The 55,917-nt window shown below is 70.4% G+C and carries 54 protein-coding genes and 1 pseudogene (2 of these 55 only partly in view); 16 read left to right on the forward strand and 39 right to left on the reverse strand.

The window, feature by feature from the left end; translation table 11 throughout:
* Positions 1-457, reverse strand: the 5' portion of a protein-coding gene (locus VHD82_RS02410; RefSeq protein WP_325696474.1) for a helix-turn-helix domain-containing protein. 170 nt of this gene lie to the left of the window's left edge; 457 of the gene's 627 nt are visible here — the first part of the coding sequence; it begins with the start codon at positions 455-457; its stop codon lies off the left edge, out of view.
* A 54-nt stretch (positions 458-511) separates the two neighbouring features.
* On the opposite strand from VHD82_RS02410, the gene VHD82_RS02415 reads away from it, so the two are divergent.
* Positions 512-2,635, forward strand: coding sequence for a CoA transferase (locus VHD82_RS02415; protein ID WP_325696476.1), 2,124 nt, complete (start codon positions 512-514; stop codon positions 2,633-2,635).
* On the opposite strand, the gene VHD82_RS02420 is transcribed toward VHD82_RS02415, so the two are convergent.
* The 11 genes from VHD82_RS02420 to VHD82_RS02470 all read right to left on the reverse strand — a co-directional run bounded on the left by VHD82_RS02420 (position 2,601) and on the right by VHD82_RS02470 (position 14,576).
* Positions 2,601-3,773: an acyl-CoA dehydrogenase family protein gene (locus tag VHD82_RS02420; RefSeq protein ID WP_325696478.1), complete on the reverse strand. Its 1,173-nt coding sequence runs from the start codon at positions 3,771-3,773 to the stop codon at positions 2,601-2,603. The genes VHD82_RS02415 and VHD82_RS02420 overlap by 35 nt on opposite strands.
* A 17-nt stretch (positions 3,774-3,790) precedes the next feature.
* Entirely contained in the window at positions 3,791-5,317 is a 1,527-nt protein-coding gene (locus VHD82_RS02425) for a class I adenylate-forming enzyme family protein (RefSeq protein WP_325696480.1), read from the reverse strand.
* Positions 5,317-6,945, reverse strand: coding sequence for a bifunctional 3-(3-hydroxy-phenyl)propionate/3-hydroxycinnamic acid hydroxylase (locus tag VHD82_RS02430; RefSeq protein ID WP_325696482.1), 1,629 nt, complete (start codon positions 6,943-6,945; stop codon positions 5,317-5,319). Before VHD82_RS02430 ends, VHD82_RS02425 begins: the two co-directional genes overlap by 1 nt.
* Entirely contained in the window at positions 6,942-7,820 is an 879-nt protein-coding gene (locus tag VHD82_RS02435) for a 3-carboxyethylcatechol 2,3-dioxygenase (protein WP_325696484.1), read from the reverse strand. Before VHD82_RS02435 ends, VHD82_RS02430 begins: the two co-directional genes overlap by 4 nt.
* A gap of 132 nt (positions 7,821-7,952) precedes the next feature.
* A complete protein-coding gene (locus VHD82_RS02440) occupies positions 7,953-8,885 on the reverse strand; it encodes a DUF2889 domain-containing protein (protein WP_325696486.1) in 933 nt (310 codons plus the stop codon).
* Positions 8,886-8,924: 39 nt separating this feature from the next.
* On the reverse strand, positions 8,925-10,148 hold the full coding sequence (locus VHD82_RS02445; protein WP_325696488.1) for a cytochrome P450: 1,224 nt from the start codon (positions 10,146-10,148) through the stop codon (positions 8,925-8,927).
* The gene (locus tag VHD82_RS02450; RefSeq protein ID WP_325696489.1) at positions 10,145-10,516 is read right to left on the reverse strand and encodes a carboxymuconolactone decarboxylase family protein; all 372 of its coding nucleotides are present in this window, start codon (positions 10,514-10,516) and stop codon (positions 10,145-10,147) included. Before VHD82_RS02450 ends, VHD82_RS02445 begins: the two co-directional genes overlap by 4 nt.
* The gene (locus tag VHD82_RS02455; protein WP_325696491.1) at positions 10,513-11,400 is read right to left on the reverse strand and encodes an NAD(P)-dependent oxidoreductase; all 888 of its coding nucleotides are present in this window, start codon (positions 11,398-11,400) and stop codon (positions 10,513-10,515) included. Before VHD82_RS02455 ends, VHD82_RS02450 begins: the two co-directional genes overlap by 4 nt.
* Positions 11,397-12,602: an NAD(P)/FAD-dependent oxidoreductase gene (locus tag VHD82_RS02460; RefSeq protein ID WP_325696493.1), complete on the reverse strand. Its 1,206-nt coding sequence runs from the start codon at positions 12,600-12,602 to the stop codon at positions 11,397-11,399. Before VHD82_RS02460 ends, VHD82_RS02455 begins: the two co-directional genes overlap by 4 nt.
* On the reverse strand, positions 12,599-12,793 hold the full coding sequence (locus VHD82_RS02465; RefSeq protein WP_325696495.1) for a ferredoxin: 195 nt from the start codon (positions 12,791-12,793) through the stop codon (positions 12,599-12,601). Before VHD82_RS02465 ends, VHD82_RS02460 begins: the two co-directional genes overlap by 4 nt.
* A 190-nt stretch (positions 12,794-12,983) precedes the next feature.
* The gene (locus VHD82_RS02470; protein ID WP_325696497.1) at positions 12,984-14,576 is read right to left on the reverse strand and encodes an FAD-binding protein; all 1,593 of its coding nucleotides are present in this window, start codon (positions 14,574-14,576) and stop codon (positions 12,984-12,986) included.
* Positions 14,577-14,730: 154 nt separating this feature from the next.
* Between VHD82_RS02470 and VHD82_RS02475 the strand changes: the two genes are divergently transcribed.
* The 7 genes from VHD82_RS02475 to VHD82_RS02505 all read left to right on the forward strand — a co-directional run bounded on the left by VHD82_RS02475 (position 14,731) and on the right by VHD82_RS02505 (position 20,155).
* Positions 14,731-15,354, forward strand: a complete 624-nt coding sequence (locus VHD82_RS02475; RefSeq protein WP_325696499.1) for a TetR/AcrR family transcriptional regulator — start codon at positions 14,731-14,733, stop codon at positions 15,352-15,354.
* A 105-nt stretch (positions 15,355-15,459) separates the two neighbouring features.
* Positions 15,460-16,803: an aromatic ring-hydroxylating dioxygenase subunit alpha gene (locus VHD82_RS02480; protein ID WP_325696501.1), complete on the forward strand. Its 1,344-nt coding sequence runs from the start codon at positions 15,460-15,462 to the stop codon at positions 16,801-16,803.
* Positions 16,803-17,150: a 2Fe-2S iron-sulfur cluster binding domain-containing protein gene (locus VHD82_RS02485; protein WP_325696503.1), complete on the forward strand. Its 348-nt coding sequence runs from the start codon at positions 16,803-16,805 to the stop codon at positions 17,148-17,150. Before VHD82_RS02480 ends, VHD82_RS02485 begins: the two co-directional genes overlap by 1 nt.
* Positions 17,131-18,117 (forward strand): thiamine pyrophosphate-dependent dehydrogenase E1 component subunit alpha, encoded by a 987-nt coding sequence (locus VHD82_RS02490; protein WP_325696505.1) that lies wholly within the window; start codon positions 17,131-17,133, stop codon positions 18,115-18,117. The genes VHD82_RS02485 and VHD82_RS02490 overlap by 20 nt, the downstream gene beginning before the upstream one ends.
* On the forward strand, positions 18,114-19,100 hold the full coding sequence (locus VHD82_RS02495; protein ID WP_325696507.1) for an alpha-ketoacid dehydrogenase subunit beta: 987 nt from the start codon (positions 18,114-18,116) through the stop codon (positions 19,098-19,100). Before VHD82_RS02490 ends, VHD82_RS02495 begins: the two co-directional genes overlap by 4 nt.
* A 15-nt stretch (positions 19,101-19,115) precedes the next feature.
* Positions 19,116-19,346, forward strand: coding sequence for a lipoyl domain-containing protein (locus VHD82_RS02500; RefSeq protein ID WP_325696509.1), 231 nt, complete (start codon positions 19,116-19,118; stop codon positions 19,344-19,346).
* Positions 19,347-19,357: 11 nt separating this feature from the next.
* Entirely contained in the window at positions 19,358-20,155 is a 798-nt protein-coding gene (locus tag VHD82_RS02505) for a helix-turn-helix domain-containing protein (RefSeq protein ID WP_325696510.1), read from the forward strand.
* A 9-nt stretch (positions 20,156-20,164) separates the two neighbouring features.
* Here the strand turns inward: VHD82_RS02505 and VHD82_RS02510 are convergent, their stop codons facing one another.
* The 3 genes from VHD82_RS02510 to VHD82_RS02520 form a co-directional block, all read right to left on the reverse strand.
* Complete coding sequence (locus VHD82_RS02510; RefSeq protein ID WP_325696512.1) at positions 20,165-21,784, reverse strand: FAD-dependent oxidoreductase; 1,620 nt, start codon at positions 21,782-21,784, stop codon at positions 20,165-20,167.
* Between the two features lie 71 nt (positions 21,785-21,855).
* Positions 21,856-23,034 carry a cytochrome P450 gene (locus tag VHD82_RS02515; protein ID WP_325696514.1) on the reverse strand — a complete coding sequence of 393 codons (1,179 nt, stop codon included), beginning with the start codon at positions 23,032-23,034 and terminating at the stop codon, positions 21,856-21,858.
* Between the two features lie 49 nt (positions 23,035-23,083).
* Positions 23,084-24,433 (reverse strand): winged helix-turn-helix domain-containing protein, encoded by a 1,350-nt coding sequence (locus tag VHD82_RS02520; RefSeq protein WP_325696516.1) that lies wholly within the window; start codon positions 24,431-24,433, stop codon positions 23,084-23,086.
* 158 nt (positions 24,434-24,591) lie between these two features.
* Between VHD82_RS02520 and VHD82_RS02525 the strand changes: the two genes are divergently transcribed.
* The 4 genes and pseudogenes from VHD82_RS02525 (at position 24,592) to VHD82_RS02540 (ending at position 28,424) form a co-directional block, all read left to right on the forward strand.
* Positions 24,592-25,728 (forward strand): LLM class flavin-dependent oxidoreductase, encoded by a 1,137-nt coding sequence (locus tag VHD82_RS02525; protein ID WP_325696518.1) that lies wholly within the window; start codon positions 24,592-24,594, stop codon positions 25,726-25,728.
* A complete protein-coding gene (locus VHD82_RS02530; protein WP_325696520.1) occupies positions 25,725-26,513 on the forward strand; it encodes an SDR family oxidoreductase in 789 nt (262 codons plus the stop codon). The genes VHD82_RS02525 and VHD82_RS02530 overlap by 4 nt, the downstream gene beginning before the upstream one ends.
* Positions 26,514-26,577: 64 nt before the next feature.
* Positions 26,578-27,450: pseudogene (locus VHD82_RS02535) on the forward strand (IclR family transcriptional regulator); the annotation flags it as partial.
* The gene (locus VHD82_RS02540) at positions 27,447-28,424 is read left to right on the forward strand and encodes a GDSL-type esterase/lipase family protein (protein ID WP_325696522.1); all 978 of its coding nucleotides are present in this window, start codon (positions 27,447-27,449) and stop codon (positions 28,422-28,424) included. The pseudogene VHD82_RS02535 and the gene VHD82_RS02540, both read left to right, overlap by 4 nt.
* Here the strand turns inward: VHD82_RS02540 and VHD82_RS02545 are convergent.
* From VHD82_RS02545 to VHD82_RS02570, 6 genes are all read right to left on the reverse strand, one after another.
* On the reverse strand, positions 28,400-29,167 hold the full coding sequence (locus tag VHD82_RS02545; protein WP_325696524.1) for an ABC transporter ATP-binding protein: 768 nt from the start codon (positions 29,165-29,167) through the stop codon (positions 28,400-28,402). The genes VHD82_RS02540 and VHD82_RS02545 overlap by 25 nt on opposite strands.
* Positions 29,164-29,913 (reverse strand): ABC transporter ATP-binding protein, encoded by a 750-nt coding sequence (locus tag VHD82_RS02550; RefSeq protein ID WP_325696526.1) that lies wholly within the window; start codon positions 29,911-29,913, stop codon positions 29,164-29,166. The genes VHD82_RS02545 and VHD82_RS02550 overlap by 4 nt, the downstream gene beginning before the upstream one ends.
* The gene (locus VHD82_RS02555; RefSeq protein WP_325696528.1) at positions 29,910-31,010 is read right to left on the reverse strand and encodes a branched-chain amino acid ABC transporter permease; all 1,101 of its coding nucleotides are present in this window, start codon (positions 31,008-31,010) and stop codon (positions 29,910-29,912) included. Before VHD82_RS02555 ends, VHD82_RS02550 begins: the two co-directional genes overlap by 4 nt.
* Positions 31,007-31,888 carry a branched-chain amino acid ABC transporter permease gene (locus VHD82_RS02560; RefSeq protein WP_325696530.1) on the reverse strand — a complete coding sequence of 294 codons (882 nt, stop codon included), beginning with the start codon at positions 31,886-31,888 and terminating at the stop codon, positions 31,007-31,009. Before VHD82_RS02560 ends, VHD82_RS02555 begins: the two co-directional genes overlap by 4 nt.
* A 13-nt stretch (positions 31,889-31,901) precedes the next feature.
* Positions 31,902-33,110 carry an ABC transporter substrate-binding protein gene (locus tag VHD82_RS02565; protein ID WP_325696532.1) on the reverse strand — a complete coding sequence of 403 codons (1,209 nt, stop codon included), beginning with the start codon at positions 33,108-33,110 and terminating at the stop codon, positions 31,902-31,904.
* Between the two features lie 141 nt (positions 33,111-33,251).
* The gene (locus VHD82_RS02570; RefSeq protein WP_325696534.1) at positions 33,252-34,103 is read right to left on the reverse strand and encodes an SDR family oxidoreductase; all 852 of its coding nucleotides are present in this window, start codon (positions 34,101-34,103) and stop codon (positions 33,252-33,254) included.
* Between the two features lie 157 nt (positions 34,104-34,260).
* On the opposite strand from VHD82_RS02570, the gene VHD82_RS02575 reads away from it, so the two are divergent.
* Entirely contained in the window at positions 34,261-34,692 is a 432-nt protein-coding gene (locus VHD82_RS02575; RefSeq protein ID WP_325696536.1) for a nuclear transport factor 2 family protein, read from the forward strand.
* 5 nt (positions 34,693-34,697) lie between these two features.
* Complete coding sequence (locus VHD82_RS02580; RefSeq protein WP_325696538.1) at positions 34,698-35,195, forward strand: flavin reductase family protein; 498 nt, start codon at positions 34,698-34,700, stop codon at positions 35,193-35,195.
* 12 nt (positions 35,196-35,207) lie between these two features.
* Here the strand turns inward: VHD82_RS02580 and VHD82_RS02585 are convergent, their stop codons facing one another.
* Genes VHD82_RS02585 through VHD82_RS02595 form a run of 3 tightly spaced genes read right to left on the reverse strand, consistent with a single transcriptional unit; the run spans position 35,208 to position 38,208 of the window.
* Complete coding sequence (locus VHD82_RS02585; protein WP_325696541.1) at positions 35,208-36,401, reverse strand: HNH endonuclease; 1,194 nt, start codon at positions 36,399-36,401, stop codon at positions 35,208-35,210.
* Positions 36,402-36,442: 41 nt separating this feature from the next.
* Positions 36,443-37,459, reverse strand: a complete 1,017-nt coding sequence (locus tag VHD82_RS02590; protein ID WP_325696543.1) for a 3,4-dihydroxy-2-butanone-4-phosphate synthase — start codon at positions 37,457-37,459, stop codon at positions 36,443-36,445.
* Positions 37,456-38,208: an SDR family NAD(P)-dependent oxidoreductase gene (locus tag VHD82_RS02595; protein WP_325696545.1), complete on the reverse strand. Its 753-nt coding sequence runs from the start codon at positions 38,206-38,208 to the stop codon at positions 37,456-37,458. Before VHD82_RS02595 ends, VHD82_RS02590 begins: the two co-directional genes overlap by 4 nt.
* Positions 38,209-38,411: 203 nt before the next feature.
* On the opposite strand from VHD82_RS02595, the gene VHD82_RS02600 reads away from it, so the two are divergent.
* Both VHD82_RS02600 and VHD82_RS02605 read left to right on the forward strand, forming a co-directional pair.
* Positions 38,412-39,581, forward strand: a complete 1,170-nt coding sequence (locus VHD82_RS02600) for a cytochrome P450 (RefSeq protein ID WP_325696547.1) — start codon at positions 38,412-38,414, stop codon at positions 39,579-39,581.
* The gene (locus VHD82_RS02605) at positions 39,581-40,657 is read left to right on the forward strand and encodes an NAD(P)-dependent alcohol dehydrogenase (RefSeq protein WP_325696549.1); all 1,077 of its coding nucleotides are present in this window, start codon (positions 39,581-39,583) and stop codon (positions 40,655-40,657) included. Before VHD82_RS02600 ends, VHD82_RS02605 begins: the two co-directional genes overlap by 1 nt.
* Here the strand turns inward: VHD82_RS02605 and VHD82_RS02610 are convergent.
* The 15 genes from VHD82_RS02610 to VHD82_RS02680 all read right to left on the reverse strand — a co-directional run.
* A complete protein-coding gene (locus VHD82_RS02610) occupies positions 40,654-41,172 on the reverse strand; it encodes an aromatic-ring-hydroxylating dioxygenase subunit beta (protein ID WP_325696551.1) in 519 nt (172 codons plus the stop codon). The genes VHD82_RS02605 and VHD82_RS02610 overlap by 4 nt on opposite strands.
* Complete coding sequence (locus tag VHD82_RS02615; RefSeq protein WP_325696552.1) at positions 41,169-42,434, reverse strand: aromatic ring-hydroxylating oxygenase subunit alpha; 1,266 nt, start codon at positions 42,432-42,434, stop codon at positions 41,169-41,171. The genes VHD82_RS02610 and VHD82_RS02615 overlap by 4 nt, the downstream gene beginning before the upstream one ends.
* Before the next feature lie 13 nt (positions 42,435-42,447).
* A complete protein-coding gene (locus VHD82_RS02620; RefSeq protein WP_325696554.1) occupies positions 42,448-43,503 on the reverse strand; it encodes a zinc-dependent alcohol dehydrogenase in 1,056 nt (351 codons plus the stop codon).
* Positions 43,500-43,712, reverse strand: a complete 213-nt coding sequence (locus VHD82_RS02625) for a hypothetical protein (RefSeq protein ID WP_325696555.1) — start codon at positions 43,710-43,712, stop codon at positions 43,500-43,502. The genes VHD82_RS02620 and VHD82_RS02625 overlap by 4 nt, the downstream gene beginning before the upstream one ends.
* Positions 43,709-44,638 (reverse strand): NAD(P)-dependent oxidoreductase, encoded by a 930-nt coding sequence (locus tag VHD82_RS02630; protein ID WP_325696557.1) that lies wholly within the window; start codon positions 44,636-44,638, stop codon positions 43,709-43,711. The genes VHD82_RS02625 and VHD82_RS02630 overlap by 4 nt, the downstream gene beginning before the upstream one ends.
* A gap of 12 nt (positions 44,639-44,650) precedes the next feature.
* Positions 44,651-46,105: an aldehyde dehydrogenase gene (locus tag VHD82_RS02635; protein WP_325696559.1), complete on the reverse strand. Its 1,455-nt coding sequence runs from the start codon at positions 46,103-46,105 to the stop codon at positions 44,651-44,653.
* A gap of 2 nt (positions 46,106-46,107) precedes the next feature.
* Complete coding sequence (locus VHD82_RS02640; RefSeq protein ID WP_325696561.1) at positions 46,108-47,151, reverse strand: TIGR03857 family LLM class F420-dependent oxidoreductase; 1,044 nt, start codon at positions 47,149-47,151, stop codon at positions 46,108-46,110.
* A gap of 2 nt (positions 47,152-47,153) precedes the next feature.
* Positions 47,154-48,647: an amidase gene (locus tag VHD82_RS02645; RefSeq protein ID WP_325696564.1), complete on the reverse strand. Its 1,494-nt coding sequence runs from the start codon at positions 48,645-48,647 to the stop codon at positions 47,154-47,156.
* Positions 48,647-49,351 carry an ABC transporter ATP-binding protein gene (locus VHD82_RS02650; protein ID WP_325696566.1) on the reverse strand — a complete coding sequence of 235 codons (705 nt, stop codon included), beginning with the start codon at positions 49,349-49,351 and terminating at the stop codon, positions 48,647-48,649. Before VHD82_RS02650 ends, VHD82_RS02645 begins: the two co-directional genes overlap by 1 nt.
* A complete protein-coding gene (locus tag VHD82_RS02655) occupies positions 49,351-50,118 on the reverse strand; it encodes an ABC transporter ATP-binding protein (RefSeq protein WP_325696568.1) in 768 nt (255 codons plus the stop codon). The genes VHD82_RS02650 and VHD82_RS02655 overlap by 1 nt, the downstream gene beginning before the upstream one ends.
* Complete coding sequence (locus VHD82_RS02660; protein ID WP_325696570.1) at positions 50,119-52,125, reverse strand: ABC transporter permease; 2,007 nt, start codon at positions 52,123-52,125, stop codon at positions 50,119-50,121.
* Positions 52,126-52,129: 4 nt separating this feature from the next.
* Entirely contained in the window at positions 52,130-53,374 is a 1,245-nt protein-coding gene (locus VHD82_RS02665) for an ABC transporter substrate-binding protein (protein WP_325696572.1), read from the reverse strand.
* 187 nt (positions 53,375-53,561) lie between these two features.
* Positions 53,562-54,230, reverse strand: coding sequence for a GntR family transcriptional regulator (locus tag VHD82_RS02670; RefSeq protein WP_325696573.1), 669 nt, complete (start codon positions 54,228-54,230; stop codon positions 53,562-53,564).
* A complete protein-coding gene (locus VHD82_RS02675) occupies positions 54,227-55,399 on the reverse strand; it encodes a cytochrome P450 (protein WP_325696574.1) in 1,173 nt (390 codons plus the stop codon). Before VHD82_RS02675 ends, VHD82_RS02670 begins: the two co-directional genes overlap by 4 nt.
* Positions 55,396-55,917: the 3' portion of an FAD-dependent oxidoreductase gene (locus tag VHD82_RS02680; RefSeq protein ID WP_325696575.1), read on the reverse strand. 1,080 nt of this gene lie beyond the right edge of the window; the window shows 522 of its 1,602 coding nt (coding positions 1,081-1,602); its start codon lies off the right edge, out of view — the gene reads right to left on this strand; the stop codon is at positions 55,396-55,398. The genes VHD82_RS02675 and VHD82_RS02680 overlap by 4 nt, the downstream gene beginning before the upstream one ends.

The following is a 55,917-nucleotide window of genomic DNA, read 5'->3' on the forward strand; positions in this document are numbered from 1 at the left end:
CGGCCACCGCCGAGCGCAGCAGGATCCGCAGCGGTGCGGTGATCTGCACGTCGGCGACCCGGCTTTCCGCCGTCGCCGCGAGCTGGGTGGTGACCGCGCGGCTCGCCCTGGTCAGGTTCGGCTCGGCGACCTGGGCCAGCACGCCCTCGACCCAGCGCGCGATCTTCCGCTCCGGTTCGTCCTCTTTGGACATCTGATGCGCCAGGTAGGAGCACACGATCGCGACACCGCGTTCCATCACGGCCAGGATGAGGTCGTCCTTTCCGGAGAAGTACCGGTAGAAGGCCTTCTTGGAGCTGCCGGCCTCGACGATGATGTCGTTGACCCTGGGTGCGGCCGGCGCGTCCCGTTCCATCACCGTGACGGCCGCGGCGAGGATGCGCTCCACCTCGTCGGTCGCCTCCCGCTGGCGCTCGTCCAGCGCCCGCTCCACCGCCGCGGTCACCCGAGAGGTCATTGTTCTCCTTGCAGAGGATTGCGGTCTCCCACCAGAGAATAATACTCTCGGAGCGTGGCACCGACTATCGGGACCGGACCGTTCACCGGCGTACGGATTCTGGAACTGACCACGGGCACCGCGGGCCGTACGGCCGGTATGCTCCTGGCCGATTTCGGGGCGGAGGTGGCCAGGGCCGAAGTCCCAGCGCAGTCCCCCAGCGATCCCCGCGCGGTGTGCTGGGACAGGGGCAAGACGTTGCTCGGCACGGAAACCGGCCCGGGTGACGCGGCCGTTGAGCTGCGGCGCCTGGCGGAAAACTGCGATGTCCTGCTCAGCGACGCCCGTCCCGGCGAGCTCGAACGCCGCGGGCTGGACGCCGCCACGCTGGGCAGCGCGAACCCGGGCATCGTGCACGCCTGGCTGCCGCCGTACGCGGCGCGCGGCCGGTGGAGCGCTCTGCCGGAGGATCCGTTGCTGCTGGCCGCGATCGGCGGGTTCGCCGCGCATTTCCCGGCGAGCGACGAGCGGCCGGTGGCGCCCGTGGTGCCCACCGTCAGCTACATCCACGGCGCGCTCGGCGCCACGGCCGTGGCGGCCGCGCTCGCCGGCGGTGGCGGCCGGGCCGTGACCGTCACCGGTCTGCACGCCGCCGCCGCGGCGCAGGGCACGATGATGATGGCCGGTCTCGATGTCGAGCGCATCTTCTCGGCGGGCAAGATCCTCGGCGGCGCCCCCAATTTCCGCGCCTACCGCGCCGGCGACGGACGGTGGCTGTTCCTCGCCGCGCTGACGCCCGGCTTCTTCTTCGAGGCACTGGACGCGGTCGGCCGGATGGACCTGCTGGTGCGCGAGGACGTCGGCGGCGAGTTCACGAACATCCTGAAGCCCGAAATCGGTCGGGCCGTGGCCGCGGAACTGGCGGACACCTTCGCGCAGCGGCCGGCCGAGCACTGGTTGAGCGTGCTCGCGGAGTCCGGGGTCCCGTCCGCTCCGGTGTCCAGCCGCGAAGAGTGGATGGACAGCGAGGTCGTCGCGCTCAACCGGGCGCGCGCCGACCTCACCCATCCCGCGCTCGGTGCGGTCACGATGCCGGGCGTGCCCGTGGCGCTGTCGGCGAGCCCCGGCGGAATCCGTGGCCTGGCAACGACTTCCGCCGCGCACGAACTGTGGCGGACGCCTCGTGAAGGCGCGAAGGAGCCACAGCAGGGCCCACCGCTCGCGGGCACCCGGGTGCTCGATCTGGCCACCTTCCTCGCCGCGCCGTTCGTCAGCTCGATCCTCGCCGATTTCGGCGCGCAGGTGGACAAGATCGAACCGCCCGAAGGCGATCCGTATCGCGTGTACTCGGCGTCTTTCGCCGCCGTGAACCAGGGCAAGTCGCTCGCGAACCTCGACCTGCGCTCGGAGCGGGGCCGGGAAACGTTCCTGCGGCTGGCCGCCGGCGCCGACGTGCTGGTGGACAACCTGCGCCCGGCGAGCCTCGACAGGCTGGGCCTCGGCGAGGAGGTGCTCACCGCCGGAAACCCGGCCCTGGTCCGCTGTTCGGTGTCGGCCTACGGCCGCACCGGCGCGTGGGCCGACCTGCCCGGGTTCGATCCGGTGGTGCAGGCGCTGAGCGGAATGATGCTCGCGCAGGGCGGTCCCGGTCAGCCGGTCGCCTCGACCGCGCCGGTGAACGACGTGGCGACGGGCGCGCTGGCCGCGTTCGGTGTGCTCGCCGCGCTGTTCGACCGCCACCGCCACGGCCGGGCGCAACACGTGACCGCGTCCCTCGCGGCCACCTCGACGTTCCTCCAGTCCGCCGAGCTGACGACCTTCGACGGCCGCCCGCCCGCCGCGGAGGGCGGAGCCGACTTCGCCGGACCGGACGCCGGCCACCGGCTGTACCAGGCAACGGACGGCTGGCTGGCGGTGGCCACCGACGACACCGCCGCGCTCGCCCGCGCCGCCGGAAGGTCCACAGTGGACAAGGACACGTTCGCCAGGCGGACCGTCGGCGAATGGCTCGACGTCCTCACCGCGCACGGCGTCCCGGCCTGCCGGGTGCTGGCCGCCCAGGACGAGCTGGCGGACCCGTTCCTGGTGGAGAACGAGTTCTCGCACGTGGTGCACGTCCCGGACCTGGGCCGGGTGCGGGTGGTGCGCGGGTATTCGGACTGGGTCAGCGGGGCAGCCCCAGCACCCGGTCCCCGATGATGTTGCGCTGCACCTCAGAAGTACCACCGCCGATCGTCGAGGCGAAGGACTGCAGGTAGCCGCCCGTCCACCCGCCGGGCAGCCAGCGCGACCGATAGCGCAGGGAGTCCGCGCCGAGCAGGTCCATCGACAGCCTGGCCGCCCGCTTCTCCAGCTCCGAGAAGTACAGCTTGACGATCGAGCCCTCCGGTCCCGGGGTCCCTTCCCTGGCGCTGCGGGAAATCGCCGAATACGTCAGGGCACGCAGCGCGGCCACCTCGGCGCGCATGGTCGCCAGCCGGCGGGCCAGCTCTTCGTCGTCCAGAGCCGAGCCGCGGCGCAGCGGGCCGGGACGTTCCGCGGCGAGTGCGATCAGTGCCTCCACAGTGGACGCCAGCCGGACCTGCCCGGCGGTGAACGCGGTCCCCCGCTCGAACGACAGCGTGGACATCGCCACGCTCCAGCCGTCGTTCAGCTCACCGACCACATTGGACAGCGGGATCCGGACTTCGTCGTAGAAGACCTCACAGAACTCGTGCGCGCCGTCCATCGTCTCGATCGGCCGGGCGTCGACGCCGGGGCTGCGCATGTCGCAGATGATCCAGGTGATGCCGCGGTGCTTCGGCACGCTGGTGTCGGTGCGCACCAGCAGCTCCTGCCAGTCGGCGAGATCGGCGTTGCTGGTCCAGATCTTCTGCCCGGACACCACCAGCTCGTCTCCGTCGACGACGCCGCGGGTGCGCAGCGACGCCAGGTCCGAACCCGCCTCCGGTTCGGAGAATCCCTGACACCAAACGACGTCGCCGCGCAGGATCGGCGGCAGGTGCGCCGAGCACTGTGCCTCGTTCGCGCGCTCGATCAGCGTCGGGCCGGCGTGGTTGAGGCCCACGAACGTACTGTCCAGGCTCGGCAGCCCGGCGCGGCCGTACTCCTCGTACCAGATCAGCTGTTCCAGCAGCGACAGCCCGCGCCCGCCGTACTCGGTCGGCCAGGCGATGCCCGCCCAGCCGCCTTCGTACTGGGTGCGCTGCCAGTCCAGGTCGTAGGCGCGGATCCCGGCCGCGTCGTGCGGTCGCGGTTCGCGCGGTTTGTGCTCGGCGAGCCAGGTCCGCACCTCGTCCCGGAAGTCCTGTTGCGCGGCCGAAAAGTCGAGATCCACTGCCGTCTCCCGGTTCGTCAGGATCGGAATCGGTCGCGAAGCTCCCGCTTCACGACCTTGTGCATGGCGTTGCGCGGCAGCTCGGTGACGATCTCCAGCCGTTCCGGCAGCTTCCGTTTGTTCAGCCCGCGCGCGAGCAGCTGTGCGCACAGCGCGGCCAGGTCCGGCGCAGGCCCGTCCGGCACCACCACGGCACAGACCCGCTCGCCGGTGTCGGCGTCGGGGACCCCGATGACCGCGGCGTCGGCGACCCCGGCGCAGCCGAGGAGATGGTCCTCGACCTCGCGGGCGGAGATGTTCTCCATGTTCCGGATGATCACGTCCTTGAGCCTGCCCGTGATCGTCAGATAGCCGTTCTCGTCGACGGTGGCCAGATCGCCGGTGCGGAAGAACCCGTCCTCGTCGAACGCCTCGGCGTCCAAAGTGGAGTCCACATACCCGAGGCAGAGCTGACGGGCCTTCACCCGCAGCTCCCCCGGCTCACCGGGCGCGGCGGGCGAGCCGTCCTCGAGCACGACGCGCAGCTCGGTACCGGGCCCGGCGCGGCCCTCGGTGGTGGCGTGCTCGTGCTCGCCGTCGGCGAAGCTTCCCCAAGCCACATAAGGACATTCGGTCAGGCCGTAGCCCGAGATGATGCCCGCGCCGCCGAGCGTGTCGCGCACCTCGAAGTGCAGCTCGGCGGTTCGCGGCGCGCCACCGACGAGAAAGGCCTTGAGCCGCGGGAACAACGGGCGATCGGGGTGGGCGCGCTGTCGCGCGAGCTGCTGCCTCGCGAACGGCACACCGTTGCCCCCCAGGGTCACGTCCAGTTCACTGAGCAGGTCCGTGGTCGTCACGGGATCGGGCAAGTCACTGATGATCAGCGCGCAGCCCGCCTGCACGGCGGAGAGCACGTGCAGCACCCCGCCGACGTGCGCGATCGGTGCCAGCCCGGCGATCCGGTCGTCCTCGTCCGGCGTGAGCGCGGCACAGTAGGTGGTGGCGGCCGCGATCAGCCCGGCGTCGGTGTGGCGGGCGCCTTTCGGGGCGGAGGTGGTGCCGGAGGTGTAGAACAGCCAGCGCACCTGCGGGTCCGCGGCGTCGGCCGCCGGCCCGGCCGGTCCGGCCTCCGGCAGCTCGTCGTCGGCGATCAGCACGTCCAGCCCCGGCAGGCCGGCGGCCACGGTCTTGGCCATCGCGCCGTGCGCGAACCCGCGGAACTCGGTGGGCACGATGAGCAGCTCGCTGCGCGCCTGCGTGCAGATGAACCGGACCTCCGGCTCGCGCAGCATCATGATGAGCGGGTTCTGCACCGCGCCGAGCCGGGACAGCGCGGTGAACAGCACGATGGTCGACAACCGGCTGGGCAGCTGCCACGACACGACCGTGCCCCGGCCGACACCTCTGCTCGCCAGCCCCGCCGCGACCCGTTCCGCCGCCTCTTTAAGGCCGCCGAAGGTCAGCCGGCGGCGCCGTTCGTCATAGGCGAGCACCGCGTCCGGGGTCAGTTCCGCGCGCCGCGCGATGAGCTCCCAGATGCCGGGAGCCTGCAGGTATTCCGGCATCAGGACTCCAGTTGTGCCAGGAAGGCGCTCAGCACCCGGTCGAGATCGGCCGCACGGCACGCCGCCGCGACATACCGGTCCGGGCGCACGACGTACACCTCGTCGGCCGGGCGCGCCAGGAGCAGATCCCGCAGGCCGCCGTCGACGTCGAAGACCTCGATCTGCTCGACGGGCCGGTCGGTGGCCGACGACCGCTCCCGCTGGTAGACCTTCGCCGGTTTCGACTGCACCACAACGCCTCCCTGGGCACGCAGGCGCTCCGCGGTGCGCGCGGAGACGGCCGCCGCGGCGTCGGGGACCAGGCCCACCACCGCGATCCGGGTACCCAGCACGTCGTCGAGCCGGACCGGCCCGCCCGCGGCGGTACGCACCGAGGGCTGCGGGAAAGCCCGTCCCACCAAGGACTTCCCGTCCACGTCGGAGGCACCGACGACCAGGCCCTCGGTGTAGCGCGGAACGGGCTTGTACTTCATCTGCAGGATGTAGTCGCGCGCGCCGGGCACCTTCTGCACCCCGCGGAACAACCGGTTGCGGACGCGTTCGGTCGTCGCGGTACGGGCCTTGTACATCCGGCCCATCTGGGTCGCGAACTTGACCATCACCGCCGCGTTGTGCCTGCGCTCGGCGTCGTAACTGTCCAGGATGCGTGCCGTGGCACGGCCGGCGACGACCGCGGCGAGCTTCCACGACAGGTTCGTCACGTCACGGAACCCGGAGTTCATGCCCTGCCCGAAGAACGGCGGTTGCAGGTGCGCTGCGTCACCCACCAGGAACACCCGCCCGACGCCGAAGGACGCCGCGGTGCGCGAGTGATGCCAGTACACGTCGTTGCGCACCACCGGCGGAACGGGCGAATCGGGGTAGAACCGTTTCAGCAGGCGCTGGACGTTCTCCGGCTCGTTGACGGCGTCCGGGTTCTCCTCTTCGCGGATCTGGAACTCGAACCGCCGGTAGCCGAAGGGCAGCGGGATGGTCATACAGGGCCGGACCGGGGACGTGTACACCGCCGAGTAGGGCGCGTTCCAGGTGTCCTTCTCGACGTCCACCACCAGCCATTTGACCGGCGCGGTGTCGCCCAGCATTTCGACGCTGAGCGCGCCGCGGACGAAACTGCGGCCACCGTCCGCGCCGACCACGTATTTCGCGCGCACGGAGAACTCCCCGGCGTCGGCCTGGACGCGCAGCGTCACGCCGTCGGCGTCCTGGGTCAGGCCGAGGACCTCGGCCCCGGTTCGCAGCCGCACACCGGGATAAGTGGCGAGGTGTTCGTGCAGGCGTTCTTCCAGAAAAGGCTGGTAGAACAGGTTCCGCCGGGGCCAGCCGTAGGGCCGGGCGCTCGGCGCGACGTGCGCCAGCACCCGTCCCGCCGAATCGTGGTAGCGGATCGGCATGTTCTGCAACGAGTTGTCCAGCACGACCTGGGCCAGGCCGAAGGACTGCAGCGTGCGGACCGCCTCGTCGTCGATGCCGACCGCACGGGGATGCCCGATGATCGTCTTGCGTGCCTCCAGCACCGCGACCGACACGCCCGCTTCACCCAGCAGGTTCGCCAGTACCGAGCCGGCCGGCCCGGCGCCCACCACCGCGACGTCGCAGTCGAGGTCCTCCGCCGAGGTCCCAGCGCTCATCCGGCACTCCCGGCGGCAACCGGCACCGAGGTCATCGCCCCCATGCCGGTGATCCACTCGAGGACCGGTTCGTACACCACCGTCTGCAGCCCCTGCCCGCCCGCGGTGGCCGCCGCGGCGAGCCAGGTGCGGACCTCGTTCGCCCCGACGCCCGCCACCGGCTCGCAGGTGTCGGTCATCTTGATCAGGGTGGGGGTGTCCCAGGCTTCCATCGCGGCGAGGAATCGCTTGTCCCAGCCCGGATTCATCCGCGCGCGCGCCGCTTCGGCGCTGCCCTGGTTGAGCGTGCGCCGCTCGTCGTCGGACATGTCGTACCGGTCGTTGTCGAGGCTCGCCGGGTGGTGCGCGAGCCCGCCCGTGCCGATCACCAGGACGCGTTTGCCGAGCGTGTCGAGGAACCGGCCGACGGCGGCGCCGTAGTCGAGCACCCTGGCCGCCGTGGGCAGCGGCGGACCGGCGCAGTTGACCGGCATCGGGATGACCGGCACCCGGTTCACCCCGCCGAGGTAGTGCCCCAGCGGCTGCCCGAAGGCGTGGTCCAGCTCGATCGAGCGGCACACCGCGATGTCGAACCCCGCCCCCAGCAGGAACTCGCTCAGCGCCCGCGCGGTTTCGCCCGGCACGTCGAGCACGGCGGACTGCTGCATACCCTCCGCCATCAGGCTCGCCGAGACGGCGACACCGAAGGCGGGCACAACGGTCTTGAACGCGCGGCGGTGGTCGCCGCCGAACAACAGGACCAGCTCGGGGTCGAACTCCGCGATGGTCGCGCGCGCCTTCGCCACCCCGGCGCGGAACGTCCGGCCGAGGGCCTCCTCGGTGTCCCGGTCCATCCCGGGGGCGTGGCTGGCACACAGGACCAACGTCGAGCTCATCAGACTGCCTTTCGGACCGCACCATGACTAGTACACACTCTGTCAGAAACAGTCTCTGCCAGATTTCCGGATCTGTCCAGGGCATGACATCGACCGGAAACACTGTGTGCAGCAGGACCGAACCGCGGGCTGTCAGAGCGTCGCGGCGAGCGCGGGAACGTAGCGCAGGAACCGCAGCGTGTCGTTCAAATGCGTGCAGCCGCGGGTTCCGGACAGCCGGGCCTTGACCTCCGTCGTGACCCCGGCCAGCGAGATTCCGGCCAGGTCACCGGCGTTCGGCGCCACCAGCGGGCATTCCGGGAACGGCAGCGCGTGCGGGACGACCTCGATGTGCTCGAGTGTCGCCCCGTCACCGGCCACGCGCGCGTGCACCTCGTACTCGTGCAGCGAACCCTCGCGTCCGTCCGGATCGAAGTAACTGTCGCGAAAGTACTCGAAGACGTCGTAACCGCCCGGCCGCGCGGCCACGTCCAGCACCCGCCGCCGGCGCATCGACCTCGGGCACATCGCCGGCTCCGGGTGGAAATCCCCTGGCCCGGCGAGCATCTGTGCGAGCGGCGGCGACGGCGGGGCGGACTCGAGCAACGGCACCCCGGCCCTCGTGCGGGTGTCGGCGCTCGCGCCCGGGGCCCAGCCCCCGCAGATTCCGATGAGCGGCGACCGGCCGCCGGCCCTGGCCAGCTCGGGCATCTCCATCATCAGCGCGTACCCCGAGACCAGCCGCACCGTCGGCAGGTCGTCCAGCAGCGCCGACTCCAGTGACGACGGCTCCGGTTCCGGCAGCCCGGCGAGGTGCGCGCGGAAACCGCTGACCGGCGAAGCCCCGATCAGGGCGTCCGGCCGCGATACCTCGCCCGTGACGTCCGTGATCCGCGAGCGCGCGTCGAGGGTGACGGCCAGTTCCCGGGTGGCCGAAACCCGGGAACGGCCCGCACCGACCACCAGATCCCGTGCCGTGCCGGCGATCCGCAGACCTTCGGCCCACTCCGGCGCGGGGATGGTGTGCAGGGACAGGGTGCGCCGCACGGAACCCGCCGCCGGCGCGGGCAGCGCGTTCAGCACCATGTCCCCACCTCGCTCCGAATCAGCTGGATACTCTCACTCTTACCACGTCACCAGCATCTTGCGGACGCCGTAGTTGGTGCCGTAGGTGTCCATCTCGACCTCTTCGAGCGGGGTCGCGAGGCGGAGCCCGGGGAACCGCTCGAACAGCCGCGGCAGAATGGTCTTCAGCTCGGCACGGGCGACGTTCTGCCCGAGGCACTGGTGCACGCCGTAGCCGAAGGCGAGATGCCGGGTCATCGCGCGCTCGAAGTCGGGCGCGTCCGGGTTGTCGAACGCGCGCGGGTCACGGTTGGCGGCGGGCATCGCCACGACCACGAGGTCGCCCTTCGCGATCTGCTGGCCGCCGATCTCCAGGTCCTCCTTGGCCGTGCGGCCGAGTCCGAATTGGACGATCGTCAGGTACCGCAGCAGCTCCTCGACCGCGGGGCCGACCTTGCCGGGGTTCTCCTGCAGGAACCGCCGCTGCTCGTCGTGCGTCAGCAGGGTCAGCGTGGACAGGCCGATCATCGCCATCGTGGTGTCGTGCCCGGCGAACAGCAGCAGCACCCCGATGCTGATCAGATCCTTGTCCGTCAGGATCGAACCGTCGGCCTCGCTGGTGCGGATGAGGTCGGCGAGCAGGCCCTGCGAATCCGGGTCGGCCTTCTTCGCCGCGACCAGGCCGGTGATGTAGTCCTGCAGCCACCGCGCGCCGACGCTGCGCTCCGCCCGCGGCTTGCTGACGTCCATCATCACCTCGGTGGCGTGGTGGAACTTGTCCCGGTCCTCGTACGGCACGCCGAGCAGCTCACAGATCACCAGGCACGGGATCGGCAGCGCGAGGTGCTCGATGATGTCGACCGGGCCGTCGGCGCCCGCTTTCTCAATGGCGTCAAGGTGTTCGGTGACGATCTGGTCGATGTAGGGCTGCAGCTTCGCCTGGATGGACTTCGGGGTGAACCGGCCTGCCAGCAGCCGCCGGTAGGCGCTGTGGTCGGGCTCGTCCATGAACACGAACGTCGGGTCGATCTCCTCCCCCGACTCGTCGGAGGTGTGGTCGTCACCCTCCTCCGGTGGCACGTCGTGGCGCGGCCGGCGGGCGCTCATCCGCGGATCGGAGAACACCTGGCTGCCCTCCTCGAACCGGGTCACCAGCCAGCCCACCCGGCCGCTCGGGAACCGCACCCGCAGGATCGGCTGGTCTTCGCGCAGCTGGTGGTATTCCAGCGGCGGGTCCAGCAACCGCTGCCGTTCCATCGGCATCGTGGGCAGTTCGACGGTCATTTCTTCTCCTTCGTCTCGTGTGCGCGCAGCGCGGCTTCGACTCCGTTGTTGACCTGTGTCCCGTTGCCCCAGCCGACGTAGTAGTGCAGGTGCAGCACGGCTTCCCGCAGTTCCTCCGCGGACAGCTCACGGTTGGCGAGCGCGCCTTCGACCTGGATCTGGATGAGGTCGGCGCGCCCCAGGGCGGCGGTCGCGCCGATGACGAGCAGCCGCCGGTCGCGCACGGACAGGCCGGGGCGGCTCCAGATCTCGCCGAAGAGGTGGTCGACGGTCTTCTCCAGCATCGGGGTCTGCTCGTCGGGCAGCGTGTCGCTGAACCCGGCGCCGTAGACCTCGTCCATCATCTTCCGGCCCAGTTCGGTGCTCATGCTTCCTCCTTCACCGGGACGGCCAGGGTTTCCGGGCCGTGCGCGCGGGTGACGTCGGCCAGCGGCAGGGACAGCCCGAGGTGCCCGGCCAGGTCCTGCGCGGCCGCGAGATCCTTGTCCAGCAACCGTTCCACCTGTGGCACGATCGCGCGGGTCTCCGCCTTGCCCGCCAGCCGCTGGCGCAGCCAGGAGAACAGCGTGGCGCCCTCGGGGTCGGCCTCCTCGACCACGGTGATCAGCTTTTCCGGGTCCACTCCGGCGGCCTCGGCGAGCGTGCTGGCTTCGTGCACCGCGCGCCAGGTGCCGTAGGTGATCACGTTGCGGGCGATCTTGGTCGCCATCCCGGCACCCAGCGGTCCACAGTGGACGACACGCTTGGCGAAGTCCGCCAGCACCGGCATCGCTTCGTCCACAGTGGACTCCTCGCCGCCGAGGATGGCGACCAGGCCGTTCTCCGCGGCCTTGTCCCCCGGCGTGACGCCGCAGTCCAGCAGGCCTACCCCGGCTTCGGCGCATACGGCGGCCAGCTCGTGCACCACCGGCACCGCGACCGTGCACAGCAGCACCACGACCAGGCCGGGATGCGCGCCGGAGAGCACACCGTCTTCCCCGGTCAGCACCGTCCTGGCCTGGTCGGCGTCGACTACGGCGACCAGGACGACGTCACTGGTGCGGGCGACTTCGGCCGGTGAACCCAGCGTCGCGGGCACACCGGCGAGCTTGTCCGCCGCGTCCGGGCGGATGTCGTACACGGCGGGAATCCGGCCCCGCCGGGCGAGGCTGACGGCCACCCCGCCGCCGATCATGCCGAGGCCGATGACCCCGGCCCTGGGCGCCGGGCGGCCCGCGAAGGCTTCGCTCTCCGTTAAGGTTTGCACGGTCATGCCGTGACTCCTTCCTTGCTGACGGCCGCGGTCCACGCGGTCGGGGACGCGACGAGCGCGCGGGCCAGCCGTGCGGGGCGGACCATGTTCACCCCGACGGCGGCGCGCACCACGTCGTTCTTGCCGTAGAGCGCCACGAGTTTCCGGTCCGCGAGACTGCCTTCGGTGACGGCGAAGGTGTCGGCGCCGCGGGGCAGGCCGTAGATCTGGATCTTGCGGTCGTACTGGTCGGACCAGATGTAGGGCACCGGCGCGAACGGCTTCGCGGCGCCCAGGATGTTGCGGGCGACCGCCATGCCCTGCTCGGCGGCGTTGGTGCGGTGCTCGATCCGGATCCGCTCACCGAGCCCGGGATGCACCCACGACGCCACGTCCCCCGCGGCCCAGACACCCGGGCCCGCCTGGCAGAACTCGTCGCAGAGCACACCGTTGCCGGTCTCGATCCCACTGCCGGCCAGCCAGTCCACATTGGGCACCGAACCGATCGAAACCAGCACCGCGTCGGCTTCGATCACCCGCCCGTCGGCGAGCCGCACCCCGTTGGCATGCCCGCCGGCCGAAAGCACTTCCTGCACCAGCGTGCCGGTGATGATCTCGACGCCGCGCTCCCGGTGCAGCCCGATCAGCAGCTCGCCGAGGTCCGGGCCGAGCACGTCGGACAGGGGCGCTTCGAGATCGGACACCAGCGTCACGCTCGCTCCGGCGGTGCGGGCGACCGAGGCCACCTCCGCGCCGAGGAAGCCCGCACCGACGATGACCAGCCGTGGCTTGGCCGCCAGCGCGTCGCGCAGTCCCCGTGCGTCGTCGAGCGTGCGCAGCACGTGCACCCCGGCCACGCCGTCGGTGCCGGGCAGCCGCCGGGGCCGCACACCGGTGGCGATCACCAGCTCGTCGTAGCCGATGGCCGAGCCATCGGCGAGCGTGACGGAGCGTGCCGCCGCGTCGGCGCCGACAGCCCGCGCACCCAGGCGCAGGTCCAGGCCGAGCCCGGCGATCGTCGCCTCGTCTCGCAGCCAGACCCGCTCGTCGGGCCAGGTGCCGGAAAGGATCTCCTTGGACAGCGGTGGCCGGTCGTACGGCGGCAGGCTCTCCTCGCCGAGCAAGGTGATCCGGCCGTCGAAACCCTCACGCCGCAACGTTTCGGCGACGGAAAGCCCCGCCGCCGAAGCGCCGGCCACGACCACGCGCGACGGCGCGCTCATTCCCGCACCGAGATGATCGCGGCCGGGCAGACGGCGGCGGCCTCGTTGACCGCGGCGCGCTGCTCCTCGGGCGGTTCCGCGTCGAGCAGGATGACGATGCCGTCTTCCTCACGCTGGTCGAACACCTCGGGTGCGGCGAGCACGCACTGGCCGGCCCCGCAGCATTTCTCCTCGTCAACCGTGATGTGCATGAAATTCTCCCACCTGTGAGACTCTAACCTAACTAAGTTCACTAACCGCTAGGCTAGACCCTCGGGACGGGAAGCGGTGGCAGGATCCGCCGTGATCCACCACACAGCGTCGCCGATCGGTTACCGATCCGGACAAACGCGCGCAAAAACGGTCAGCGGTCACGGCGGGAGGGCCGTGACCGCTGACGCATCAACCCGATACGACCGACAGCGCCGCGTGGCCACCCGCGCGGCGGCCGGAAAACACGCAGTCCGCGAGGGAAAGCCCGCTGACATAGCTGTTCGAGCAGATCCCGACGGCCGAGCGGCCCGCCGCGTACAGCCCTTCGATCGACGCGCCCGAACCGGTCAGCACCTGGCCGGTCTCCTCGTTCACCTGGAGGCCGCCCAGGGTGAGACCGGGGGCGGGATACGCCGGCGCGTTCTTGATCGAGATGTCGATCGCGTAGAACGGGGCCCGTTCGATCGGCGCGCACAGATCGGCCGCCTTGTGGCCCGGATCGCCGGCTCCGGTGCGGATGCCGTCGTTGTACGCGCGCACGGTTCCGGCCAGCCCGTCCGCCGGGACACCGATCTTGCGGGCGAGCGCGTCCAGCGTCGCCGCCTTCTTGTGTCCGGCGGTGAACAGGTAGATCTCCTGCAACAACTGGAAAGGCAGGCTCTGCGCACGGACCTGGCCGCGGGCGCGCGTCCAGATTTCCTGGTCCAGCACAAGAAATCCGCGCCCGCCGTGGTTGCGGATCATCGCTTCCGAATGCGTCGCGCCGTACAGGTCCTCGTTCGCGATCCGCACGCCGGCCGGCCCGACCGAGACCCCGCCGAGGAACGCGCTCGGCGGCGACATGAACCGCCACGCGGTCATCCGGTCCAGGTGCGCGGTGGCGCCGCCCGCGGTGACCCCGAGCATGATCACGCTGCCGTCGTCGCCGGCCGTCCCCAGCGGGCTGATGTCCCGGAACCCGCCCGCGTACCGGGCTTTCATCTCCGGGTTGAACACGAACCCGCCGCCGGCCAGGATCACCGCGGGCGCCCGCACCTCGGCCTCGGCCGCCGACTCCTGCCAGATCGCCTCCGCGCGTGCGTTGAGCTTCGCGCCCACCGGCGGTACCCAGATGGCCAGCTTCCCGCCGGCCTTCGTCAGCCGCCGGTGCCGCCGCCCGCCGGCCGACCCGGTCCGCATCGACCGGTACCGCACGCCCGCGACGGCGCCGTCCTCGACGAGGACTTCGGTGACCCGGCTCAACGGCACGAAGGTCACTCCCTTCGCCTCCGCGGAACGGCGCAGGTTCTCGAAGAACACCCGGCCCGAGCTCATGCCCTTGGCGACCTGGCGGTGCCCGCGCGGGGCCGGTTTCGCCGTCAGCCGGTAGGGCCAGGCCTTCTCATTCCCGGAGAAGTACAGGTAATGTTCGTCGGTGGGGTAGGAAGTCTTGTAGGGGCACAGGGTTCCGCGGTACTCCATGCCCTGGCGTTCCAGCCATTCGATCATCGCCGGGCTGGTCTCGCAGAACCGCCGCACGGTCTTGTCGCCGACCATGCCGTCCACCTCCTGGCGGAGGTAGTTGTACATCTCCTCCGGCGAGTCCTCGACCCCGGCGGCCCGCTGGTACGGCGTACCGCCGCCGGCGTAGACCACGCCACCGGACAAGGCGGTCGCTCCCCCGCCGTAACCCCGGTCGAGGACGAGCACGCGGGCACCCGCGTCGGCGGCTTCGATCGCCGCGGACGCACCGGCGGCCCCGTAACCGACGATCACGACGTCGTATGCGCGAGAAGATTCCATGAAAGACTCCTATGTCCGGGAAACTGCACCGAGGGCTGCGATGAGATCGCGAGAAGCGCGGCGATGCGGAGCGCACGCGCGAGCGCCGACGCTACCCCCGGCACCCGGCGTGCGAGAATCGACCGAAACGGAAACGAAAGGTTCGGTAGCGCGAATGTCAGGACCGTCGCCGATCGGCAGGCCGCTGGGCGCGGACGGCGAGCACACCCGCCGGCGCATCATGGAAGCGGCGATGGCCGACGTCGCCGACGCCGGCTACGCGCACGCGACGATGAAGTCCATCGCCGAGCGGGCGGGCCTGACCAGTGCCGCGATCTACCACTACTTCCGCTCGAAACAGGAGCTGGTGCTGGCGGTGCTGACCGCGTCGGTGGACGAGGTCGTCGCCCGACTGGACGAGGCGACCCACCCGGAAGGCACGCTGCGGCAACGGTTCACCGCCCTGCTGGACGAGGCGCTGGCCATCGTCAAGGACCATCCGGCGCTCACCCGGTTCGTGGCCACGGTCTACCTCGAATCCGGCAAACGACCCGAGTTCACCCCGGTCCTCAACGCCGGGCGCGAAGCCGAGGAGAAGATCTACCTGCGGCTGATCGACGAGGCCGTGCGGGCCGGCGAGCTGGCCGACGGCGTCGACCGCGACGGTCTCGTCGACACGTTCACCTCACTGACCTGGGGTTTGCGCTACCTCTCGGCCACGGCCGCCCCCGAGCGGCACCGCGCCGCCATCGACACGGTCGGTGCACTGGTGTCCGGCACCCTGTTCCGCGCGCCCTGACCTGACAGAAAATCCTTGGTATTGACCGCTTCTGACAGTCGCGTCTAAAGTAACTAATCGATCAGTTAGTTCTGCTGTCTTCGCATGCCACAAGGAGGTGGCGGCTTGACAACGCAAGCCGAACCACGACCGGTCCAGCCCGGAACCGACACGAGCGGGGTGCCGTTCCGGATCACCGACCCGGGCCGGGTGCCGTCGCAGCGGTACGTGTCCCCCGAATTTTCCCGGCTGGAGAAGGAAAAACTCTGGCCACACGTCTGGCAGATGGCCTGCCGGCTCGAAGAGATCCCCCGCCCCGGCGACTTCACCGAGTACAAGATCGGCGACCAGTCGATCCTGGTGGTGCGGGAGAGTGAAGACAGCGTCAAGGCGTACTTCAACGCCTGCCGGCACCGGGCCACCGCGCTCGGCGTGGGCAGCGGCACCTTCCACGGCGGGCAGATCGTGTGCCCGTACCACGGCTGGCGGTGGAACCTCGACGGCAGCAACTCCTACGTGTACGCCCAGCGCGGGTTCAAGCCGGGCTGCCTCGACGCGGACTTCCTGAAACTGCGGGAATGCCAGGTGGGCACCCTGTTCGGGATGGTGTTCATCAACATGGACCCCGCGGCGCCGCCGCTGCACGAGGCGATGGCGGGCATCGCGGAAGCCTTGGCCCCCATCGGTTTCGAGCGGATGCGGGTGCGCTGGTGGCGGCACGTCGTGCTGCCCGCGAACTGGAAGATCGCCCAGGAGGCCTTCATGGAGGCCTACCACGTCATGCAGGCGCACCCGTCGCTGGCGATGGGTATGTCCGATGAGGACTTCGACGTCGACTCCTTCGCCGGTGAGTTCGAGTGTTTCCCGGGCGGGCACGCGCATTCGCTGCCGCTGAGCGAAATGAAGGTCCCGGTACAGGGCATGTCCGCGGCGGAGTACTTCGTGCAGTACAACAACGCGCTGTACTTCGGCACCGACGCCTATGCCACCGAACGCGAGATGTTCATCCAGCAGGGGCTGCTCGAGCGCGACATCGAGCCCGAACAGTTCCCGGCCGCCTTCTTCCAGGCGCTCTACGACTACGCCGCGGGTGCGGGTATCGCGTTGCCGCCGCCCGCCCAGAACACCAGCGGCTACGGGCACATCTTCCCCAACATCACCGTGCTGCCCGCCTACGGGAACTCGATCATCTACCGGGTCCGGCCCAACGGCGACAACCCCGAATCCTGCATCTTCGAGGTGTGGGCGGTGCAGATCCCGGCCGAGGGCGACGAGCCGGGCCAGCCGGAGCTGGAGGGCCCCATCCCGGTGGACGACTGGCCGCAGATCCTCAAGGAGGACTTCTACAACATCCTTGCCCAGCAACAAGGCCTGCGCACCCAGGGCAGCGACGAGCTGGTGCTCTCGGAGAGCTACGAGGCGATGATCGTCAACAACCACCGGACCATCGACGAATACCTGGCGCGGTAGTGGCCGAGGTCCGCGTCGAGCCCGCCGGGTTCGAGCTCACCGTCCTGCCCGGGGAGACCGTGCTGTCCGCGGCTTTCCGGGCGGGCGTGAGCTGGCCGACGATCTGTTATGGACAGGCCCGCTGCACGGCGTGCGCGCTGCTGGTCCGCGAGGGCCACCAGCACGCCGGGCCGATCGGCGAAACCGAACGCGGCGTGCTGCGCCAGATCACCGGCAGGCGGCGGCAGTGGAGCTCCCGCGACACCCGTCTCGCCTGCCGGCTGACCGTCACCGGCGCGATGACGATCGAAAAAAAGGGCGCGAAACCCACCGAACCGAGGAGTTCCCATGACCCCGCCGACTCCTGAGCCCGATCGGGAGACCCTGCTGGAGATCTACCGGACGGCGACCAGGATCAAGCTGTTCGACGAGAAGTACCGTTCGCTGATGGCCAGCGGGCACATCGTCGGGATGTACTACTCCCCGCGGGGACAGGAGATCGTGCCTTCCGCCATCGCGCGGCACCTGCGGCGCGACGACTACCTGGTGACCACCTACCGCGGGCTGCACGACCAGGTCGCCAAGGGTGTCCCGCTGCGCGAGCTGTGGGCCGAGTACGTCGGCAAGGCCGCCGGGAGCTGCCGGGGCAAGGGCGGACCGATGCACGTCACCGCACCGGAACACGGGCTGATGGTCACCACCGGGGTCGTCGGCTCCGGGCTGCCCATCGCCAACGGGCTGGGGCTGTCCGCGCGGCTGCGGGGCACCGACCAGGTCACCGTCGTCAACTTCGGGGACGGTGCCTCGAACATCGGCGCCTTCCACGAGGCGCTCAACCTCGCCTCGCTGTGGCAGCTGCCGGTGATCTTCGTCTGCCAGAACAACCGGTATGCCGAGTACACCCCGCTGCGGGAGGGCACCACGGTCGCGCGGGTCGCCGAACGGGCCGCGAGCTATTCCATGCCCGGGTACACAGTGGACGGTAACGACCCGGTGGAGATGTACCGCGCCGCGGGGGATGCCGTCGCGCGGGCGCGCGCCGGTGGCGGGCCGACGCTGCTGGAGGCGATGACGTTCCGGTTCTGCGGGCACATCATCGGCGACCAGCAGGTGTACATGCCCAAGGAAGAGCTCGCCGCCGCGATCGAGGCCGACCCGCTGCCGCGGTTGCGCGCGGACCTGTCCTCCCGCGGAGTGGCCGCCGAAGACCTCGACGAACTCGACCGGGCCGCCGCCGCGGAGGTGCAGGACGCCTGCGACTTCGCCATGGCCGCCCCGCTGCCCAGCCCCGACGAGCTCACCACGGACGTCTATGCGAAGGCGGTGGCGGCATGACCACGCGACGGCTCGGTTTCGTCCAGGCGATCAACGAGGCACTCGATGTCGCCCTGTCGGCCGACGAAAGCGTTTTCGCGCTCGGCGAGGACATCCAGGAGCCCGGCGGTGGCGGTTTCGGGATCCACAAAGGACTCGGGACCAAGCACGGCGCGGACCGGGTCCGGCTGACCCCGATCTCCGAACAGGCCATCATGGGCGCCGCGATCGGTGCGGCGATCTCCGGGATGCGGCCCGTCGCCGAGATCATGCTGATGAACTTCATCAACGTGTGCATGGACCAGCTGGTCAACCACGCGGCGAAACTGCGCTACATGTCCGGGGGCCGCACCCCGGTGCCACTGACCGTGCGCACCGCGACCGGCACCGGCGGCGGGTTCGGGGCGCAGCACTCGGACATGCTCGAAGCGCAGCTCGTGCACGCGGCCGGGCTGAAGGTGGTCGTGCCGAGCAACCCCGCCGATGCCAAGGGCCTGCTGCTGTCCTGCATCTTCGACGAGGATCCCTGCGTGTTCGTCGAGATGACCGGGCTCTATTTCGCGTCCAAAGGGGACGTTCCCGAAGGCGACTACCGGGTGCCCCTCGGCAAGGCCGGCATCGCGCGGGCGGGGTCGGACGTCACGGTGCTCACCTACGGGCGCCAGGTGAGCGACTGTCTCGCCGTGGCGGAAGGTCTTGCCACGGAGGGGATCGGCGTCGAGGTCGTGGACCTGCGCACCCTCCAGCCGCTGGACACCGCCACCATCCTCGGGTCGGTCGGCAGGACGAAACGCGCGATCGTCGTGCACGAGGCCGGCCGCCGGGCCGGGTTCGGCGCCGAGCTGGCGGCGACGATCTACAGCGAGCTGTTCGGCGAGCTGGCGGCACCGATCGCCCGGGTCGCCGGGCCCGACACCCCGGTGCCGTACGCCAAATCACTGGAAGAGGCGTACCTGCCCGGCCCACCCAAGATCGAGGCCGCCATCCGGGCGGCCCTGAAATAGCAAGGATTCCCCGCAGTGAGTCACGAACTACGCATCCCGCAGCTCGGGGTGACCATGACCGAGGGCAGCATCACCACCTGGCTGGCCGAGGACGGCGCCGCGGTCGCCGAGGGCCAGGCCGTCTACACGCTGGCCACGGACAAGACCGAGACCGACATCGAGGCCCCCGCGGCCGGCACGCTGCGCATCATCGGGCAGGTCGACGAGGACTACGCCGTCGGTACCGTCGTCGGCGTCATCGACTGACAGGAGCAGCCATGCCGGGCATCGACCCCGTCACCGTCGCGGCCCGTACGGCCGGGCCGGTGTTCAAGATCCCCGCGCTGCCGATGGCGGCGGTGCAGGCCGCGGCGCCGGACACGGTCGGCGTCCCCGCGCAAGCGTTCTACGTACTCGCCCGGGGCGGCGCACTGGGCGATGTCGGGCCGGAGACGATCGCGGCCGCGTTCGTCTGGATGGAACCGGGCAGGGTGGCCCGCGCCTGGGAGAAGGCGCGGGCCACCACCACCCTGGCCGGCGCGGTACGGCACTGGCAGAGCGAGATCTGGTCGTGGGGAAGGGAAAACCTGCCCGCCGGTCCCTCGCTGGACCGGCTCGACGGACTCCTGGCGCGGTGTGTCCGCGCGGCGAGCCCGGCGGGTGCCCCGATCTTCGCCGGCTGGCGTGCGGGCGCCACGCCGCCGGATCATCCTGGCGCCCGGGTGATCCACAATCTCTATGCCCTGCGGGAGCTTCGGGGTGCCCTGCACGGTTGTGCCGTGCTGGCCGCCGGGGTCTCCCCGCGGGAGGCGGTGTCGATCCGGACCCCGTGGATCGCCACCCTGTTCGGCTGGCCGGAACCGGCCCCGGAGCCGGAGCGGATCCCGGACTGGGAGGCGGCGGAGCGGGCGACGGATGTCGCGATGGCACCGGCGTTCACCGGGCTGAGCGCGGCCGAAAGTGAGACGCTCATCCAGGATCTGGACCGGTTGCTGGCGTACACCGGTGCATTGTGGACAGACGACGGCAGCGGCCCCACCACGGTCGCGCGCCCGGTGGCGCCGGTTCGCGACTGAGCCGGTGGCCTACCGCGTGGCGATGTGGCGGCCGGCGAGGTAGCCGAACGTCATCGCGGGCGCCAGGGTGCCGCCGGCGCCGCCGTAGGTCATCCCGAACGGTGAGGCCATCACGTTCCCCGCCGCGTACAGCCCGGGAATCGGCTCGCCGTCGAGGTCGAGCACGCGCGCGTCGGTGTCGGTGCGCGGCCCGCCCTTGGTGCCCAGCGAACCGCTTTTCAGCTCCACAGCGTAGAACGGCGGTGCGTCGAGCGGGCCGAGGGTCGCTTCGATGCTGCCCTTGCGGTACGGATCGCCCCACCACAGGTCGTGCGCGCTCTCGCCGCGCCGGAACTCGGGGTCCCTGCCTTCGGCGACCTGCCGGTTCCAGCGCTCGACGGTCTCGGTCAGCGCGCCGGCGGGGATGCCGAGCACCTCGGCCAGCTTCGGCAGCGACGGCGCGGTGGTCAGCCACGGCGGCGCCTCGTCGCTGGGCGGGTACTGGCCCACCGTGCCGTAGCGGCGGAGGTACTCGTGGTCGAAGATCAGCCAGCACGGCAGGTTCGCGTAGTCGAAGCGCGTGACGTCCTCGGCGTGGAAGGCGCCGCCGAAGGCGTTGTAGTTGGCGGCCTCGTTGGTGAACCGGACACCGCGCCGGTTGACGATGATCGACCGCGGCCGGGTCCGGTCGGCGTTGAGCATCTGCCGGTTCATCGGGTTCAGGCCCTCGGGCAGGACCGCGACCGGCGACCACCACGCCTCGCGCATGTTGCCCAGCGCGGCCCCGGCTTTCAGTGCGATGCGCAGGCCGTCACCTTCGCTGGTGGGCATGGTGACCGGGTGGGTGAGCGGCCCGCGCAGGAACGTCTTCTTGTAGTCCTCGTTCCACTCGAACCCGCCGGTGGCCAGGACGACGCCGCGCCGGGCGCGCACCTCCCGCGTCCCGCCGGGCGTGGCGAAAACCGCGCCCGTGACAACGCCGTCGGTGAGGATCAGCTCGGTGGCGCGATGGTCCGTGGCGAGCGTGACGCCCAGTGCGAGACATGCCTTGAGCAACCGGCCGACGAGGCCCTGGCCCATCCCCCGCTCGTTGCGGATCTGCCGCCGCGCGACCTCCTCCGCCGGAGGAGGCTGCGGAACGGCGGAGCCGAGCGGCGCCTCACGCATCGCCAGATGTGGTGGCAGGTAAGGAGAAGGCGACACCCGGTCCGCCCACTCGCCCAGCTCGTCGAAAGGGAACAGTGGCGTCTCGATGGTGCGGCCGCCGCCGGGTTTTCCGCCGGGGTGCTCCGGGTGGTAGTCCGGGAAGCCCTCGGCCACGAAGAACTCCGTGCCCGCCTTGTCGTCGAGAAAGCGGACCATCTCCGGGCCCGCGCGCAGGAACGTGCGCACCATGTCCTCGTCGAGCAGTCCGCGCGAGAGCGACATCAGGTAGGCGAAGGCATCTTCTTCGCTGTCCTGGACGCCGACCTCGTGCTGGTGCGGGTTGACCGGGATCCACACGTGCCCGCCCGACCAGGCGGAGGTGCCGCCGAGCAGGCCGGCCTTCTCGAACACCGCGACGGAGGCGCCGTGCGCGGCGGCGGTGAAGGCGGCCGTCAGGCCCGCCGCGCCACTGCCCAGGACCAGCACGTCGGGCTCGGACGTCATCGGCACCTCCAAGTACACACTGTGTCAGATCTTAGTCATGGCAACGTCCTGCGCGCAATGACGGCGGCGGCTCAGCCGAGTGTCACCGGCATCCGCTTGATGCCGTTGAAGAAGTTCGTCCAGACGCGTTCCACCGGCCCGGCGGCTTCGAGGGTGCCGAAAACCGGTTTCAGTGCTTCGAACGCGATCGACGCCTCTAGCCGCGCCAGGTGCACACCGAGGCAGAAGTGCGGCCCGCCGCCGCCGAAGGAGATGTGCGGGTTCGGGTTCCGGCCGAGGTCGAGCCGATCCGGGCGGTCGAAGACCCGCTCGTCGTGGTTCGCGGAGATCATCCACAACGTCACGCGGTCACCGGCGGCGATCTTCGTGTCCGCCACGACGGCGTCTTCGACCGCCCACCGGGAATGGTGCATGACCGGCGTGGACATCCGCAGCATTTCCTCGACCGCGGCGGCGACCGGGACCGCACCGCTGACGAGCCGCCGGCATTCGCCGGGATTCTCGATCAGCGCGGCGGCCGTGTGCGAGAGCAGATGCCGGGTCGTCTCGTTCCCGCCGGTCAGGAACAGCGCGAGAAAATCGCGCATTTCCCGTTCCGTCAACGGATTCCCGTCCCGGCCGGCCGCGAGTACCGCGTCGGTGAGATCCTCGCGCGGTGAGCGCCGGTGTTCGGCGAGCAGCTGTCCGAAGTAGTCGTCGAGCTCCCGGCTCGCCCGCGCCGGCGCGTCCGCGTCCGCGCGGTAGTCCGGATCCTTGCTCGGCATCAGGGTGTTGGTCCACCGCCACAGCAGCGGCGCGTCCTCCGGTGGGATTCCGACGAGTGCGGCGATGATCCGGAACGGGATCGGACCCGCCACCTCCGCGACGAAGTCACCGCCGCCCTTTTCCCGGAACTCACGGACGACCTCGCCGACCACGTCGTGGATCAGTTGCCGGTGGCGGGCGACGGCGCGCGGCGTCCAGTACGCGGCGACGAGGCGGCGGTAACCGGTGTGCACCGGCGGATCGTCGGCGAGCATGATCGGGAGCTCGGGGTGGCCGGGGTCGCCGGGCGGGATCGGCCCGCCCGCGCTCGAGAACACCTTGGGGTCACGGTTGATCCGTTCGACGTCGCGGTAGGACGTGACAACCCAGCAGCGATCCGGCTCGTACCACCGGACAGGTGCTGTGGCGCGCAGTCGCGCGAAGGTGCCGAACGGCACCGACCGCCCGAACTGCTCCTCGCTCAGGTCGATCTCGTTCAGTGCCATGACAACGACGGTATCCCCGGGAGTCTTTCCGAATCCTGTCGATGCGGGGTCATCCGGCGGCGGCCGCCGGGAAGGAGATCTCGTCCGGGTCCGGCAGTTTCAGCGAAAGCATCGCACCGACGGCGGAACAGAACGTGGTCATCGCGGGATCGAGCGGCCGCCTGCCGCGGCTGGCGAGCCGCAGCCCGCCCCAGGTGCGTCCGCCGGCGAGCAGCGGAACGTAGAAATAGCTAGAGAAACCGTGTGCCGCCATGATCTTCACCGCCTCGGACATCCTGGCCAGCCTGGTGATGTCGTCGATCTGGGTCGGCTGGGCCTCCTCGAGCGCGTGCACCACGTACCGGCTGCGGACCGGGACACCCCGGCTCATGAAGGCGCGGAACTCCTCGGGATGGCCGTTTTCCGCGCACAGCACGATGTTCCGGCTGGTCTTGCGGAAGATCGCGCCCGCGTCGCCGCCGGTCGCGGCGACCACCGCGTCGACGCAGAACTGCGCGGCCTCCGGGAACGGGCGGGTCGCCAGCACGTCCGCGACCCGCAGTACCACGGCGGAAAGCTTGAGATTGCCCAGATCCGTGCCCGGCGACCCGGCACCGCCGTCACCGAATTCGAGCACCGGGCCGGGGAACTCGTAACCGACGCCGCGCACGGAGCGGATGATCGGCGCGCCGTCGGCACCGTGCCCGAGTTTCGCGCGCAGCCGGGAGACCGCGATCCGGGCCGCGTTGACCTGCCCCTGGTAGGCGCGCGAGCGCCAGACGCGCTGGATGATCTTGCTCGTCGGCAGCGCCTGCCGGGGGTGGCGCATGAGGAACAGCAGCAGCTGGTACTCCGTGGGCGAAAGGTGCACGGGCCGGTCCCCCAGCGCGCATTCCCGCGCCCACAGGTCGACCACCAGCGCGCCCGACTGGAGATACCGCACCTGCGGCTCCCAGGTGTCCGAGGCGCGGCGGACCAGCGCGACGAGGTGGAACCGGAGCTCGCCGGGGTCGAGGCCGGCGGGCAGCGCGAGGTCCGCGCCCGCGCCCAGTGCCCGCATCCGGTCGCGGCTGTTCAGCGCGGCCACCACCGCGAGCACCGAACTGGTCACCCGGCGGACCGCCTTCACCGCGGCCAGTACGAAGGCCGGGTCACCGCCGGTGACCACGATCAGCGAAGTTTTGCGGGCGGACGCGGCCCACGACGCCCCGTCGCAGGTCGAGGCCTCCACGACCGGCCATTTTTCGTTCTCGCACAACGTTTTCAGTCCCGTGGCGAACGGGGATGGACCTGGCGAGACGAGCAGCACGACGCCGTCGAGGGTCACCGTACGGAGAAGTTCGGCCGGCGTGCCGATCCCGCCGAGCCCGCGGGCGGCTGGAATGTCCGATGTGGACAGAGGAGCGCTGTGGGTGATCACCGTGGAGTCCCTTCGGACCGTACTGCGATGGACGGTGTGGTTCTACCGGTGCACGGGTACGGTAAGCCGCCCCATTTGTTTTTGTCAAATCAAAACTTGACTTAATACTGCAAAAAGCGCTGGAATGAATTCGGACCGGCGATACCAAGGGAGTTGTCGTGGAACTGGATCTGCTGTACGAAATCGACGCACCGAAGCCCTGGCCGCAGGCGCACCCGTACGGGCAGCGGCAAACCGAGCAACGGGCCTACCGCGAAGCGATCGAACAGATCAAACTGGCCGACCAGCGCGGGTTCCACACCAGCTGGCACGTCGAGCACCACTTCCGGGAGGGCCGGTCGCACTGCCCCGCGCCCGAGGTGCTGATCGGCGCGCTGTCCCAGGTGACCGAGCGCATCCGGCTCGGGTTCGGCGTCGCGCTGATGCCCCATCCCTTCACCCCGCCGATGCGGGTCGCGGAAAAGGTGGCCACCGCGGACATCCTTTCCCGGGGCCGGATCGAATGGGGCACCGGGCGTTCCACGCCGATGGAGCAGACGGCCTTCGGCGTCGACCGGGAGGAGAGCCGGGAGCAGTGGCGTGAAGCCGTCGACGCGGTAGTGCGGATGTGGGAGGACGAGTACTTCGAGTACCACGGCAAGTACCTCGACTTCCCGCGCCGGATGGTCACCCCGAAGCCTTACCAGGACCCGCATCCGCCGTGCTGGATGGCGGCCAACAGCAACGACAGCGCGGCGATCGCCGGGAAGTCCGGCCTCGGCCTGCTTTCGTTCACGACCCTCAAACCGCTGGAAGAACTGAAGAAGCAGGTCGACCAGTACCGCGCGGCGGCGGCGAACCCGGAGCCGATCACCAGGGTGACGCAGAACAAGATCGCCTCCTACACCCTCGTGCACTGCGCCCCGACGATGACCGAGGCCGAGGAGGCCGGGATCTGGGAATCCGTGCTGTGGTGGTACCAGAACCTCGCCGAGTTCACCCTCGAATGGGAACTCCCCCACCTTTCCCCGGAAGATCAGGAAAAAGCCTTCCCGGAACTGCGGCGCTCACGTGAGGAAGGGTTCGACCCCAAGGTTTTCAACGACGCCGACATGATCATCGTGGGCACGCCGGAGCAGTGTATCGAGAAGATGAAGCGCTACGTGGACATCGGCGTCGACGAACTGATCTGCTACAAGCAGTTCGGTCACCTGGGCCACGAGTCGATCATGCAGTCGATCGACCTGCTGGGCAAGGAAGTGCTGCCCGAGGTCGGGGCCTACAGCGCCGAGCGCGCGCGGAAGCTCGCGTCATGACCCGCACGGACGACACCCCGGTCCCCGACTACGGCGGGCTGCTCCGCCTCGACGGCCGCGGGTTCATCGTGATCGGTGCGGGGCAGGGCATGGGCCGCCAGGCCGCGCACGCGCTCGCCGGGGCGGGCGCCAGGGTCCTTTGTGTGGACCAGGATCCCGAGCTCGCCGAGGACATCGCCAAGGAGGTGTCCGGCACCGCTGTCGCGACCGACGTGACCAAACGCGAGAACGTTCAGTCGGTCGTGGACTCCACAATCGCCGAATTCGGCAAGCTGGACGGCATCGTCGACATCGTCGGCCTGGCGCGCTGGGGGGACCTGATCGACCTCGACGACGAGACCTGGGACTTCGAGTTCGACATCTGCCTGCGGCACGCGTTCCTCGCGATGCAGACCGGCGCCCGCGCGATGGCGGCGACCGGTGGCGGCGCGATGGCCTTCGTGGCCTCGATCTCCGGGCTCGCGGCCGCGCCGAACCATCCGGCCTACGGCGCGGCGAAAGCCGGCCTCATGTCGCTGGTGCGCACGGCCGCGGTGGAGTACGGGCCGCTGGGTATCCGGGTCAACGCCGTGGCGCCCGGCGCGACACTGACCCCGCGGATCTCCGCGGGCCTGACGCCGGAGCGGCGGGCGCAGCACGAATCGCTGATCCCGACGGGTCGGCTGAACAAGCCCGCGGACATCGCGGCCGCCCTGTTGTTCCTGGTGAGCGACCTCAGCGGCAACGTTTCCGGTCAGACACTGGTCGTCGACGGCGGTGTAACGTGCCGTTACGCCTTTCAGTGAGCGTCCCCGGCTCACCGCGACGTGAGGAGGAACCACGCCCCGGCCCGCGCCTTCGGTAGAGCGTGTCGTCAAGGTGCTGTCGCTGCTGAGCCGGCACCCTGACGTCTCGTTCACCCTGTCCGAGATCTGCCAGCGGCTCGATCTCAACGTCTCGACGGCCCATTCGCTGCTCAATGCCCTTTCCAGCGCCCAGTTCCTGGTCCGGCAGCCGGACACCAAACGGTATTCGCTCGGCCCGGAGCTGGTGCGGATCGGCGCGGCGGCGGCGAACCGGCAGGTCGAGGTCACCGAGGCCGCCCGCGAGCACATGGGCCGGCTCGCGGAGGCGCTCGGCAGGCAGTGTGTCGCCAGCACGGTGGTCGGCGGGGACATCGTGATCCTGGCCAGGTCGGGCCGTCTCGGGCCGCTGGGCCTCACGATGGACGTCGGCCACCGGCTGCCGTTCCTGCCCCCGTTCGGCACGGTTTTCGCGGCCTGGTCCGACGAAGCCGCGATCAACGCGTGGCTCAACCACCTCGGGATCCTGTCCACGTCGGAGGAGTTCCGGCGCTGCACCGAGGCGCTCGCGGCGGTGCGCGCACACGGGTATTCCGTCGGCATGACGATCGACGCCGATCTGGAGCGCCGGATGTGGACCCGCTCCGGCGTGCCGGAAGACCAGCAGCGCAATGGAGAACGCGCGGACACTTTCCATCTGGTGATGATGAGCGAGTACCTGGTGACCGAGCTCGAGCCGGAGACCCGGTACCGCATCGGGAACCTGTCCGCACCGGTGTTCGGCGCGGACGGGCAGGTCGCGCTCGCGCTGGCCATTCCTTACTCGAACGAGGCGCTGACCGGCGCCGAGATCGAAGAACAGGCCGCGGTGCTGGTCGCCGCGGCGGCATCCGTGACCGCCGGCATCGGCGGTGAGAGACCAGGAGGACAGCCGGCGTGACCGACGGCTTCATCCGCGGCTGTGTCCTGCCGCCACACGACGGCGCGCCGTATCCGCGTGCCGACCTCGACGACATCCGCCTGCCGGTGGACATCGGCCTCGCCGCGCGGGTACCGGCGACCGTCCGGCTCGAACTCACCGGGCCGGCGCGGCTGGCCGACATCACTTACCGCACAGCGCATCCGCCGCAAGGCCTTCGGGGCGAAGCCGGCGGGAGCTCGTTCTCCGTCTGGAGTGGACAGAGCCAGCTGGCCGACGTCGAAGCCGTCGTCGGCGAAGGCGTCGCGCGGGTGCCGCTCGGACCGGGCACCACCACCGTGTACCTGCCGGAAGCGATGTCCCCCACGGTGATCGACATGTCCGGTGTGGACGGTTCCGTGCATCCCGCCCCGCCCGCGCCACGCTGGCTCGCCTACGGTGACTCGATCACCGAGGGCTGGGGGGCGAGCGCACCGGCCCGGTCCTGGGTCGCCCGCACGAGCCGGGAACTGGGCCTGGACGCGGTCAACCTCGGCTATGCGGCCGCCGGCCGGGGTGAACTCGCGGTCGCCGAGATGATCGCGGCCACGCCCGCGGAGGTCATCACGGTCGCTTTCGGCACCAACTGCTGGAGCCGGGTCCCGCTCGGCACCGCGTTGCTGGAGGCCACCTTCCGCGCCTTTCTCACCGTGTTGCGCGAGGGGCATCCGTCGGTGCCTGTCGTGGTGGTCTCGCCGATCGTCCGGCCGGACGCGGAGCACGAGCCGAACCGGCTCGGCGCCACACTGGCCGGGCTGCGCCGCGTCATCGAGGAAACCACCCGGAGCCTGCGGGCCGAGGACCGGCGGCTGACGCTGCTGCCCGGCGGCGACCTGCTCGGGCCGGAGCATCTCGCGGACGGGGTGCACCCGGACGATGCCGGGCACGAGCTGCTGTCCGTCGCGATAGGACAGTGCCTGGCCGGGGCGCTTCAGCCGGCTTCGAGCCCCACGTAGGCGGCCCGCACGTCGGCCCGGTCGAGCACCTCGGCCGGGTCGCCGGTGGCCAGCTCGGTGCCGAAGTTCATCACGAGCAGGCGGTCGCACCGGTCGGACACGAACTGCACGTCGTGGTCCACCACGACGATGCTCACGCCATCGGCCCGCACCTCGTCCAGGATCTGCCGCAGCAGCTGCCGGTCCGCGACGGCCGTCCCCGAGGTGGGCTCGTCCAGCAGCAGCTGGCGCGGCCGCCCGAACCAGGCACGCAGCAGGTCGACCAGTTTCCTGAGCCCATAAGGAAGTTCCTTGAGCCGTTCGCCCGCGATGGCTTCGAGGTCGAACCGTGCCAGCAGGTCGCGGGCGGCCCGGGTGTCGGCGCGGTCCGCCCGGCGGACGGAGGGAAACCGCAGCGCGGCCGCCAGCACCGAGGCCCGCTGCTGCGCCAGCCTGCCGAGGCTGAGGTAGTCGGTCACCACGAAGTCGTTGAACACCTCGGCGGCCTGGAAACTGCGGCCGACGCCGAGGCGGGCGAGCTGGTCGGGGCGCTTCCCGTGCACCGGCCTGCCCTCGACCTCCACCGTGCCGGCGTGCAGGCGCAGCAGCCCGGAGATCGCGTTGAGCAGGGTGGTCTTCCCGGCGCCGTTCGGCCCGATCACGCCGAACGTCTCCCCCGGCGCGACCGCGAACGAAATCGAATCCACCGCGACCAGCCCGCCGAAGCGGATCGTCAGGTCGCGTACCACCAGTGCGTCGGTCATCGGCCGGTCCCCAGATACTCCCGTGCGAGCGATGCGGCGGAGGTCTGCGCGCTCGTCCCTTCCCAGACCACCTCTCCGTGGTTGATCACGTAAGCGCGATCGGCCAGCCGTAAGGCGACCGACGCGTCCTGCTCGACCGCGATCAGCGCCGTCCCGCGCTCACGCGCCACGACGCGAAGCCGTTCCATCAGTTCCTTCACCGCGACCGGCGCGAGCCCGAGCGACGCTTCGTCGACCAGCAGCAGCCGGGGATCGTTGCGCCAGGCCACTTCCAGTGCGAGCATCTGCCGTTCGCCGCCGCTGAGCAGACCGGCCTTCGCGGGGCGAAGCCGGTCCAGGGCGGGAAAAGCGCAGGGCTCGGTGTAGGGCTGTTTGCCGCGGGTCGCCAGCCGGAGATGTTCCTCGACGGTCAGGTTCGCGAACACCTTGTCCCGCTCGGGAACAAGGAGCACCCCGTGCCGGAAACTGCGCATCGGGGTCACGCCGGTGAGGTCATGGCCGGCGACCGTCGCCCGGCCCGTCACGGTGACGTGCTCGCTGGAAAGGAATCCGGCGATCCCGCGCAGGAGCGAGGTCTTGCCCGCGCCGTTGCGGCCGAGCACGGTGACGATCTCCGCCGGGTGCACGGTGAGGCTGACGTCGCGGACACCGTGGGCGCCATTGGGATACCTCACCGCGAGGCTCCGCACCTCCAGCAGCGGCTCACCTTGCGTCGCGGGTGTGGGGCTCAGTTGCTCCTGTGTCACCGGGATCCTCCCTCTCCAGCGGGGCGAAGACGCCGGCCGAGCGCGAGCAGGGCGTGCGCGAGACGGCGGAGCAGGCCGAAAATGCCGTCCCGTTCGTACAGCAGCACCAGCAGCAGCACCAGCCCGTAGATCGCGTTCGCGAGCACCGCTTCGTGCAACGTCAGCCACGACGCGAGCTCGCCCGATCCGGACAGCGTCCCGGCCAGCTGGTTCACGCCCAGTGGCAGCAGCACGATCACGAGTGCCCCCAGCACCGGCCCGGTCAGGGTGCCGACGCCGCCGATGAACACCATCACGACCAGTGCCAGGCTGAGATCGAGCGAGAACCCGGCGTAGGTGACCTGGCCTGCCTGGTAGGCGAACAGCGAGCCACCCACCGCGGTCAGCGCGGAACTGCCCACGAACGCCGCGAGCTTCCAGCGCACCAGGTGCACGCCGAGCACGCTGGCCGCCGCCTCGTCCTGGCGCATCGCGTTCCAGATCCGGCCCGGCACCCCGCGGTAGAGGGCATAGAGGCCCGCGAGCACGAGGCCGAGCACGACGGCGGCGATCGCGAACAGCGCTTGGGGGGTGCTCAGGTCGAGCGAACCCCAGTGCGGCGGCTCGACACTGAAGCCGGCGAGGTGGTCGAGGCCCTGGTACCGCTGGGCGGCGAAGCTGACGATGAACTGCAGCGCCAGGGTCGTCAGCATGAGATACAGGCCGCTGAAGCGCAGGCCCGGGATGCCGATCAGCAGGCCGATGACGCCGCCGAACACGAACGAAACCAGCAGGGGAACGGGAAACACGCCCCACCCCTCGGCGCTGAGGCGCGCCGTGGTGAACGCGCCGACGGCCATGATCGCCGCCGGGCCGAGCGAGACCAGGCCCGCCCGGCCGAACAGCCATTCCTGGCTCACGGTGACAATCGCGTAGATGGCGACGAGCACACCTTGGTAGAGCAGGTTGTCGGAGCCGCCGAGGAAGATGGCCAGCGCCGCGACGACGTAGATCACGGTTCCGGCCGTGCCGGAGGACAGCCAGCGCGGGCGCGAACGCCCGGCCGGCGCCGTGGGCGGTGTGGTGTCGGCGAGCGCCAGCCCGCGTGGTGTGCTCATAACCGCGCGACCTCGGCTCCGCCGAAGATTCCTTGTGGCCGCAGCAGAAGTACCGCGAGCAACACACCGTAGGAAACCACGTCCTGCCACTCTCCTCCGAGATAGACGCCGACCGCCGCCTGGAGCAGGCCGATCAGCACACCGCCGAGCAGGCTGCCCGCGATCGAGTCGAGACCGCCGAGCAGGATCGCCGGGAACGCGGCCAGGCCGAGTGAGTAGACGCTGCCCGGGTCGGGCTGCGTGCCCAGCAGGAAGACCACACCCGCGAGACCCGCGGTCAGCCCGCCGATCGCCCAGGCGCCCGTCGAGGTCCGCACCACGTCGACCCCGACGTGCGCGGCGAGGCGGGCATTCCCGGCCACCGCGCGCATCCGCAACCCGATCGGCGTGCGGTGCAGGCCCAGCAGCACCACGGCGAACACCACGACGGTGAGCGCCAGGGTGAACAGGTCCCGTGGCGTGAAGTTGAGCGCGCCCACGACGTGATATCGGGTGCCCGGATCGAACTGCGGGCTGACCAGGATCGTCGTCGGGCCCCAGACCAGCAGCGCCACCGCCGAGACCAGGGTGCCCAGCCCGACCGTGGCCACCGACAGCACGAACGGCTCGGCGCCCACCAGCCGGGCGAACACCAGCCGGTAGATCAGGGCGCCGACGACCGCGAGCGCCACGCAGACCACGACCAGTCCCACCGCGAGCCCGGTGCCGAGGTGGCTCAGCGTGCCGAACAGCAGCGCGCCGAGCACCATGAACGCGCCCTGCGCGAAGCTCACCACCCCGGTCGCGCGGAACACCACGACGAAGCCGACGCCGATGAGGGCGTAGATGCACCCGGTCGTCAGTCCACTTGCGACGATCGTCGCCAGATCGGTGTTCACCGGTACTCCCCGCTCAGGCCAGCGGCCCGGACACGACGCCTTCCTTGGCTATCTTCGGTTTCTGCGCCGTCGCGTCCCAGCCGTAGACGTAGAACTGGGAGTACGGCGAGTGCAGCTGACCCGTCCAGCCGTAGGTGCCGGACACCACGCCCGGGAAGTCGATCTTCAGCGACTCCATCGCGTCCGCGAGTTTCGCGCCGCTGCACGGGTAACCGCACGCCGCGAGCGCCTGGGTGACGGCATACGTGCTGAGGAATCCCGGTGCGCCGATCGTGTTGTTCACGGTGGCCGCGGTGGTCTGGCCGGTGGCGCTCATGCCCTCGGCGTAGATCTGCTGGCCCTGCCCGGCGGGCGCGGCCGGGTCGAGGAGGTACTCGGTGGTGGTGATGCTGTACAGGTTCGGGTCCTTGATCGTGGTGAGGCCGGTGTAGCCGACCCCGTTGTGCGCCGCGATGACCGGCGCGTTGTTGCCCGCCGCGCGCAGCGCCTGGATCAGTGGCAGGTACTGCGAAGCCACCGGTTCGGCGAACACCACCTGCGGGTTGGCGGCCACCACGTTCGCGATCTGCGTGCTGCCGTTGACCGAAGTGGCCGGGATGGTCTCGTGCGCCACCGAGGTGAAGCCGGCCGCCTGGAGTTCGCCGGTGAGCTTCTTCGCCCACAGCTGCACCCCGAGCGGGTTCGCGTCGAGGATCGCGAATCTGGTGCCAGGGCCGAGTTTCAGCTCGTTCTGCGCGAAGGCGACCGTGCCCGGGATCTCCTGCAGCTCGATGTCGTTGCCGGCGAACACGTACTTCTTCACCGGGGTCAGCTCGTCGGGCGGGACCGAGGTGCAGATGATCGGCACCTTCCGGCTGGTCGCGATCGACGAGACCGCGCTGCAGTCGTCGCTGAGGGTGAACCCGAGCATCGCCGACACGTTCTGCGAGTTGACGAGCTGCTGGGCCGCCGCCGACGCGTTCTGCCCGACCGCGGCCGAATCCGCCGTCACCAGGTTCACCTTGTGGCCGTTGATGCCGCCGTGGTTGTTGACGTAGGTGACCGCGCCCTTGGCCTGGGTCAGGAAAGACTGGCCGTAGGAGGCCAGCGGCCCGGACAGCACGTCGTTGACGCCGATGACGTAGTCACCGCCCGAACCGGATCCGCTCCCGCAGCCGGCCAGCACCGAAACCAGGGCGCAGGCCGCGCCCACCGCCGCGAACCGGCGTTTGCCGTTAGACACTTGTGTCCTCCCGAGCTGATCCGATCCTCCGATAAGGACGGAGACAGTGTTCGCTCCGACCCTAGAAGCCGGTCTATTTCGTTTGGTTTTCGATTTCCGCCGATATTTCGCCGCGTTTTCCCGGCCGCGGCGCGCAGTTCGTCAGGAAGCGACGGGCCAGCCCGGCAGGAGACCGAGTTCGCGGCAGGTCTGCTGACCGTCGATGGTCTGGCCGTTGAGGTTCGCGGAGTCCGGCGAGCCGACCAGCCAGGCGGCGACCGCGCCGATCACGTCCGGCGGGGTCATGGTCGCGGCGTCGAACCCGTAGGAGGCCATGTCGATGGCCATCCGCTCGGTCCCGATGAGACCGGGTTCGATGTTGAAGAACAGCACGCCCGTGCCGGCCAGTTCCTTGGCGAGAATGCCCGCCTGGCGGTGGATCGCGGCCTTGCTCATCCCGTAGCCGAGGCCCCAGCCACCTTCGCCGATGGCCGCGGGCGGATCGGAAACCGCGCAGCCGGAGGTGATGTTGAGGACGATCCCGCTGCCCCGCTCGATCATCGAGGGCAGCACCAGGCGCGTCAGGTACAGCGGCGAGATCGCGTTCGCCTGGATCTGCCGTTCGATGAGCTCGACCGGCGCGTCCAGGAACCGGTCCATGTGCCCGGGGCCGATGTAGCGTCCGTTGTTCACCAGGACGTCGATCCCGCCCCAGCGTTCGAGCACAGTGGACACCGCCGAGCCAAGCGAAGTGCGGTCCAGCAAATCGACGTACACCCCCAGCGCGCGGCGGCCTTCCTTCTCGATCTCCCGCGCGGTCGACTCCAGCGATCCCGGCAGCGGCGTGACGTCGGACTTACGCACCGTGGGCGAATGTTCCCGCGCCTCGCCTTCCTGCCGTGTACGCGCGCCGATCGCCACGTCGAAACCGTTGCGCGCCAGGTGAATCGCGATGGCTTTGCCGATTCCCCTGCTCGCGCCCGTCACCAGTGCGACCTTGGCCTCGTTGCCCATGCGGACCTCCGTTTCCGTTGACCCGTAGCGGATCCGCACCGACGCTAACAGCGGATTCCTTTCGGTTTCCTGTGTGAGTGCAGCGGAAAGAAACCTGAAAGGCGCGGGCACCTACGCTCGGGAAAGACGGGAAACGTTTGCACTGGGAGGCAAGGACATGAGCGACGAGGCGACGGACCGGCTGCGGATCGAGGATCTCGCGAAACGATACGCACACGGGATCGACGCGCGGGACTGGGCGGCGGTCGACTCGTGTTTCTCGCCCGCGGCCCAGGTGCGCGGCACGACGTTCTCCGGGCCGTACCCGGAATACATCGCCTCCTTGCGTGGCGCGGTCGAGTCTTTTCGGACCACCATGCACTTCTTCGGCAACCAGCTCGCCGAGGTCAGCGGCGACAAGGGACGCCTGACGACGTACGGCATCGCCTTCCACCTCGGCAACGCCGACGGCGGGGACTTCGTGATCGGCGTCCGGTACCTCGACGACGTGGCCCGCGGCGAGGACGGCTGGCTGATTCAGGAACGGGTCGTCGAGGGGATCTGGCGGCGCCCGCTGGGCGACGAGATCCAGGACCTCACCGGGCGGTGAACACGATGCGGAACACCCCGGACTTCCGCACGACCCTGAGCCACTTCGCGTCGGGCGTCGCGATCATCGCCGCCTGCTGCGACGGCGCGCCCGTCGGGCTTTCCGTGCAGTCCTTCGCTTCGTTGTCCCTGGAACCGCAGTTGATCTCGTTCGGTGTGTCGCTGAGTTCCCGGACCTGGCCGAGGATCGAGCGGCACGGGCGGTTCTGCGCCAGCATCCTGGCCGCCGGCCAGGAAGACCTTTGCCGCCGTTTCGCGATCAGCGGTGCCGACAAGTTCCGCGATGTCGGCTGGGCGCCGAGCACCGCGACCGGGAGCCCCGTGATCGCCGGTGCGCTGGCGTGGGTGGACTGCCGGGTGGCGGCCGTGCATCCCGCCGGGGACCATTGTCTTGTCGTCGCCGAGGTGTTGGACCTCGCCGTGTCCGCGCAGGGCGAGGGGCCGCTGCTGTTTTTCCAGGGCGGCTTCGCCACCGTTGCCGGGTTGCCCGCGGAATCCGCTTGAGGTGGCCGGGCGTCACGCGGCTTTCCGGCGGGGTTCGTCGTTGTTTTCGACGGGCCCCGGCACGGGGTGGTGGAGTGGTTCGGGCCGGTCGTGGTGGCTGCGCCCGGCGGGGCTGGTGATCGTGGTTTCGCCGGTGGCGTGGCTGAAAAGGACGTCCCAGCGTGGTTTTTCGCGGAGCCGGTTGTGGTGGGCGCAGAGCGCGTGTAGGTTCGCGGTGCTGGTGCGGCCGCGGTGGCGCCAGCGTTGCGCGTGGTCCAGTTGAGCGTGGTGAGCGGGCCGGTGGCAGTGCGCGACGCCGCATTCCCGATCCCGGGCGCGCACGAAGTCCCGCACGGCGGCCGGAGGGCGTCGTGTTCTGCGACCCACGTCCAGGACCGCGCCGGAGGCGGGGTCGGTGAGTACCTTTTTCCAGACACTGTTCGGGTTGTTCAGGATTTCCCTGGCGATCGTCCCCGGAATGGGCCCGTGCCCTTCCAGCACCGCGCCGTGCTCGGTGACGCCCAGCGCGGTGCCGATCGGGACGTGCAGGAAGACCGTGCCCAGTACGTCGCTGTGTGACTTCCCCAGCAGCAGACCGGACAGTGTGTCGGCCCTGAGTTGGTCCAGGGTGCGCACGTCACCGTTTTTCCTGCGCCGCCGGGCCATGGCATCGATGCGGCTGTAGCTCGCGGCCGCGGTCTCGGCGGGCAGATACGCCACCAGCGTCGCCATCGCGTCGTCCTCGTGCACGATCTGAACCTTGCGATCCTCCCGGCGTCTCGCCGCGCGTTCGGCGGAACCGTCGGGGTCGATCCGGTGCACGAGGTCACGGGCAGCCCGCCGGATCTGGGTGGCGTCCCGGCGGGCCAGCCGGGGCGCCAGCAGGGCATCCAGCTTGCGGCACTTCTCGTCGGACAGCGCCGAACTGACCGCATGCACCTTGGCCGCCTTGTGCAGATCGATGGTCCCGGCCTCGATTTCGGCCAGGACACGGGGAAGCCGGGTCACCAGCGCGCCCGCCAGGGCAAGCTGGGACGCGGCCGCGTTCCGCGTGATGTGCAACTCGAGGGCTATTTCGTCGGCCACGGTGGGATCTCGTCGCCGGATCTGGTTCAGCCGGGCCATCGCCCGGACCATTTTCGCCTGTGCGGCACACATTTCGCGCTGAGCGGCGGCGAGGCACTTCAGTGCCTGGCCGGCTGTAAGGGATCCCCAGTTGATAGTCACGGGGCGATTCTATCGAGAAGTTACGAACAGGTGAGCGAAAATTACCTGAATGAGTGATGAGGCGCGAACCCGGCCGGCGGCACGCCGTCTGTCGGCAGCTCGGTCCGGGACACCCCGAGGTCACGCAGAATCTGGCTGCTGACAACGGTTCCGAGGCGATCGCCGGCGGGCGCCTCACCGTGCGGCGCCGGGCCTTCGCTCGACCGCAGGTAGACGACCACACCCCGGCCGGCGGCACCGACCTGCGCCATCGCCTGCCGCAGCCGGCGACTGCAATCGCAGCGCGCCGAGCCGAACACGTCCCCGGTGAGACATTCGACGTGCACATGGGTGAGCACCGGCGCGGCCGTGGCGGATTCCGCGCGCTGGTCGACATCGCCGAGGACCAGGGCCACGTGTTCGCTGTCGTCGATGAGCGAGCGATAACCGACCGCGGTGAACTGCCCGTGCTCGGTGGGAATCCGCGCGGCCGCTTCCCTGCGCACCAGTTGCTCCGCGGCGAGCCGGTGGTCCAGGACGTCGTCATGGGTCACCGACACCAAGCCGGCGTCGGCGGCGTCGGCCAGCGCCGCGACCCCCGGCAACCCGGCCAGGCGGCAAAGGTCGACCGCCGCCTCGGCGGAACCGGCCCGGCGCAGCACTCCACCACTGTGCGCGCGCAGCAGGAAAACGTGGCCAGGCCAGGAAAAGTCGGCCGCACCGGTCGCGGGGTCGGCCAACGCCCGCACCGTCCGGACGCGGTCACCGAGGGACATCCCGCTCGTCGTTCCCGCTTTGACGTCCGCCGAAGCCGGAGCCGCCGACGGGTGGACACCCAGTTCGCCGGCCCGTTCCGCGGAAAGCGCGACGCACAGCATTCCGGTGGTGCTGCGGCTCATCAGCTCCGCCGTCGTGGCGGTGATTTCCCGTGCGGCCGCAACGAAACAGCCACCACGTTCGCCGTCGCGCAAGTACACCGCACGGCCGCGGCGAAGCTCCGTGAGCACCGTTTCGATGGCGCGCGAACCACCGGCCAGGCCCTCGGGCCGCAGGCATGTCCCGTCCAGTTCGACGGTCACGGCATCGCCGCCCCGCCGTTGGCGCGCAGCACCTGCCCGGTCACGAACCCGGCCGCGTCCGAAGCGAGATACCACACGGCTTGAGCGATCTCGACGGGCTCGCCGACGCGTCCCAACGGGACCAGCGCGGCCATCTCGGTCAGCTTCCGCGTGCGCTGCTCCGCGTCGAGCGACCCGTCCGGCCGGCGGAAGTGCCGGTCGGTGATCCCGGTGTGCACCAGGCCCGGCGCCACCGCGTTGACCCGGATCCCTTGTGGCGCGAGCTCGATCGCCAGCGTCTTGGTCAGCTGCACCACCGCCGCCTTCGAGGACGCGTAACACGCGGTGCCGGGCGCCGGGGTGTCGATGACGCTGGACGCGGTGTTGACGATGGTGCCGTGCCCCTGGCGCGTCATCACGCGCGCGGCGGCCCGGCAGCCGTGGAAGACGCCCTTGAAGTTGATCGCCAGTACCCGGTCCAGCTCCTCGTCGGTGGTCTCCAGCACGGAGCCGTCGTGCATGACGCCCGCGTTGTTGCACATGATGTCGAGCCTGCCGTGCTCCTGGTGCACGTCCCGGACCAGCGCCTCGACCTGCTCGGCGGAACTGACGTCCACCCGGGCAACGGACGGACCGCCGGTCACGTCGGCGCCGACGACCCGTGCGCCGGCTTCGGCGAGCACCTGCGCACACGCGCGGCCGATCCCGCTGGCGGCACCGGTGACGATCGCGACCCGGCCGGTCAAATCGAATGCTTTCGCCTCAACCATGACGCGCCTTTGCTGTCATTTTCGCCGAAACTTTTTGATATAACAAAATGAATATTGCTCTACCAAAAACGTTAGCCGCGTGTTTCGCCCCTGTCAACAGGCACGGAAGTATGTCCACTCCCTTTCGATCCGCCGGGAAATCCGGGAAAAACACTAGAGTTTATCGGGAAGGTTCGATTCAGCCTGCTTCGAAAGGCCCGGCGATGCCCGACTTCGACCACACCGATCCTGTTGCGGCACAGGACATCTACGCGACACTCGCGGTCGAGCGGGCACGATGCCCGGTGCTCCGCAGTGAAAAGCACGACGGCTTCTGGGCGTTCACCCGCTATGCCGACGTGGTGCACGCCGCACACGACCACGAGCACTACACCACGCGCCAGGGCGTGACGATCCCCGCGCTGGGCCTGCCGGCCGCCTCGGTACCGCTGACCACGGATCCGCCGGAGCACAAGGGATACCGCAGGGCACTGCTGCCCTACTTCACACCGGCGGCCGTCGCGGGACTGGAGGACGCGATCCGCGATGTCGTCGTGGAGCATGTCGAGGCCTTCGCCGGGCGCGGCCACGCCGACCTCGTCGAGGAGCTTGCCGCGCCCGTGCCGTGCATCGTGATCGCTTTGGTGCTGGGCCTGGACCGGCAGCTGTGGGGTGAGTTCGCCGAATGGGTCGACGGCATGGAGGCGGCCTCGCACGTCGGTGACACCGAAACGCGGGCCACGTTCGCCGCGAAACTGTACGAACTGCTCGTCAGCGAGGTCGACCGGCGCAAGCGCGAGCCCCGCGACGACCTGCTCACCGCCATCGCGCAGGTGAGTATCGATGGCGCTGACGTAGCCGACACCATCAAGTACGGGATGGCGCAGCTGATTCTGGTGGCCGGGCACGACACCACGGTCAGCGGGATCGGCAACCTGCTGCGGCATCTGATGGAGCACCCGGATCTGCGCGCCAGGGCCCGCACCGAGCCCGGCCTGCTCGACAAGATCGTCGAGGAGTCGCTGCGCTTCGAGGCACCGCTGTTCGCGTTGTCCCGCACGGTGACCGAGGAGACCGCCGTGGAGGACACGCGGCTGTGCCCCGGCGACCGGGTGCTGCTGATGTACGGCTCGGCCAACCGCGACCACCGGCGCTATCCCGACCCCGACAGCTTCGATCCATTGAGGACGGACCGGCCGCCGCACGTGGCGTTCGGTTACGGGCGTCACCGCTGCCTCGGCGAGCACCTGGCCCGGCTCGAGATGCGGATCGCCGCCGAGGAGGTCCTGCGCCGCGTCCCGGACTACCGGCTCGCGCCCGGTGCGACCATCAAGATGCGCACGGCACTGGTCCGCGGCCCCCTGGCGCTCGAAGTCGTGTGGGACCGGCACTGATGTTGCCCGTGATCGACGCCTGGGTCGCCGAGACCCCGGGCGCCGCGCTGACGCGAATGCCGCTGTGGCTCGACGAACTGCGCCCGGACGAGGTGCTGGTGCGGGTGGCCGCGGCGGGCGTGTGCCGGACCGATCTCGCATACACCAACGGCAGCAGGCCCGGGACCTTCCCGCTGATCGCGGGGCACGAGGGCGCGGGCGTGGTGGTCGCGACCGGGGCGGAGGTGACCGGCCACGAACCGGGCGGCCGGGTGGCGATCTCGTTCTCCTCGTGCGGTTCCTGCCCGTCGTGCCACCTCGGCCGACCGTCCTATTGCGACTCCTTCCGGCCGCTCAACACCGGGTTCGGCGGTGGCGCACCGGCCCGCTTGCGGACCGGGGAAGGCGACCCGGTCACCGGTGGGTTCTTCGGCCAGTCCTGTTTCGCGGACCACGCCCTGACGAAGGCACGCAACCTGGTTCCGGTGCCGGACGGGGTGCCGTTCGAGGTGGCCGCCCCGCTCGGCTGCGGCGTCCAGACGGGTGCGGGGGCGGTGCTGAACACGCTGAAGGCCCGCCCCGGCGCCCGCATCGCGGTGTTCGGCGGTGGCACGGTGGGGCTCAGCGCGGTGCTGGCGGCCGGTGTCGCCGGGGCGAGCAGGATCGCCGTCGTCGAACCGGTCGCGGAGCGGCGGGAGCTGGCCACCGCGCTGGGTGCGCATCAGGTGCTCGCGGACGGCGGCGCCCTCGCCGGGTTCGACTGCGCCATCGACACCACGGGCCGGCCCGACGTGATCCGCACCGCGGTCGCGGCGACGCACAACACCGGGACCACCTGCCTGATCGGTTCCGGCCCCGCGGGCACCGAAGTGGGCCTGCCGCTACGGGATCTCGTCGTCGGCCGCCGGATTCGCGGTGTCGTGGAAGGGGATTCGGTGCCGCAGGTCTTCATCCCGCTGCTGCTGGACCTGTGGGCGGCGGGGCGCTTCCCGGTGGAGGCCCTGCTCAGCACGTTCCCCGCCGACGGGCTCAACGACGCGATGGACGCCCTGCGGGAGGGGCGCGCCGTCAAACCCGTCGTCGTCTTCGATACCTAGACCAGGAAGGTGAGTACCGGCAGCGGGTCGGCCGCGTCGAGCAGATCGACTCGCTTGAGCACGATCTCGAAGGTCTCCCCCACCGGGCGCAGGATCCACGCGAGGCGCGCGTGGAAGGAGTCCGTGCGCCCGCGCCGGTTGCGTCCGATCACGCAGCGCGCGGTCACCACGTGCTCCCCTTCGGCCACCGCCGACCCGGCCACGACCGGCCCGTACTCGGCCGGGTCCAGGACCCGGACGTTGCCGATCAGGTGGCTGGTGCGGCTGTGCGGTTCTTCGGAAAACGCGAGCCCGCTGGTGGTCCGCGCGACCCGGTCGAGCAGCCGCGGCCGGTCGTCGAACACCAGGTTCAGCCCGGCACCCGGGTCGGCCTGGTCCGGGTCCATCGGCAGCCAGTACACCGCGTCCTCGGCGAACAGCTCCGTCCACTCGTCGAACCGCCGCTGGTCGAGCAGTTCGGCTTCGGTGTAGACGAACCGGGCGAGCACACCGGGGTCCACGACGGTGCCGGTCATGCCGTCTCCCCGGCCAGCAGGGCCCGCCATTGCCGGTACTGGCCGCGTTGCGGGATTTCGTCGGTCACGTTGCCCACGATGGTCTCACCGTCCTCGGTCTCGGTTTCCGCGCCGTGCCCGCGCTCGAAGCGGAGCCACCCGTCCTCGCTGTCGGCCAGGCCCGCGGCGACGCGGTCGAACATCTCGAAGTCGTCGGGCTGGCCGAAGCCGGCCGGGCCGTAGAACAGTTCGTGGTAGCGCAGCCGCAGCCAGTTCAGTTCGGGCGGCGCGTCCACTGCGAGCAACGGCCGCACCGACACGATCGTCCGGTCCACCGACACCGGCTCGATCCGCCGGAGGTGGATGCCGATCAGCTGCAGGTTCGGGAAGATGCCGACGTTGATCCCCGCGCCGGTGATGGCGCCGGCGTACTCGTCGAACCGTTGCGGCCCGACGTGGGCCCGCAGCGCGTCGAGCTTGGCCGCGGCTCCCGGGAGTGTGGACACCCGCTGGATCAACGGTTTCCGCGACGTCGTCTCGGGATCGATGGCGGTGTGACCGTTGCGGAAGGCGCGGGCCGTGGCGGTGGGCAGGCCGCTGGCGAAGCGCACGCTGGCCCCGGTCCGGCGGCGCATCACGTCGAAGAACGACCGGTGGGTGAATCCCGCGTGGTAGCCGTCGAGTCCGTTTTCCAGCTGGAGCTTCCAGTTCGCGGGCATGGTGATGCGGTGGGCCTGCCGGTGCGCGGTGAGCGGCAGGCCGGCGCAGTGGTCGAGAAACCGGTCGATGTAACCGAGTGCGGCGGGCCCGAGGTGTTCGGCGAGGCCGGACACCGCCGGGTTGAACGAGCCGAAGACCAGGCCCCGGTAGGACTCCACGCGCGGAACGACGGCGAGCCCGAGCCGTTCCCGCACATCCGCGGACTGGCGTTCGGGGTGGGGTACGCCGATCAGCCTGCCGTCGTTGCGGTAGGTCCAGCCGTGGTACTGGCAGCGGAACGACTTCGCGTTGCCGGTCTCGTGTTCACACACCAGCGCGGCGCGGTGGCGGCAACGGTTCACCACCGCGCGCAGCACCCCGTCCTCACCGCGCACGAGTACGACCGGCTCGCGCCCGACGGTGCGGGTCACGTAGTCGCCCGGCTCGGCGACCTCGCTCTCGTGGGCCAGATACACCCAGGTGCGCTTGAAGATCCGGGTCATCTCCAGCTCGAACACGGCCGGATCGCGGTAGATGTCGCGGTGCACGGCATCCGCGCGGACGAGCTGATCCACTGTGGGCATCTGTTCTCCTTGGTCATCCGATGGCGAGTACGGCATGGACCGGCCGCGGGCCGTCGGTCTCGCCGCCGATCGCCAGCAACGCGGGCTCGACCTCGCCGAGTCCGAAGGTCAGCGAGCCGAAGGCGGCGAACAGCCCGGGCTCCTCGTGCAGCCAGCGCAGCGCGGCGCCGATGGCCCAGCTCTCCCTGGCGGCCACCCCGCGGACGGTGATTTCCCGCCGCACCAGCACATCCGTGCTGACCGGGCTCGGCTCGCCCGCCTTCAGCCCGGCCAGCACCACGCGGCCACCGGGCGCGGCCAGTCCGACCGCCTGCGTCAGGGTGCGGGCAGGCCCCGGCGTCGTGTCGACGACGACGTCCACGCTGCCCGGCCCCACGACGGTGGCCAGCCGGTCGCTTTCCACAGCGGTATCGGCGCCGAGTGCCTGCGCGGCGCGCAGCCTCGCCTCGTCCCCGGCACGGCCGACCGCGACCACCGTGCCGGCCCCACATCGGCGGGCCGCCGCTACGGTCGCCAGACCGTGCTGGCCGACACCGAGCACCACGACGGACTCCCCCGGGCGCAGGCCCGCCGCCGACGACACCCACGACAGGCCGTTGGACACCGGGATGAACAGCACGGCCAGTTCGGCGTCCAAAGTGGACGGAACGGCGTGCGCGTTCGCGGCCGGGGCAAGGTAGACCCGTTCGGCGAAGCCGCCCCACAACGCCGGCGGGGTGTCCAGACTCGTCGCGCCGTAACGGGTCGACGCCTGGCACAGCCGGTGGCGGCCGGAGCGGCAGAGGGCACAGGACCGGCACGGCACCCGCTCCTCCAGCGCCACCCGGTCGCCGGGCCGCGGCGCGCCCGCCGGGCGCTCGCCCCACACCTCGGCGACCCGGCCCACGATCTCGTGGCCCGGCACCAGCGGCGCGGCGATCGGCCTGTCCGCGTACCAGCTCCAGTCACTGCCGCACAGTCCGCACGCCTCGACGTCGATCCACGCCCCGCCCGGTGGCAGCGGGCCGGGGGCCACCGAGGTCACCTCGATCCGCCGTGGCGCCGAGAGCACCGCCGCACGCACGGTCATCCGGCGCCGCCGCGGTAGACGTCGGTGCGCAACCAGGCACATTGCGCGTCCTCGTCGGCGTGGCAGAAACTGTGCAGGTCCAACGGGTCCAGGGTGACCGAGGCGCCGCTTTCCAGGTCGACCAGCTCCAGCCGCCGGCCGTGCTGGACCACCGAAACCCGTACCGCGGCGAACTCGTTCGCGATCACCACCGGTTCGGGGCCGGTCATGCCAGCGGCTCGAGCCCGGCCTCGGCCCGCACCGCGTCGAGGTAGCGGCGCACGGTGTCCGGCAGGCTCAGCACCTGCCAGCCGAACTCGCCGACGGCCCGGCTGTTGTCGAACCGCTCCGGGTAGGTCGGGCGCCGGTCCGGGGTCGGGAACTCCAGTTCCGCCGCGGGCATCAGGTCCTGCACGATTTTCGCCAGCTCGCCCATCGTCACGTTGTGCCCCGAAGCCAGATACGTGCGGTGACGGGGCTCCGGCGTGCTCAGCAACGTGGACAGCAGCACCGCGAGATCGTCAACGGCGATCACGTTGTCCCGGCTGTCCGGTCCATATTGGACGATCCCGGTCTCTCCCACCGCGACCCGTTCGAGGAAACGGGAGGGCCAGATGGTGCTGCCCGGCCCGAAGATCGACGAGGGGCGCACCTTCACCGCTTCGAGTCCGTAGAGCGCCGAGTACCGGTCGCAGATGGTTTCGTTGAGCGCTTTCATCCGGCCGTACATACTCGCCGGGGCGAGCAGCTCGTCCTCGGCGACCGCGCGGTCACCGTAGAGCGAAGGCGGCCCGTAGACGCCGACGGTGCTGAGGAACACCACGCGGCTCACCCCGGACAGCCGCGCGGCCTCCAGCACCGTCGCCACCCCGGTCACGTTGACCTGGCAGGCCAGCAGGATGTCCTTGTGCTGCGGGGACATCAGCGGGCCCATGATGTAGGACAGCAGCGCGATCGAGGTCACTTCGTGCTCGGCGAGCAGGCTCAGGATCTGGTCCAGCCGCGTGATGTCGGCGATCGCGGTGGTCACCCCGGCCGGGTGCGGTGACGGTGGGGCCACCACGTCACACGCCACCACGGGCGTGCCCTCGTCCGCCAGCCGGCGCACCAGCCGCCTGCCGACGAGCCCGGAACCGCCCAGTACGAGTACGGTCATGCGTGCGCTCCTTCAGCTCGATGCCTGTGCGGGCAGCAGAATCGTCTGGTACCCGGTGTATTCCGCCAGTCCTTCCGGGCCGCCCTCGCGGCCGAAGCCGGATTGTTTGAAGCCGCCGAACGGGCCCCGGATGTCCAGCGCGCCGGGCGAGTTCACCGACACCGAACCGGTCCGGACGCGCCGGGCGACGGCCGCGCCGTGCTCGACGTCGCCTGTCCACACCGCACCGGCGAGGCCGTAGTCGGAGTCGTTGGCCAGCGCCACCGCTTCGTCCTCGGTGTCGTAGGGCAGGATCGCCACGACGGGGCCGAAGATCTCCTCGCGGGCGATGGTCATCGCGGCTGTCACGTCGACGAAAACCGTCGGTCGCACGTAAAAGCCGCGCTCCAGGTCCGGCCGGGTGCCACCGGTCACGAGCGAGGCGCCTTCGCGTGTGCCCGAGGCGATATAGCCCTCGACGCGGGTGCGCTGGCGCGCGGAAATCAGCGGGCCGATGACGGTCGCCGGGTCGAGTGGGTCGCCGACCGGCAGCGCGGCCGCCGTCTCCGCCACCGCCGCCACGAGGTCGCGGTACCGAGAGCGCGGGGCGAGGATCCGGGTCTGCGCGGCGCAGACCTGCCCGGCGTTGACCATCGCGCCCGCCACCAGCTGCCGCGCTCCGGCGGGGCTGAGCTCGAAGTCCTCGAGCACGATCGCGGCGGACTTTCCGCCCAGCTCCAGCGTGCATCGCTTCAGCTCGGCCCCGCAGATCGCGCCGACCTGCCTGCCCACGGTGGTCGATCCGGTGAAGCTCACCTTGTCCACGCCGGGATGGCGGACCAGCTGCTCGCCGGCCTCGGCACCGGCGGGCAGGATGTTCAGCACGCCCGGCGGCAGGCCCGCCTCCCGCACCGCGTCGGCGAACAGGGTGGTGTGCAACGGGGTTTCCGGTGGTGGCTTGAGGATCACCGTGTTGCCCGCGATCAGCGCGGGCGCGAGTTTCATCGCCGCCACGAACAGCGGCGCGTTCCATGGCACGATCGCCGCCACGACACCCACCGGCAGCCGGCCGACGGACAGTGTGCGCCCGCCGGTCCCCGGCCGGGTGTCCACCCAGGGCTCCGCTTCGGCGATCTCCGCGTACGCCCGGTATGCGCCGACGGCCTTCGCGATCTGGCCCGCGGGCAGGGAATGCCTTGGCAGCCCTTGCTCCGCGCACAGCACGTCGGCGAATTCGGCGGTACGCGAGTCGATGGCGTCCGCGAGCGCGCGGACGATCGCGACGCGTTCGGTCACGTCGGCCAGCGGCCAGGGGCCGTGGTCGAACGCCTCGCGGGCGTAGGAAACCGCCGCCGCGACGTCCTCCTTCCCCGCCGCCGGCACGTGGCCGATGCGCTGTTCGGTGGCGGGCGAGACCACCTCGATCCGTTCGCCGCCGGCCGGGGTTCGCCAGTCCCCGCCGAGGAAAAGTCGTTCGCTGGTGTACACGTTCAGCTCCTTTCCGGTGCTGTGGCGCGGTGCCGTACCAGCGGCCCGAGGCGCGCGCCGACGACGCCGTGCAGGATCACTTCGTCCGCGCCTGCCTCGAAAAACCTGTCCAGGTCACGGGCTGCCTGTCCGACGGTGCCCGCGGCCGAACTCGACGGCAGCCACGCATCGGGCATCCCGGCACACAGTCCGATCAGCTGCTGCCTGGTGAGGTGCTTGTCGGCGGGAAGGCCGTCGAGCGCGGTGAGTACCGGCTGCGCCCGGTAGGCGGCCAGATCCTTTTCGCTCCAGCCATTCGCGCGCACGATCGCGTCGCCGAGGCCTTCGACGGAAAGGTAACCCGCCGCCCTGGCGTGTATCGCCAGCTCCGCTTCCTCCGTGGTCACGCCGGGAGCGGTGAGTACGGTGGCGATGCAGCGCACCGTGCCGGGGTCGCGGCCCGCCTGTTCCGCCGCCTCTCGCAGGATCTTCGCGGATCGCCGCACGGCGTCCGGGGTGAGCACCGGATGCAGGATGACGCCGTCGAAATGGCGGCCGGCGAGCGCGATCGTCTTCGGCCCGGCCGCGGCCAGCAACAGCGGCGGCGGCGCGAGGTCGAGCACGACCGGCAGGCGCAGCCGCGGGAAGTCGCCGAGCGGGCCGCGGTAGGCGACGGTCTCCCCCGCCCACAGCCGGCGCAGCACATCGGCGGTGTCGGCGAGCGAGCGCAGCGTCGGCGCGGGCACCCCGTAGGCGTTCCATCGCCACATCGCCGACCGGCCGAACCCGAGGGTGAACCGCTCCCCGGTCAGCGACTGGAGGGTCTGCCCCATCGAGGCGAGCACCATCGGATGCCGCAGCAGCGGATGGGTCACCGCGGCACCGATCCGTACCCGGCCGGTGACCTGGCCGATCGCCCCGGCCAGCGCGGCGAGGTCCTTCGAGTCGTAGCGCTCGCCGATCCAGACCGCGTCCAGGCCCATCTCCTCGGCGGCCCGCGCTTCGCCGAGTCCGCGCCTCGGGTCCTGCGCCGCGCCGGGCAGGACGTAACAACCAAGCCGGGACATCGTCACCCCTCCTCGTTTCGCAGCGCCTCGGCGTCCGCCCGATGGCCTTGGTAGGCCGCCGCGAGTGCGGCCAGGTCGTCTCCCGGCTCGATTCGCGCCCGTGCCAGGGCCGCGGCGACTTCGGGCAGCGGTGGTTCTCGCAGGTGCCAGTCGGTGGCGCGCTGCACCGCGTCGCCGACGCGGAACAGGACGGATTCGCGCAGCGGCGGCGCGGCGAGCTGAAGGGACAACGGCAACCCCTCGGCGGTGAACCCCATCGGGATCGCCAGCGCCGGGTAACCGGTGCAGCTCCAGTACCGCACCGTGGCGGCGGCCGCGGAGATGAGCTCGCGGTCCAGCCGCTCCCCCGGCCCGTACTCCGGCGCCGGGACCGGCATCGTCACCGACGCCACCACATCCACCGAACGGAAGAGGCCGGCCAGGCGTTCGCGCGTCGCCGCACGCCGGCGCCGGGCACGGTCCAGTTCGGCGTCGGTGACGAAGGCACCGGTCGCGACCCGGACCCGCGTGGCGCGGCCGTAGTCCCGCCATCGTGACGCCAGCGTTTTCCGGTGTGTCTCAAAGGATTCCGCGGACAGGATGACCTTCGTCGCGGCCACCGTCGCCTGTTCCGCCGGCAGGTCCACGGTCGTGGTGGTCAGGCCGAGCGAGCGCAGCACCGTCAGCATGTCGTCGAACAAGCCCGGCACCGCGGAATGCGCCATGCCCACCGGCACCACGCCGACCCGCAGGTTTCCCAGCGGCGCGGCGAGCTCGGCCAGGTAGTCCGGCACCGGCTCGCGCAGCGAAGTCGCGTCGGCGCCGTCGTGCCCGGCGATCGTTCGCAGCATCGCGGCGCAGTCCCACACTGTGCGCGCCATCGGGCCGACGTGGTCGAGCGACGCGGCGAGCGGGACGCTCCCGCTGACCGGAACTCTGCCGAACGTGGGCTTCAGCCCCGAGATCCCGCAGGCCGCGGCCGGCATCCGGATACTGCCCGCGGAGTCCGTGCCGAGACCGGCCAGCACGAAACCGGCCGCGACGGCGACCCCGGTGCCCGAACTCGAACCACCCGGCCAGCACCGGATGTCCCACGGGTTGCGGGGCCGGGGAAACGGCGCATCGGGCCCGGGCGGGCCGATCGCGAACTCCGAGAGGGTCAGCTTGCCCAGCACCACCGCACCGGCGGCCTTGAGCCGGGACACCGCCGTGGCTTCCGGGCGAGTGTCCCACGACGGGTCCCTGACGAGGGTCTGCGCCGTGGTCGGGCCGTCCGTGGTGAACAGATTGTCCTTGATGCCCACCGGAATTCCCTGCAGCGGGCCGCGATCGACGCCCGCCGCGAAGTCCGCGTCCGCCCGGTTCGCCGCCGCGAGCGCCGCGTCGTCGAACCGGCTGACGTAGGCGCCGAGGCGGTCGTCGAAGGCGTCCGCCCGGTCCAGCGCCGCCCGCACCAAGTCCACACTGGACAGTTCACGGCGGCGCAGCAGGGCCGCCGCCGTCTCGACGGTCAGCATCACGCCGTCCGCCCGAAATAGCCCTGCCGCAGCCGGCCGGGGTCTTCGCGCAGCACGCTCGCGGACTCTTCGAGCACCACATCGCCGTGCGCGAGCACGACGGCCCGGTCGGCGATCCGCAACGCCATCTCCACGTGTTGCTCGACCAGCACGACCGCGGTGCCCTTGTCGTCGGCGATGCGCCGCACCACGCCGAGGATGTCCTGCACGATCACCGGCGCCAGGCCCATGCTCAGCTCGTCGATGAGCATCACCTTCGGCCCGGCCACGAGCGCGCGGGCGAGCGCGAGCATCTGCTGCTCACCGCCCGAGAGCACGCCCGCGGGCAGCCGCACCCGCTTCTCCAGCGCCGGGAAGTACGACAGCGCCTCGCTCAGCGCCGCCTTCCCCCGGCGTCCGAAGGAAATGTTCTGTGCCACCGAAAGCGTGGTGAACAGGCATTTGTCGTCGGGCACCAGCGCGAGGCCGGAACGCGCCGCGAGGTAGGGACGGTTGTGGTTGACCGGTTTCCCGGCGACGGTCACCGTACCGCCGACCGGCGGGAGCAGGCCCGCCATGGTGAGCAGGCTCGTCGTCTTGCCCGCGCCGTTGGCGCCCAGCAGCGCGACGATCTCGCCTGGCGCGGCTTCGAGGTTCAGCCCGCGCACCACCGGGCGCTTCTGGTAACCGGCGTGCAGATCCGAACAAGCCAGGATCGAGGTCATCACGCGTCTCCCGCCGTCGTGACACTGCCGAGGTAGGCGGCGACCACCCCGGGGTCGTCGAGCACCTGCCGCGGCGGGCCCGCCGCGATCACCTTGCCGAAGTCCAGCACCACCAGCTCGTCGCACACGCTGGTCACCAGCTCCATGTCGTGGTCGACGAGCAGGATGGTGACCCCGGACTCGCTGACCGCCCGCAGCTGCCGGCCCAGCCACGCGCTTTCCGTGGAGTCCAGCCCCGCGGCCGGTTCGTCGAACAGCACCAGCTGCGGCCCGCCGGCCAGCGCCTGCGCGACCGAGACCAGCTTGCGGTGCCCCTCGCTCAGCTCGCCCGCCGGGACCTCCAGCGAACCGCCGAGGTCGAGCAGGTCGATGATCCGGCGGGTCTGTGCCCGCGGCTTTTCCGTGCGCCCGCCGAAAATCGCGCGCAGCGTGGAAAAGCGGCGGGCCGCAGAACGTTCACCGATGAGGATGTTCTCCTCGACGGTCAGGTCGTCGAAGATCCCGGCGGACTGGAAGGTGCGCGCCAGTCCGCGGGCGGCCCGCCGGTGTGCGGGCAGCCCGTCGAGGCGGGTGCCCGCGAAGCGGACTTCACCGGTGTAGCGGGCGAAGCCGGTCAGCGCGTCGACCATCGTGGTCTTTCCCGCGCCGTTGGGCCCGATCAGGCCGACGATCGCGCCTTTCGGGACCCTGAGTGAGACGTCGTCGAGCGCCACCACCCCGCCGTAGCGCACGGTCAGCCCGGACACGGTCAGCAATGGTTCGTTCATTCAGCCCACCCGCTCCGACTCGGCCTCGGCGGGGACGAAGGCGGGCGCGGGCGGCCGTGGCCGTCTGAATGCCTTGCGTGCCAGCCGTTTCAACGGTTCCTGCACCGCGCCGCCGATGCCCTCCGGATGCCGGATCGTGGCCAGTACCAGCAGCAGCCCGGTGATCAGCAGGTAGTAGTCGCCGAAGGGCAGCTGCCGGTCGATCAGCACGAACACGAGCCCGTTGGCGCCGGCGAGCCCGGCGACGACGGCCCCGGCGACGGTGGTGATGCCGGAGATGTAGGCGACCCCGAACAGCATGATCGAGGGCAGAGTGCTGAACGACTCGCCGGACACCGCGGTCTGCTGGTAGCCCAGCAGCGCCCCGCCCAGCCCGGCGATGAACGAGCCGATGCCGAACCCGGCGAGCTTCACCCGTGCCACGTTGATCCCGTTGGCCGCCGCGGAACGCTCGTTCGCGCGCACCGCGAGCATCTGCGCGCCGAGCCTGCTGCGCCGCAGGTTCGCCACCGCGATCCCGGTCAGCACGAGCACCACCAGGACGAAGATGCCGAACTGCACGCGCGGGTAGGCGTCGCCGCTGCCGATCCGCAGATCCAGGCCGAACAGCTTCGGCCCGCTCACCGTCGCGCCGCTCGTGCCGCCGTTGAGCGCGTTGTTGCGGAAGTAGACCGACTCGATCGCCACCGCCATCGCGATCGTCACCACCGCCAGGTACACACCGCGGACCCGCAGCGCGGGCAGCCCGACGAGCACGCCGACCACCCCGGCGGCGAGCGCCGAAAGCAAGGGCGCCAAGGGAAACGGTATCCCCCAGTCGGTGGTCATCCTGGCCAGCAGCAGGGCGGAAACCCCGGCGAGGCTGTACTGCGCGAACGAGATCTGCCCGACGTAGCCCGTCACGACCACAAAGGACAGTCCGATGACCGCCAGCACCAAGGTGGTGATCAGTGCCGCGCGGTAACCGCCCTGCAGCGCGAACAGCGCGACGAGCCCGAGCAGCAGCGACACCACCGCGGTCACCCCGACGTGCCGCGGCCGCCGGGTGACCGGCAACGACTCCAGGATCAGCAGGCCGCGGCCCGGCAGGGCCGAACCCCGCACGAGCAGCACCACCAGCACCACGACCAGCGGCAGCAGGTCGTTGGCGCTGTCGCCCAGCCACTGCGGATACCAGTTCTGCCCGTGCAGGAAGCTCAGGTAGGACTGCAGCATCCCGAGCACCAGCCCGGAGAACACGATCGGCACCATCGAACTGAACTTGCCGATCAGCGCGGCGGCCAGCGCGGGCACGACGAGCAGTGTGAAACCCGACGGTGTCAACGGAACCAGCGGCGAAACCACGGCACCGCCCAGGCCCGCGATCGCCGAGCCGAGCGCCCAGTTGGCCAGCGCGACCCGCTCCGGTGAAACACCGACGATCACGCTGCCCTTCTCCGACTCGACCACGGCACGCGTGACCACGCCGAAGCGCGTGCGGTTGTAGATCACCAGCGCGGCGACCAGCAGCAGCAGCGCGAGCCCAGCCGCCCACAGCCGGTCGGTCGGGATCCGCAGCCCGCCCAGCTTGAGCGTCCCGGTGAGGAACAGCGGCTGCACCCCGACCGGGTTCGTGCCGACCCGCAGGCTCACCACGCCTTCGAGGATCAGCAGCACTCCCACCGAAGCGACCGCCTTGGCCAGCGCCCTGGCGTGCCGCAGCGGACGGAACACCAGCCCGTAACAGAGCAGGCCCAGCAGCGCGCTGATGACCGCGGTGATCAGCAGCGCGAGCCACGGACTCATCGGCCCGCTGATGCGCACTTCGGCCGGCAGCCCGAAAATCGGGTTGAACAGGGTGCCCGTCGAGCGCAGCCCGTTGAAGGTGTACGCGCCGTACATGCCGATCGCGCCGGTGGCGAAGTTGACCACGCCGGAACTGCGGTAGAACACCGCGAGGCTGAGCCCGAACGCCGCGAGGATCGCGCCGTTGCCGAGGCCGAGGATGAGGAATGTCAGCTGTTGCATGACCTCACGCGATCCCGTGCAGCAGGTCCGCCGAGTTGTACGCGTTGACGAGCTGGTACTTGCCGTCCTGATAGGACGCCAGGAACGCCCAGCCGGTGCAGACCGAAGGGGACTTCGGGAAGTACGTGGTGCCGCAGCCGAACTGCTTGTCACCGCCCATGAACATCGGCACGTTCGCCGCCGACTCCAGCGTCTTCTTCACCGACGCGGCGTCCAGTGCCTGCGGATCCGCCGCGGTCAGCATCGCCTGGTAGAAGTCCATGATCGCGGAGAAACTGGTCGGCGCGAAGGAACCGACGTCGGCCGTCGGCGCGTAGGCGTGCATCGCGGCGAGGTAGGTCTGGGTGTCCTTGTCGCTCGCCACCGCGGAGGTGTCGAGCAGGGCGAAGATGGTGCCGTCGACGACCGAGGGCGAGACCGTGCTCAGCACGCTCGCCACGTTGCAGCTGCTGGACATGAACAGCGGGTGCGTGTCGGCCAGCGACTGCCTTGCTTTGAGGGTCGCGGCGCACTGGCCCGCGCTGGTGACCACGAACACGGCGTCCACGTTCTTGGCCAGGAGGGCACTGTAGGCCGGGGTGAGGTCACCGGTCGTGCTCGCGACGGGACTGGACACATAGGTCAGTCCCTCCTGCGCGAACAGCTTCGACACCGTGCCGTCGAGCGCGGTGCTCAGCGAGGGCACGTTGGTGTAGATCGCCCCGACGCTCTTGTACCCTTTTTCCTTGGCGTACTGGGCAACCGGGGCCATCTGCGCGGCGAAGCCCGCGGAGAGCACGAACGAGTCCGGGTTGGTCAGCTCCTCCGGGGTGCCCGCGTTCAGCGTCAGATACGGCAGCCCGGCGCCGGCGAGGATCGGCACGGCCGTCGCGCTGGCCACCTCGACGCCCTTGATCACCACGTCGGGTTTCGCGTCGACGGCCTTGTTCGCGCAGTTGGTGACGCTTTCCGGAGTGCCCAGCGTGGTGCAGTGCGTTATTTCCAGCGGGCGGCCATGCACCCCGCCGAGATTCTTGTTCACGTAGTCCACCGCGGCCTGCGCGGCCTGGAAACTTTCCGGGGAGCTGGCGACCGCGGACGCGCCTTCTTCGTTGAAGAAGAAAATGCGCAGCGGTTTTCCGCTCGCCGGGGCCGACGGGGTCGGCAGGGTGATGGTCACCTCGGGCGCGACGGGGCCGGAACCACCACCGGAAGCCGCGGTGCCACAAGCAGTCAGTGACACGGCGAGGCAGACGGCACCCGCTGCCATGGCCACACGTTTCATTCGGCACGAACCTCCATATTGCGGCACCGCGTAGGCTCGCGGGCGGGGAAAAGGGAAAATTCCACTTACTGCAAAATGTAGAATATTGACTATCGGCGGGCAAGGATCCGGCTGCCCGGGAAACGCAGTGGAAATGTTGGTACGGAAACGAAAGCGAAACGTTCGCAAAACCTCAGCCGGTGCCGTCGGCGGCGAGCTGGGCCGAGTCGAAATGGACGGCCAGCAACGCGCCGGCGTTGTCGATGTGCCGGATCATCGCCTCGCGCGCGGCTTCGCTGTCGCCTTCGGCCAGTGCCGCCAGAATCGTCGCGTGGTCCTGCGCCGAGGCGCGCGGCCAGCCGGGAATGCTCGCGAAGAACCGGCGCGGCGCGAACCTCGCGGTGATGGACAGCATCCAGGCCAGCCGTGGTGCCTCCGCGGCCAGGTTGATGAAGCGGTGGAACTCGTGGTTGAGACGCTCGACCAGGTCGCCGTCGCGCACGGCCGCCGCTTCGCGCAGTTCGGCGTGCAGCGCGGTGAGCCGGTCCAAGTCCGCCTCGCCCATCCGCGTCGCCGCGCGCGCGACCAGTTCGCCGGCGAGCAACGCCTGCGCGGCGAACAGATCGACCACGTCGGCCGCCGAAAGCGGCGAAACCACGAACCCGCGCCGGGGTTTGAGGGCCACGAAACCCTCGCCCTTCAAGGCGAGCAGGCCCTCCCGGACCGGGGTCGCGCTCAGGCCCAGCTCGTCGGCGATCCGCTCCTGCCGGATGTACTCGCCCGCGCGCAGCCTGCCGCTGATGATCAGCTCGCGCACATGGTCGGCCACCTCCTCGCTGAGCTGCCCGCGCCGGGGCCTCATCCGAACACCACCGGCAGCGCGGAAATCATCGAAACCAGCGTCGAGGGCCCGCGGCGCGCGGGCCCGGCGAGCGCGAAATCAGGGTAGGCCTTCAGGAGTTCCTCGAACGCGACCCTGGCCTCCATCCGGGCCAGCGTCGCGCCGAGACAGACGTGCGGCCCGAACCCGAACGCCACGTGCGGCCGCGGGGACCGCCGGGTGACGTCGAACCGGCCGGGTTCGCGCCACACCTCTTCGTCCCGGTTAGCGCTGGCGTAGAGCAGCGCGACGTAGTCACCAGCGGCGATCCGCGTGCCGCGGATCTCGGTGTCCCGGGTCGCCGTCCGGCAGAAGGCCACCACGGGACTGACGAACCGGAGCATCTCCTCCACGGCGTCGGGCAGCAGCCCGGAATCCGCGGCGAGCAGACGACGTTGACCGGGGTCCGCGGCGAGCAGCTCGACGCCGCCGCTGATCAGGTTCCGGGTCGTCTCGGTGCCCGCGACCAGCAGGAACTTGCAGTAGGTCAGCAGATCGAGCTCGTTGAGGCCGCCGGCGACCAGATCCGTGATCACGTCGTCGCCCGGCTCCCGGCGGCGCCGTTCGCACAGCTCGGCGAAGTACTCGCGCAGTGCGGTCACGTTCGCCGCGTGCGCCGGATCGTCGCGGCCCGCGTCGACCTGCAGGATCGCGCTGTCGGTCCAGGTCCAGAACTCCGCCCACCGGTCGCGGGGCACGCCCATCAGCTCGGCGATCACGAAGGTGGTCAGCGGCGCGGACAACGCCGCGACAACGTCCACTTCGGACTCCGGTTCGATCTCCGCGACCAGGTCACGGGCGATGATCCGGGCCCGGTCCTCGAGCGCGGTCACGGCACGCGGGGTGAACGAGCGTGCGACGATCCGGCGCAGGTCGGTGTGCATCGGCGGGTCGCTGCGCATCAGATGCCGGGCGCCCGGCGGGTGCGGGCCGCCGGCGTCTCGCGCCCGGCCGTCCGTGAGCAGGGTTCCCCTTGCCGAGGAGAACAGCTCCGGGTCACGGCCGGCGGCACGGACATCCTCGTACTTCGACAGTGCCCAGAACTGTCCTTGCTCGGACCAGTGCACCGGTTCTTCCGCCCGCAGCCAGGCGTAGACCGGGTGCGGGTCACCGGCGTAGAACTCCGGGTCGGTCAGCGGGGCGCGCATCATCGAGCCTGCCTTTCGGAAGTGTCCGAAGTGGATCCCGCGACGAAACCCATCGTCATCGCCGGGCCCAGTGTTCCGCCCGCGCCGGGATATGTCCGTGCCATGGGATGCCGGGACACGTTGCCCACCGCCGCCAGCCCCGGCACGATCTCGCCGCGTTCGTCCAGCGCACGCGCGAGGTGGTCGGTGCACACCCCGCCCGCGGTGCCGAAGGCGCCTGTCACCAAAGGAATTCCGTAGAACGGTGGTTCCGCGAGCGGCGCGAGGCACGGGTTGGGGAACGGGTTCGCGGAGTCACCCGAGTACCGGTCGTAGGCGTCTTCGCCACGGCCGAACAAACGATCCTTGCCCGCCACCGCGTCCGCGTTGAACTCCGCCACGGTCTTCTCCAGCGCTGCCGCGTCGACGCCGAGCGCGGCCGCCAGTTCGGCCACCGTCCCGCCGCTGCGCACTCCCGGCGGTGGCCCCTCGGCCACGCTCCGCCGCAAAAAGCCGTAGCGGGCGAAGAATCTGTGATCGAA

Origin of the sequence: Amycolatopsis sp., from assembly GCF_035546795.1 — a bacterium.
GTDB lineage: Bacteria > Actinomycetota > Actinomycetes > Mycobacteriales > Pseudonocardiaceae > Amycolatopsis_E.

Coding starts and splice junctions, on each gene's coding strand:
- VHD82_RS02600 (WP_325696547.1), top strand. CDS start 38,412: ATGCCCGACTTCGACCACACCGATCCTGTTGCGGCACAGGACATCTAC.
- VHD82_RS02670 (WP_325696573.1), bottom strand. CDS start 54,230: ATGAGGCCCCGGCGCGGGCAGCTCAGCGAGGAGGTGGCCGACCATGTG.
- VHD82_RS02460 (WP_325696493.1), bottom strand. CDS start 12,602: ATGAGCGCGCCGTCGCGCGTGGTCGTGGCCGGCGCTTCGGCGGCGGGG.
- VHD82_RS02515 (WP_325696514.1), bottom strand. CDS start 23,034: ATGGCACTGAACGAGATCGACCTGAGCGAGGAGCAGTTCGGGCGGTCG.
- VHD82_RS02455 (WP_325696491.1), bottom strand. CDS start 11,400: ATGACCGTGCAAACCTTAACGGAGAGCGAAGCCTTCGCGGGCCGCCCG.
- VHD82_RS02505 (WP_325696510.1), top strand. CDS start 19,358: ATGCCGGGCATCGACCCCGTCACCGTCGCGGCCCGTACGGCCGGGCCG.
- VHD82_RS02570 (WP_325696534.1), bottom strand. CDS start 34,103: ATGGGCAACGAGGCCAAGGTCGCACTGGTGACGGGCGCGAGCAGGGGA.
- VHD82_RS02495 (WP_325696507.1), top strand. CDS start 18,114: ATGACCACGCGACGGCTCGGTTTCGTCCAGGCGATCAACGAGGCACTC.
- VHD82_RS02625 (WP_325696555.1), bottom strand. CDS start 43,712: ATGACCGGCCCCGAACCGGTGGTGATCGCGAACGAGTTCGCCGCGGTA.
- VHD82_RS02475 (WP_325696499.1), top strand. CDS start 14,731: ATGTCAGGACCGTCGCCGATCGGCAGGCCGCTGGGCGCGGACGGCGAG.
- VHD82_RS02435 (WP_325696484.1), bottom strand. CDS start 7,820: ATGAGCTCGACGTTGGTCCTGTGTGCCAGCCACGCCCCCGGGATGGAC.
- VHD82_RS02630 (WP_325696557.1), bottom strand. CDS start 44,638: ATGACCGTACTCGTACTGGGCGGTTCCGGGCTCGTCGGCAGGCGGCTG.
- VHD82_RS02595 (WP_325696545.1), bottom strand. CDS start 38,208: ATGGTTGAGGCGAAAGCATTCGATTTGACCGGCCGGGTCGCGATCGTC.
- VHD82_RS02610 (WP_325696551.1), bottom strand. CDS start 41,172: ATGACCGGCACCGTCGTGGACCCCGGTGTGCTCGCCCGGTTCGTCTAC.
- VHD82_RS02655 (WP_325696568.1), bottom strand. CDS start 50,118: ATGAACGAACCATTGCTGACCGTGTCCGGGCTGACCGTGCGCTACGGC.
- VHD82_RS02615 (WP_325696552.1), bottom strand. CDS start 42,434: ATGCCCACAGTGGATCAGCTCGTCCGCGCGGATGCCGTGCACCGCGAC.
- VHD82_RS02425 (WP_325696480.1), bottom strand. CDS start 5,317: ATGCCGGAATACCTGCAGGCTCCCGGCATCTGGGAGCTCATCGCGCGG.
- VHD82_RS02530 (WP_325696520.1), top strand. CDS start 25,725: ATGACCCGCACGGACGACACCCCGGTCCCCGACTACGGCGGGCTGCTC.
- VHD82_RS02450 (WP_325696489.1), bottom strand. CDS start 10,516: ATGAGCACCGAACTGGGCCGGAAGATGATGGACGAGGTCTACGGCGCC.
- VHD82_RS02575 (WP_325696536.1), top strand. CDS start 34,261: ATGAGCGACGAGGCGACGGACCGGCTGCGGATCGAGGATCTCGCGAAA.
- VHD82_RS02440 (WP_325696486.1), bottom strand. CDS start 8,885: ATGGTGCTGAACGCGCTGCCCGCGCCGGCGGCGGGTTCCGTGCGGCGC.
- VHD82_RS02580 (WP_325696538.1), top strand. CDS start 34,698: ATGCGGAACACCCCGGACTTCCGCACGACCCTGAGCCACTTCGCGTCG.
- VHD82_RS02620 (WP_325696554.1), bottom strand. CDS start 43,503: ATGACCGTGCGTGCGGCGGTGCTCTCGGCGCCACGGCGGATCGAGGTG.
- VHD82_RS02605 (WP_325696549.1), top strand. CDS start 39,581: ATGTTGCCCGTGATCGACGCCTGGGTCGCCGAGACCCCGGGCGCCGCG.
- VHD82_RS02545 (WP_325696524.1), bottom strand. CDS start 29,167: ATGACCGACGCACTGGTGGTACGCGACCTGACGATCCGCTTCGGCGGG.
- VHD82_RS02430 (WP_325696482.1), bottom strand. CDS start 6,945: ATGAGCGCTGGGACCTCGGCGGAGGACCTCGACTGCGACGTCGCGGTG.
- VHD82_RS02675 (WP_325696574.1), bottom strand. CDS start 55,399: ATGATGCGCGCCCCGCTGACCGACCCGGAGTTCTACGCCGGTGACCCG.
- VHD82_RS02555 (WP_325696528.1), bottom strand. CDS start 31,010: ATGAGCACACCACGCGGGCTGGCGCTCGCCGACACCACACCGCCCACG.
- VHD82_RS02650 (WP_325696566.1), bottom strand. CDS start 49,351: ATGACCTCGATCCTGGCTTGTTCGGATCTGCACGCCGGTTACCAGAAG.
- VHD82_RS02510 (WP_325696512.1), bottom strand. CDS start 21,784: ATGACGTCCGAGCCCGACGTGCTGGTCCTGGGCAGTGGCGCGGCGGGC.
- VHD82_RS02665 (WP_325696572.1), bottom strand. CDS start 53,374: ATGGCAGCGGGTGCCGTCTGCCTCGCCGTGTCACTGACTGCTTGTGGC.
- VHD82_RS02470 (WP_325696497.1), bottom strand. CDS start 14,576: ATGGAATCTTCTCGCGCATACGACGTCGTGATCGTCGGTTACGGGGCC.
- VHD82_RS02645 (WP_325696564.1), bottom strand. CDS start 48,647: ATGCTGACCGTCGAGACGGCGGCGGCCCTGCTGCGCCGCCGTGAACTG.
- VHD82_RS02445 (WP_325696488.1), bottom strand. CDS start 10,148: ATGACCGTCGAACTGCCCACGATGCCGATGGAACGGCAGCGGTTGCTG.
- VHD82_RS02465 (WP_325696495.1), bottom strand. CDS start 12,793: ATGCACATCACGGTTGACGAGGAGAAATGCTGCGGGGCCGGCCAGTGC.
- VHD82_RS02640 (WP_325696561.1), bottom strand. CDS start 47,151: ATGTCCCGGCTTGGTTGTTACGTCCTGCCCGGCGCGGCGCAGGACCCG.
- VHD82_RS02490 (WP_325696505.1), top strand. CDS start 17,131: ATGACCCCGCCGACTCCTGAGCCCGATCGGGAGACCCTGCTGGAGATC.
- VHD82_RS02660 (WP_325696570.1), bottom strand. CDS start 52,125: ATGCAACAGCTGACATTCCTCATCCTCGGCCTCGGCAACGGCGCGATC.